Annotated in this window: 51 protein-coding genes, 1 tRNA gene and 1 pseudogene (1 of these 53 running past the window's edge); 45 read left to right on the top strand and 8 right to left on the bottom strand. The window is 40.7% G+C overall.

Translation table 11 applies throughout. The features are described 5' to 3' along the window. The 20 genes and pseudogenes from HT679_RS00255 to HT679_RS11185 all read left to right on the top strand — a co-directional run. Window positions 1-4,142: pseudogene (locus HT679_RS00255) on the top strand (DUF1542 domain-containing protein) (its annotated part extends 3,670 nt beyond the left edge of the window); the annotation flags it as partial. Next, a complete protein-coding gene (locus HT679_RS11625) occupies window positions 4,125-5,294 on the top strand; it encodes a DUF1542 domain-containing protein (protein WP_345890086.1) in 1,170 nt (389 codons plus the stop codon). The pseudogene HT679_RS00255 and the gene HT679_RS11625, both read left to right, overlap by 18 nt. A 407-nt stretch (window positions 5,295-5,701) precedes the next feature. Beyond that, window positions 5,702-6,472 carry a TatD family hydrolase gene (locus tag HT679_RS00250; RefSeq protein ID WP_173212230.1) on the top strand — a complete coding sequence of 257 codons (771 nt, stop codon included), beginning with the start codon at window positions 5,702-5,704 and terminating at the stop codon, window positions 6,470-6,472. Between the two features lie 13 nt (window positions 6,473-6,485). Beyond that, window positions 6,486-7,838: a PIN-like domain-containing protein gene (locus HT679_RS00245; protein WP_173212228.1), complete on the top strand. Its 1,353-nt coding sequence runs from the start codon at window positions 6,486-6,488 to the stop codon at window positions 7,836-7,838. After that, the gene (gene rnmV / locus HT679_RS00240; protein ID WP_173212226.1) at window positions 7,817-8,389 is read left to right on the top strand and encodes a ribonuclease M5; all 573 of its coding nucleotides are present in this window, start codon (window positions 7,817-7,819) and stop codon (window positions 8,387-8,389) included. The genes HT679_RS00245 and rnmV overlap by 22 nt, the downstream gene beginning before the upstream one ends. A gap of 71 nt (window positions 8,390-8,460) precedes the next feature. Next, window positions 8,461-9,372: an XRE family transcriptional regulator gene (locus tag HT679_RS00235; RefSeq protein WP_173212224.1), complete on the top strand. Its 912-nt coding sequence runs from the start codon at window positions 8,461-8,463 to the stop codon at window positions 9,370-9,372. 340 nt (window positions 9,373-9,712) lie between these two features. Further along, window positions 9,713-10,192 carry a hypothetical protein gene (locus HT679_RS00230; RefSeq protein ID WP_173212222.1) on the top strand — a complete coding sequence of 160 codons (480 nt, stop codon included), beginning with the start codon at window positions 9,713-9,715 and terminating at the stop codon, window positions 10,190-10,192. 712 nt (window positions 10,193-10,904) lie between these two features. Continuing rightward, window positions 10,905-12,935, top strand: a complete 2,031-nt coding sequence (locus HT679_RS00225) for a bacteriocin-associated integral membrane family protein (RefSeq protein ID WP_173212220.1) — start codon at window positions 10,905-10,907, stop codon at window positions 12,933-12,935. 1 nt (window position 12,936) lies between these two features. Further along, on the top strand, window positions 12,937-13,578 hold the full coding sequence (locus tag HT679_RS00220; RefSeq protein WP_173212218.1) for an ABC transporter ATP-binding protein: 642 nt from the start codon (window positions 12,937-12,939) through the stop codon (window positions 13,576-13,578). Continuing rightward, the gene (locus tag HT679_RS00215; protein WP_000333264.1) at window positions 13,571-13,879 is read left to right on the top strand and encodes a hypothetical protein; all 309 of its coding nucleotides are present in this window, start codon (window positions 13,571-13,573) and stop codon (window positions 13,877-13,879) included. The genes HT679_RS00220 and HT679_RS00215 overlap by 8 nt, the downstream gene beginning before the upstream one ends. Before the next feature lie 130 nt (window positions 13,880-14,009). Continuing rightward, complete coding sequence (gene rsmA / locus HT679_RS00210; protein ID WP_173212216.1) at window positions 14,010-14,882, top strand: 16S rRNA (adenine(1518)-N(6)/adenine(1519)-N(6))-dimethyltransferase RsmA; 873 nt, start codon at window positions 14,010-14,012, stop codon at window positions 14,880-14,882. Window position 14,883: 1 nt separating this feature from the next. Then, complete coding sequence (rsgA, locus tag HT679_RS00205; protein WP_173212214.1) at window positions 14,884-15,762, top strand: ribosome small subunit-dependent GTPase A; 879 nt, start codon at window positions 14,884-14,886, stop codon at window positions 15,760-15,762. A gap of 10 nt (window positions 15,763-15,772) precedes the next feature. Continuing rightward, window positions 15,773-16,429: a ribulose-phosphate 3-epimerase gene (gene rpe, locus HT679_RS00200; protein WP_173212211.1), complete on the top strand. Its 657-nt coding sequence runs from the start codon at window positions 15,773-15,775 to the stop codon at window positions 16,427-16,429. Then, a complete protein-coding gene (locus HT679_RS00195; protein ID WP_173212209.1) occupies window positions 16,392-17,054 on the top strand; it encodes a thiamine diphosphokinase in 663 nt (220 codons plus the stop codon). Before rpe ends, HT679_RS00195 begins: the two co-directional genes overlap by 38 nt. Before the next feature lies 1 nt (window position 17,055). Next, the gene (locus HT679_RS00190; protein WP_173212207.1) at window positions 17,056-18,312 is read left to right on the top strand and encodes a DNA recombination protein RmuC; all 1,257 of its coding nucleotides are present in this window, start codon (window positions 17,056-17,058) and stop codon (window positions 18,310-18,312) included. Then, window positions 18,302-19,243: a 3'-5' exoribonuclease YhaM family protein gene (locus HT679_RS00185; protein WP_173212205.1), complete on the top strand. Its 942-nt coding sequence runs from the start codon at window positions 18,302-18,304 to the stop codon at window positions 19,241-19,243. Before HT679_RS00190 ends, HT679_RS00185 begins: the two co-directional genes overlap by 11 nt. A gap of 264 nt (window positions 19,244-19,507) precedes the next feature. Then, a complete protein-coding gene (purR, locus tag HT679_RS00180; RefSeq protein WP_025169708.1) occupies window positions 19,508-20,335 on the top strand; it encodes a pur operon repressor in 828 nt (275 codons plus the stop codon). A 66-nt stretch (window positions 20,336-20,401) separates the two neighbouring features. Next, on the top strand, window positions 20,402-21,652 hold the full coding sequence (locus tag HT679_RS00175) for a diaminopimelate decarboxylase (protein ID WP_173212204.1): 1,251 nt from the start codon (window positions 20,402-20,404) through the stop codon (window positions 21,650-21,652). Window positions 21,653-21,777: 125 nt separating this feature from the next. Next, window positions 21,778-22,572, top strand: coding sequence for a pyruvate formate-lyase-activating protein (gene pflA, locus HT679_RS00170; RefSeq protein WP_057488220.1), 795 nt, complete (start codon window positions 21,778-21,780; stop codon window positions 22,570-22,572). A gap of 39 nt (window positions 22,573-22,611) precedes the next feature. Beyond that, complete coding sequence (locus HT679_RS11185) at window positions 22,612-22,806, top strand: hypothetical protein (RefSeq protein ID WP_240149010.1); 195 nt, start codon at window positions 22,612-22,614, stop codon at window positions 22,804-22,806. Window positions 22,807-22,843: 37 nt separating this feature from the next. Here HT679_RS11185 and yidC read toward each other — a convergent pair whose 3' ends face one another. Together yidC and HT679_RS00155 are read right to left on the bottom strand one after the other, a co-directional pair. Then, window positions 22,844-23,770 carry a membrane protein insertase YidC gene (yidC, locus tag HT679_RS00160; RefSeq protein ID WP_054388445.1) on the bottom strand — a complete coding sequence of 309 codons (927 nt, stop codon included), beginning with the start codon at window positions 23,768-23,770 and terminating at the stop codon, window positions 22,844-22,846. Between the two features lie 77 nt (window positions 23,771-23,847). Then, entirely contained in the window at window positions 23,848-24,126 is a 279-nt protein-coding gene (locus tag HT679_RS00155) for an acylphosphatase (RefSeq protein WP_001174613.1), read from the bottom strand. 33 nt (window positions 24,127-24,159) lie between these two features. On the opposite strand from HT679_RS00155, the gene HT679_RS00150 reads away from it, so the two are divergent. From HT679_RS00150 to HT679_RS00100, 11 genes are all read left to right on the top strand, one after another. Continuing rightward, a complete protein-coding gene (locus HT679_RS00150; RefSeq protein WP_023936723.1) occupies window positions 24,160-24,900 on the top strand; it encodes an RNA methyltransferase in 741 nt (246 codons plus the stop codon). Window positions 24,901-24,954: 54 nt separating this feature from the next. Next, complete coding sequence (locus tag HT679_RS00145; RefSeq protein ID WP_023936725.1) at window positions 24,955-25,638, top strand: Bax inhibitor-1/YccA family protein; 684 nt, start codon at window positions 24,955-24,957, stop codon at window positions 25,636-25,638. Window positions 25,639-25,748: 110 nt separating this feature from the next. Next, window positions 25,749-26,741: an aspartate--ammonia ligase gene (gene asnA / locus HT679_RS00140; RefSeq protein ID WP_172933819.1), complete on the top strand. Its 993-nt coding sequence runs from the start codon at window positions 25,749-25,751 to the stop codon at window positions 26,739-26,741. Between the two features lie 64 nt (window positions 26,742-26,805). Further along, window positions 26,806-27,345, top strand: coding sequence for a 16S rRNA (guanine(966)-N(2))-methyltransferase RsmD (rsmD, locus tag HT679_RS00135; protein WP_173212203.1), 540 nt, complete (start codon window positions 26,806-26,808; stop codon window positions 27,343-27,345). Further along, a complete protein-coding gene (gene coaD / locus HT679_RS00130; RefSeq protein WP_173212202.1) occupies window positions 27,335-27,823 on the top strand; it encodes a pantetheine-phosphate adenylyltransferase in 489 nt (162 codons plus the stop codon). The genes rsmD and coaD overlap by 11 nt, the downstream gene beginning before the upstream one ends. After that, on the top strand, window positions 27,807-28,844 hold the full coding sequence (locus HT679_RS00125; RefSeq protein ID WP_057488226.1) for a SepM family pheromone-processing serine protease: 1,038 nt from the start codon (window positions 27,807-27,809) through the stop codon (window positions 28,842-28,844). The genes coaD and HT679_RS00125 overlap by 17 nt, the downstream gene beginning before the upstream one ends. Before the next feature lie 57 nt (window positions 28,845-28,901). Beyond that, complete coding sequence (locus tag HT679_RS00120; protein ID WP_078156193.1) at window positions 28,902-29,132, top strand: DUF1146 family protein; 231 nt, start codon at window positions 28,902-28,904, stop codon at window positions 29,130-29,132. A gap of 23 nt (window positions 29,133-29,155) precedes the next feature. Next, window positions 29,156-30,439, top strand: a complete 1,284-nt coding sequence (gene murA, locus HT679_RS00115; RefSeq protein WP_173212201.1) for a UDP-N-acetylglucosamine 1-carboxyvinyltransferase — start codon at window positions 29,156-29,158, stop codon at window positions 30,437-30,439. Then, window positions 30,426-30,620, top strand: coding sequence for a DNA-directed RNA polymerase subunit beta (locus HT679_RS00110; RefSeq protein ID WP_050236587.1), 195 nt, complete (start codon window positions 30,426-30,428; stop codon window positions 30,618-30,620). The genes murA and HT679_RS00110 overlap by 14 nt, the downstream gene beginning before the upstream one ends. A 38-nt stretch (window positions 30,621-30,658) precedes the next feature. Then, window positions 30,659-31,483 carry a DNA/RNA non-specific endonuclease gene (locus HT679_RS00105; RefSeq protein ID WP_173212200.1) on the top strand — a complete coding sequence of 275 codons (825 nt, stop codon included), beginning with the start codon at window positions 30,659-30,661 and terminating at the stop codon, window positions 31,481-31,483. A gap of 154 nt (window positions 31,484-31,637) precedes the next feature. Beyond that, window positions 31,638-32,969, top strand: a complete 1,332-nt coding sequence (locus tag HT679_RS00100; protein WP_173212199.1) for a hemolysin family protein — start codon at window positions 31,638-31,640, stop codon at window positions 32,967-32,969. A 246-nt stretch (window positions 32,970-33,215) separates the two neighbouring features. Here HT679_RS00100 and HT679_RS00095 read toward each other — a convergent pair. Beyond that, a tRNA-Cys gene (locus HT679_RS00095) sits at window positions 33,216-33,286 on the bottom strand. A gap of 414 nt (window positions 33,287-33,700) precedes the next feature. On the opposite strand from HT679_RS00095, the gene rpoB reads away from it, so the two are divergent. From rpoB to ndk, 4 genes are all read left to right on the top strand, one after another. Further along, window positions 33,701-37,312 carry a DNA-directed RNA polymerase subunit beta gene (gene rpoB / locus HT679_RS00090; RefSeq protein WP_173212196.1) on the top strand — a complete coding sequence of 1,204 codons (3,612 nt, stop codon included), beginning with the start codon at window positions 33,701-33,703 and terminating at the stop codon, window positions 37,310-37,312. 32 nt (window positions 37,313-37,344) lie between these two features. Further along, entirely contained in the window at window positions 37,345-41,022 is a 3,678-nt protein-coding gene (gene rpoC / locus HT679_RS00085; protein ID WP_173212194.1) for a DNA-directed RNA polymerase subunit beta', read from the top strand. A gap of 85 nt (window positions 41,023-41,107) precedes the next feature. After that, entirely contained in the window at window positions 41,108-41,278 is a 171-nt protein-coding gene (locus tag HT679_RS11180) for a hypothetical protein (protein WP_240149559.1), read from the top strand. A 49-nt stretch (window positions 41,279-41,327) separates the two neighbouring features. Beyond that, complete coding sequence (gene ndk / locus HT679_RS00075) at window positions 41,328-41,741, top strand: nucleoside-diphosphate kinase (RefSeq protein ID WP_173212192.1); 414 nt, start codon at window positions 41,328-41,330, stop codon at window positions 41,739-41,741. A gap of 511 nt (window positions 41,742-42,252) precedes the next feature. Here ndk and HT679_RS11620 read toward each other — a convergent pair. The 5 genes from HT679_RS11620 to HT679_RS11505 all read right to left on the bottom strand — a co-directional run bounded on the left by HT679_RS11620 (window position 42,253) and on the right by HT679_RS11505 (window position 46,204). After that, window positions 42,253-42,531, bottom strand: coding sequence for a competence protein ComA (locus tag HT679_RS11620; RefSeq protein WP_173212190.1), 279 nt, complete (start codon window positions 42,529-42,531; stop codon window positions 42,253-42,255). 140 nt (window positions 42,532-42,671) lie between these two features. Further along, window positions 42,672-43,304: an ABC transporter ATP-binding protein gene (locus HT679_RS00065; RefSeq protein ID WP_000571433.1), complete on the bottom strand. Its 633-nt coding sequence runs from the start codon at window positions 43,302-43,304 to the stop codon at window positions 42,672-42,674. Between the two features lies 1 nt (window position 43,305). Further along, a complete protein-coding gene (locus HT679_RS00060; protein ID WP_173212188.1) occupies window positions 43,306-45,321 on the bottom strand; it encodes a DUF1430 domain-containing protein in 2,016 nt (671 codons plus the stop codon). Window positions 45,322-45,416: 95 nt separating this feature from the next. Beyond that, complete coding sequence (locus HT679_RS00055; RefSeq protein WP_045611574.1) at window positions 45,417-45,719, bottom strand: lactococcin 972 family bacteriocin; 303 nt, start codon at window positions 45,717-45,719, stop codon at window positions 45,417-45,419. Between the two features lie 314 nt (window positions 45,720-46,033). Continuing rightward, window positions 46,034-46,204: a PhrA family quorum-sensing system peptide gene (locus tag HT679_RS11505; protein WP_267241016.1), complete on the bottom strand. Its 171-nt coding sequence runs from the start codon at window positions 46,202-46,204 to the stop codon at window positions 46,034-46,036. 186 nt (window positions 46,205-46,390) lie between these two features. On the opposite strand from HT679_RS11505, the gene HT679_RS00050 reads away from it, so the two are divergent. The 10 genes from HT679_RS00050 to HT679_RS00005 all read left to right on the top strand — a co-directional run bounded on the left by HT679_RS00050 (window position 46,391) and on the right by HT679_RS00005 (window position 57,052). Then, window positions 46,391-47,254 (top strand): helix-turn-helix transcriptional regulator, encoded by an 864-nt coding sequence (locus HT679_RS00050; protein WP_164226804.1) that lies wholly within the window; start codon window positions 46,391-46,393, stop codon window positions 47,252-47,254. Window positions 47,255-47,535: 281 nt separating this feature from the next. Further along, a complete protein-coding gene (locus tag HT679_RS00045) occupies window positions 47,536-48,156 on the top strand; it encodes a hypothetical protein (RefSeq protein ID WP_023940371.1) in 621 nt (206 codons plus the stop codon). An 84-nt stretch (window positions 48,157-48,240) separates the two neighbouring features. Further along, window positions 48,241-48,684 (top strand): tRNA (adenosine(37)-N6)-threonylcarbamoyltransferase complex ATPase subunit type 1 TsaE, encoded by a 444-nt coding sequence (tsaE, locus tag HT679_RS00040; RefSeq protein ID WP_173212185.1) that lies wholly within the window; start codon window positions 48,241-48,243, stop codon window positions 48,682-48,684. Further along, the gene (locus tag HT679_RS00035) at window positions 48,674-49,192 is read left to right on the top strand and encodes a GNAT family N-acetyltransferase (RefSeq protein WP_173212177.1); all 519 of its coding nucleotides are present in this window, start codon (window positions 48,674-48,676) and stop codon (window positions 49,190-49,192) included. The genes tsaE and HT679_RS00035 overlap by 11 nt, the downstream gene beginning before the upstream one ends. Before the next feature lie 7 nt (window positions 49,193-49,199). Continuing rightward, on the top strand, window positions 49,200-50,216 hold the full coding sequence (locus tag HT679_RS00030; RefSeq protein ID WP_173212174.1) for an LCP family protein: 1,017 nt from the start codon (window positions 49,200-49,202) through the stop codon (window positions 50,214-50,216). 83 nt (window positions 50,217-50,299) lie between these two features. Continuing rightward, window positions 50,300-51,556 (top strand): competence/damage-inducible protein A, encoded by a 1,257-nt coding sequence (locus HT679_RS00025; RefSeq protein ID WP_173212172.1) that lies wholly within the window; start codon window positions 50,300-50,302, stop codon window positions 51,554-51,556. A 54-nt stretch (window positions 51,557-51,610) separates the two neighbouring features. Then, complete coding sequence (gene recA / locus HT679_RS00020; protein WP_050441079.1) at window positions 51,611-52,777, top strand: recombinase RecA; 1,167 nt, start codon at window positions 51,611-51,613, stop codon at window positions 52,775-52,777. A gap of 114 nt (window positions 52,778-52,891) precedes the next feature. Next, on the top strand, window positions 52,892-54,262 hold the full coding sequence (locus HT679_RS00015; protein ID WP_173212170.1) for an MATE family efflux transporter: 1,371 nt from the start codon (window positions 52,892-52,894) through the stop codon (window positions 54,260-54,262). A gap of 367 nt (window positions 54,263-54,629) precedes the next feature. Beyond that, window positions 54,630-55,580, top strand: a complete 951-nt coding sequence (locus HT679_RS00010; protein ID WP_173212168.1) for an N-acetylmuramoyl-L-alanine amidase family protein — start codon at window positions 54,630-54,632, stop codon at window positions 55,578-55,580. Between the two features lie 917 nt (window positions 55,581-56,497). Further along, window positions 56,498-57,052 carry a PBECR4 domain-containing protein gene (locus tag HT679_RS00005; RefSeq protein ID WP_333502781.1) on the top strand — a complete coding sequence of 185 codons (555 nt, stop codon included), beginning with the start codon at window positions 56,498-56,500 and terminating at the stop codon, window positions 57,050-57,052. The last annotated feature ends 619 nt before the right edge of the window (window positions 57,053-57,671 follow it).

The raw sequence follows: 57,671 nt of genomic DNA, 5'->3' as shown, positions 1-57,671 counted from the left end.
TAGAAGTGCCAGTAGAAGGGAACACTGCAGCGACAACAACACCGACAGCGGATACAGCGAAACTAAGCGAAACACCTGTAAAAGATTCAAAAGTAACAAAAGCAGAAGATGTACAAAAAGTTAAAGAGGCTGTAAAAGTACCAGAAGGCACACAAGTAACAGATAAAAAATTACTTGACGAAGGAAAAGTAGTAGAAGGTACAGACCAAAGTGCAAACGGTGGAGCAAATAACGCAGGTAAACCAGTAGTTAAAGTAGAAGTAACCTACGGAGACGGAAGCAAAGATGTAGTAGAAGTGCCAGTAGAAGGGACTGATGCTGCAAAAGCAACTCCAAAAGTGAAAGAAGAAATCACAGCAGGAGAAGTACCAGTAAGTGTCGATCCGGCTACAGATAAAAAAGTAGCAGAAGCAGATAAAAAAGCTATTACAGATGCTGTAGTAGTACCAGAAGGACAACCACAACCGACAGACAAACAAGTCAAAAATGACGGAGCAATTGTGGAAGGAACAGGTGCAAATGAAGGTAAGAAAGTAGTTGTAGTAGAAGTTACTTATGGTGACGGATCAAAAGATGAAATCGAAGTACCTGTAAGAAAAGCAACTGATCAGGAAAAAGCAAAAGCTGACCTAACAAAAGCAGCAGATGCTGAAAAAGCCGAAATTGATGAAGACAATGCATTATCTAAAAAAGAAAAAGAAGCATTGAAGAAACAAGTTGATGAACTGAAAGCAACACACGAAGAAAACATCAACAATGCAACTTCACCAGAAGCTATAGCGTCAGCAACAGAAAAAGGTAGACAAGAAATTGCTGCTGTTCATACTCCACAAGATATTACAGAAACAGCTAAGAGAAAGTTAACTCCACCAAAAGAAAAGGTTAAGGTTACAGATGTCAATCATTTAACAGATGAAGAGAAAGAAGCTGTTAAAAAAGCGATTGTGGCGACTAACCCTCAACTAGAAGAATCTGAAGTCTATGTGAGTGATAAGGGAGATGTAGCTTCTCCTAAAGGTTACTTGGAGGCAGAAAAAGTTGTTGTTCAAGCATTAAACAAACCAGCGACACCAGTCGTAGTAGCTGATCCAAATCATTTAACAAATGATGAAAAGGAAAAAGTGAAAGAAGCTGTAGCCAACGCAAATCCTGGTCTAAGCAAAGATGATATTACAGTCGATGATAAAGGTAATGTAACAACTAAGAATGGCGATAAATTACTTGCAAAAGATGTTGTAACTCCAGCCTTGAAGAAACCAGCAACACCAGTTGTAGTTGGAAATCCTAATGACTTAACAACTAAAGAAAAAGAAGACATTAAGGATGCTGTCGTAGCAGCAAATCCAGGCTTAAACAAAGGTGATGTTACAGTAGATAACCAAGGAAATGTTAAAACTCCAAAAGGAAATCTACCAAAAGAAGATGTTGTCACAACAGTTTTAAATAAACCAAATAAACTTGTTGAAGTAGAAAATCCAAATAGCCTAACAGTTAAAGAAAAAGAAGCGGTTAAGAAAGCTATTGTAGAGGCAAATCCAGGTTTAACTGAGGATAAAGTCAAAGTCGATGATCAAGGAAATGTCACAACACCACAAGGTAACTTACCAGCAAAAGATGTTGTAACTTCTACCTTGAAGAAACCAACAACCCCAGTTGAAGTTGTCAACCCATCTAAACTGACAGAACCAGAGAAATCTAAGATTGTAGAAGAGATTATTAAAAATAATCCAGGTTTAACAGATAAAGATATCAAAGTCGATGACCAAGGAAATGTTGAAACACCAAAAGGCAACTTACCAGCAGAGGATGTAGTGACACCAGCCTTGAAGAAACCGACAAAACTTGTCCCTGTTAAAGATGTCCATAGCTTAACAGAAGCAGAAAAAGACGCTGTTAAGGATGCTGTTGTAGCTGCAAATCCAGGCTTAAACAAGGACGATGTCAAGGTTGATGATCAAGGCAATGTTGAAACGCCAAGAGGTAATTTACTAGCAGGAGAAGTTGTAACACCAGCCTTGAAGAAACCTGTTACACCTGTAGAAGTTAAAGATCCTAAAAACTTAACAGAAGCAGAAAAAGACGCTGTTAAGGATGCTATCGTGGCTGCAAATCCAGGCTTAAACAAGGATGATGTTAAGGTTGATGGTCAAGGTAATGTTGAAACACCACAAGGTAATTTACCAGCAAAAGATGTAGTAACATCAGCTTTGAAGAAACCTGTCACACCTGTAGGAGTTAAAGATTCGAATAACTTAACAGACAAAGAAAAAGAAGATGTTAAGAAAGCTATTGTTGAAGCAAATCCAGGCTTAAACAAGGACGATGTCAAGGTTGATGATCAAGGAAATGTTGAGACTCCAAACGGAAATCTACCAAAAGAAGATGTAGTAGTACAAACTGCCAAAGGGCAATCAACAAGTATCTTTAAGCCAGAGTTAGACCTACAAACTGCTTTAGTATCCGGAAAAGTAACTGTAGAAAAAGGTAAAGACTTAACTGACGAAGAAATCCTAAAACAATTAGCACTAGCTGATGGACTAACAGCGAAAATCACTTTTAAACCAACTACAACAGAATCGGGAACTAAAGAAGCAGAAGTGGAAGTAACCCTAGCTGATGGTACTAAAGTAACTGTAAAAGTACCGGTTGAAGTAGTTGATTCCTTAGGCACAGCTGATAAAGATAATGATCTTGCTAAGGCGAAAGAAGACGCTAAAAAACAAGTAGAAGACGCTGCTAAGAAAAAACTTGATGAAATCAAGAAAGATACAGATTTAACTGAAGAGCAAAAGCAAAAAGCTGAAGAAACAATCAAGAAAGCTAAAGAAGATGCTAACAAAGCTATTGACGAAGCATCATCAGCAGGAACAGCTAAACAAATTGCAGATCAAGCAAAAGAAAATATTGAAAAATATGATCCAAAAGCTGATGCAGAAGTTAAGAAACCAGATGTAACAAACCTTGATGAAGAAAAAGCGAAAGCAAAAGCTGAGATACTAGAAGAAGCTCAAAAACGCATTAACGAAATCAAGAACAATAAAGATTTATCAGACGAAGCGAAACAAAAAGCTATCGAAGAAATCAATAAGGCCAAAGATAAAGCGATTGAAGACATCAACAAAGGTCAATCTAAAGATGAAATCAATGCGGCGAAAGAAGTTGGTATTCATAAGATAAATGAAGTTCAACCAGAGGGCTCTATTGCATCTAAATTCGAACCGAAAGTTCCTGAAAACAAAGTGGAAGTGGAAAATCCAGCAAAACTTTCAGATGAAGAAAGAGAACAAGTTCGTCAAAACATCGAAGGTGCGAACACATTCCCAGATGGAACAACAGTAGAAGTAAAACCAGATGGAACAGCTGTTATCACATATAAAGATGGTTCAAGCGATACGATTTCTAAAGATAAATTAGTAGCGCCAGCTAAAAAGGATGAAGGTACAATCGCGTCAAGAACCGAGCCAGTTATCCCAGGAAAAACACAAGTAGGAAATACTACGAAGTTAACACCAGAAGAACAAGCTGCGGTTAAAAAAGCGGTTGAAGAAGCGAACAACTTCCCAGCAGGAACTACGGTAGAAGTAAGACCTGATGGAACAGTAGTCATCACCTATCCAGATAAATCTGTAGATACAATAACAGGGGATAAACTTGTTGAAAAAGGAAGTAAACAAGAAACTCCAAAAGTTCAGACAGATGCAGAGAAGAACCCAGCGCAAGTTCCAGGAAACTTTGTACCTGTTGAAAATACTCACAACTTGACACAGACGGAGCAAGATACTGTAGCAGCTAAGGTTAAAGAAGCAAATCCAGCGGCGACAGATGTTAAGGTATCTAAAGATGGAACAGCAACGCTAACATATGGAGATGGTTCAGTAAACACAATTCCAGGAACCAGTCTAGTAGTAGCCAAAGATACTGACAATGAAGCTTCAACACAAGCCGCGCAAAATCCAGCAGTGGTGCCAGCAACTACAGAAGTTGGAAATGCTCACAGCTTAACACCTGAGGAACAAGCTGCAGTAGCTACGAAAGTGAAACAAGCAAATCCAACTGCGACAGATGTTAAGGTATCTAAAGACGGAACAGCGACATTGACATACTCAGATGGTTCAGTCAATACAATCCCAGGAACCAGTCTAGTAGTTCAAAAAGAGGAAACTCCAACACAAGAGCAACCAACAATCGCTGAGAAGACAAAAGTAATCATCCCAGCTAACCCTACAAAAGTAGCAGAAGCTACAAGATTAACAGATGAAGAAAAAGAAGCTGTTAAAAAAGCTGTAGTAGATGCAAATGAATTCGGAAGCGATGTTAAAGTTGAAGTAGCTGGAGATGGCACAGCGACAATCGTCTTTAAAGATGGTTCAGCTATTACAATTCCAGGAAATCAATTGGTAGCACAAGATCCAAAAGCACAAGATAGCACTAAACCGACTGCTGAAAAATCAACTGTTAAAGCGCCTGCTCAAAGAGTAGATGTAAAAGATATAACTCATTTAACAGATGAAGAAAAAGAAAAAGTTAAGGTTGCTATTTTACAAGCAAATGGTTCAGCATTAGACGGAGCGACAATCAATGTAGCTGGAGATGGTACAGCAACAATCACATTCCCAGATGGTTCAGTAGTGACGATTCTAGGAAAAGATACAGTTCAACAATCTGCGAAAGGTGAATCTGTAACTCAAGAAGCTACACCAGAGTATAAGCCAGAAACTACACCAGGTGGAGATAATGGAGGCAATACTGGAAGCTCAGATGCTAATGCGAATGCAGGCGGTGGTAGTCAGGCAGGCGGACAAGCTCACACAGGTTCACAAACCCCATCTCAATCACAATCTTCTAAGCAATTAGCAAATGCAAAAGAATCAGCTAAAAAGGTCATTGAAAAAGCTGCCAAGGACAAGCAGGATGAAATCAAAGGCTCACCGCTTTCTGATAAAGAACAAGCAGAACTTTTAGCAAGAGTGGAAGCAGAAAAACAAGCAGCTCTCAAAGAGATTGAAAATGCGAAAACTGTGGAAGATGTGAAGGAAGCAGAAACGATTGGAGTGCAAGCCATTGCCATGGTTACAGTTCCTAAGAGACCAGTGGCTCCTAATGCTGCTCCTCAGGCAACAAGTGCACCGCAAGCAACTGCAGGAACAATGCAAGATGTTACCTACCAGTCACCTGCGAGAAAACAATTACCTAACACAGGTTCAGCATCAAGTGCAGCACTTGCTAGTCTTGGTCTAGTGGCGGCAACCAGTGGTTTTGCTTTGCTAGGAAGAAAGGCTAGACGTAGAAAATAGGACAGCTAGAAAGTTATATTCTCTACTTAAAGTTAGATTATAAGGGGGATTTGGAGAAATCATCAATCCTAGTGATGGGTGAGAGAAGAGAGAACCCAAGATAATCACATACTTTATACTCAATGAAAATCAAAGAGCAAACTAGGAAACTAGCCGTAGGCTGTACTTGAGTACGGCAAGGCGACGTTGACACGGTTTGAATTTGATTTTCGAAGAGTATTAGATGAATAGGGATGTTCTATCAATCTAGCCAATCTCTTCTGTCTCTAACTGTGGGACAGGAGATGGGCAATATCGGATAGAAAAGCTAGCAGAATAGCTCTATTGAAGAGAGGAGGGAAACCGAAAAATTGGGTGCCCCTCCTCTTTTTTGGTATAATAGAAGATAGAAAACGAGGTTAGAAGAGATGATTTTTGATACACATACACACTTGAATGTAGAAGAATTTGCGGGTCGTGAGGCAGAAGAAATAGCCTTGGCTGCTGAGATGGGTGTGACACAGATGAATATTGTTGGTTTTGATCAACCAACGATTGAGCGTGCCTTGGAGCTGGTAGATGAGTATGACCAGCTCTATGCGACTATCGGTTGGCATCCGACCGAAGCAGGGACTTACACAGAGGAAGTCGAGGCTTACTTGTTGGATAAGTTAAAACATCCCAAGGTTGTGGCTTTAGGTGAGATTGGTTTGGATTATCATTGGATGACAGCGCCCAAAGAGGTGCAGGAGCAGGTTTTTCGCCGTCAGATTCAGCTATCTAAGGACTTGGATCTGCCTTTTGTTGTCCATACCCGTGATGCGCTGGAAGATACTTATGAGATTATCAAGAGCGAGGGAGTTGGCCCTCGTGGTGGTATCATGCATTCTTTCTCAGGAACTCTTGAATGGGCAGAGAAGTTTGTCGAGCTTGGAATGACCATTTCCTTCTCAGGAGTGGTGACTTTTAAGAAGGCAACTGACATCCAAGAAGCAGCTAAAAAGTTACCTGTGGACAAGATTTTGGTGGAAACGGATGCGCCTTACTTAGCACCTGTACCCAAGCGTGGTCGTGAAAACAAAACAGCCTATACTCGCTATGTAGTGGACTTTATCGCTGACTTGCGTGGGATGACGACAGAAGAGCTGGCGGTAGCAACGACTGCAAATGCAGAACGAATTTTTGGAATTAAGTATTAAAGGAGAAAATATAATGGTTAATTTTATTAAAGAATATAATAAAGATTTTACAAATGAGATGATTAAAGAATCAATTTTTGTAATTGATAATAATTGCTTACTATTCCCTCTGAAAGATTATGTTTTGGGCGATAAAATAGTAGATTCGTTCAATATAATAAAAAATGATGTTTATATTCCATATGTAACACAAATTGAATATTTAGAAAATGAATCAAACACCATAAATAAGCGGAAGGAACAAGTAAAAAAAGCAAAAAAAATAATTTCGGACATTGAAGAGTCAAATCAACTATTAGATTTTAGAATAAAAAATACCATAAATAATAATCTTTTTAATGAAATTGAAAAATATAAAAAAGATGATGCTATGAGATCTATGTACGAACAAATTTCAAGTTTTAAAAATGAGTATGTAGATAAAATTAAAAATTATGAAGAAAAGTTGAAGTTGATAAATGATGAATTGGCAGAGGAGAAAAATAAGCTATTAAAAAAAGTTGATTGGAAATTATCAACTACGAGTGTCGATGAAATAAAGAGAGTAATTGAGAAATTCCTAGATGAGGTAAAGCTAGGATTAGACTACACTGATGATATCTTGAGTAGATATACTGAGGTAATAAATGAACGTTATAATTCAAACATTTCTCCAGGATATGAAGATATTGATGGAAAATCTAACCGAACAATTTTTTTAGGAGGTAAATCAGTACCTAGACATTATTCGGATGCAATTTTTTGGTTAGATACATTAGATTATATTATATGTAACCCAAATGTAACTAAAGATAAGAAATATTTGATTATTATTTCGAATGAAGGAAAACAAGACTGGGTTGTTGGAGGTAATAAAACAAAAATCAATCTTGACATGTATTCGGAATGCTATAGAAAAACAGGTTTGATTGTTAAAAAAATAGATATTTGGACACTCTTAAACGTAACGGGAGTAGCGGATGGCAGTTCAATTGAAATTTCCCGTAAAAATTATGAAACTGGAAAATATGATTTTAGATTATACGGACAGGATTATATTGGTATAGAACAACAATCTAAAATGATGGAAATTATATTTGAAAAAATTATTTCAAAAATTGATGGATCGACTTTAAACATTCCGTGTGTCGTATCGTTTGAAGATTCACTGGAAGGCGTTAACACAACATTTGATAAATATCTAATGGTTAGAGATAGCCTAGGGAATGAATTTTTAGTAGGGACGTCTTTGAATTTTTCTCAAAAACTTAGATATATTTTTGATTTATTGGATTCTAGAGTTGAGGGTAGTGCCCCGCAATTAAAATTTATGGACAGTAGTGTTCAAAGTGAGTGGGAAAAAATATGTCGTCGAAGAAAAAAATGAAAATTTCCCAAGTCATCGTGGTTGAAGGTCGTGATGATACGGCCAATCTCAAACGCTATTTCGATGTAGAGACCTATGAGACTCGAGGTTCTGCCATCAATGACCAGGACATAGAGCGGATTCAGCGCCTACACCAACGTCATGGAGTCATTGTCTTTACAGACCCAGATTTTAATGGGGAACGGATTCGTCGTATGATTATGACGGCCATTCCAACAGTTCAGCATGCCTTCCTCAAACGAGATGAAGCTGTTCCTAAGTCCAAAACCAAGGGGCGGTCTCTGGGAATTGAGCATGCCAGCTATGAGGATCTGAAAACAGCTCTAGCTCAGGTGACAGAACAATTTGAACATGAGAGCCAGTTTGACATCAGTCGTAGCGACTTGATTCGCCTTGGTTTTCTAGCGGGAGCAGACAGCCGTAAGCGACGAGAATATCTAGGAGAGGCTCTCCGAATTGGCTATTCTAACGGCAAGCAACTCCTCAAGCGCTTAGAGTTGTTTGGGGTCACCTTGGCAGAAGTGGAAGAAGCTATGAAATCTTATGAGTAGGAAAGATGTAGCCGTTACAATTTTTTAAGTTTCACAGTATTTTTCGAAGCAGGTAGAAGAGGAGGCGTCTGATGTTAATTGGTCAAAAAATCAAAGAGATTCGGATAGAGAAAGGAATTAGTCGTCCAGATTTTTGTGGAGATGAGCAAGAACTGACAGTTCGTCAACTGTCGCGAATTGAAAGTGGAGCTTCGCAACCGAGTTTGCCCAAGTTAGACTATATTGCTCGCCGGCTAGGAGTTCCAGCTTATAGTCTTATGCCGGATTTTTCTGCTCTTCCTCCTGCTTATTTGGAATTGAAATACCAGATTTTACGTGAACCAATCTATGGTAAAGAAGAGGAGTATGATAAGAAGGAAGCGTGTTTGGAAGAGATAGAGGATTTATTTTATGAGCAACTTCCTAATGAGGAAAAAATATGGTTTGAAGCTACTAGAGCAACGATAGATGTTATTCGAAGCGTACGACCAGAATATGGGGAAACCGTACTGGACGATTATTTTAAAACAATTTATGATAAGGAATTGTTTTTGATAAATGAATTAGAAGTTATCAACTTATATTTTGCTATAGTGCTTACAAAGATAAAACAAGGTCAAAATCAGATTGAAGAAATTAACAGAATTCATTCGTTTTTAGTTCGTTTGACAAATCATGTAGAATTAATTGCACCAGAATATCTGTTTGCTTTAAGTAACACTTTGTTTTCGGGTCTAGCCTGTTTGGATAATTTGTCGTCTTATGATTCACTAGAAGCTTATATCTTTAGCCTTAATCATATAATGGAAAAAACACAAGATTTCCAGAAGAAACCAATTATATTAATGTTGGAGTGGAAATTATCTCTAATAATAAACAATGATTATGTTTCTGCCGAACAGTTCTATCAGAAATCGAAGCTATTTGCTGATATAATAGAAAATTCTTATTTAGTTACTATGTTGGAGAAACAATGGCAAGAAGATTTAAAAAAATATTTATAAACATAGTGAATCAGTGACAAAAATGTCCTTGTTCTTGCATCAAAACAGTTCTAAAGTTCGTCTTTAGAGCTGTTTTTTAGATATAAGCTAAAAATGGCACGAAATGGTTATATTTTAAGGACATTGATGTCCTTTGAGTTTATTTAAGAATAATTTATAATTAATTAAAATGTGAAAGGAGATTACAGTATGAACTTTTTTAGTTTATTTTATCTAGTTACTTGGTGGTTTAAATAAAATTTAGTTATGTCTACTTAGTTTCAAAATAGATTCTTTAGGGCAAAGTGTCAGTTTATTAGGATAGTTATGATAAAAATGTATATTTCGAGGAGAAAATAAAATGAAAAATAAGATTTTAACAAAAACAGCAATTGTTTTAAGTTGCTTTTTAACATTAAGTACTGTTGCTCTCCCATCTGCAACTGCTTTTGCTTCTACATATTCAGTTTCGGATAAAGCAACTCAAGTTTCAAAACGTTCTACGGTAACTAATAGTGAAGGAAAACATATCTACGTAGATAACGGACGTATATTAGAATTTGATAAAGATACTGTTTCGCAAGAGGATATCCAAGCTGCTAAAATGGACAGAGGAAAGTGGTCTTTTTCAGTTACAGCTATTCGAAAAGGTTATAGTAAACTCCCTTCGAATGTTAAAAGATGGATAAATCAATATATAGGATTGAATGCCATATTGAGTACACTAGAACACTTTACTGGTTGGATTGAAGATGGAATCTACCAGGCTTGTAAGCGTGCAGGTATGCCAGATTGGATGGCTTGGACAGTAGCTAAAGCTTTGACCTTGATAGCACTATAGTTTATGAAAAAATTAAAAAAATACCTTCCATTCTTTTTCTGTCTACTATACCTAATACACGGAATACTTGATTTATCAACTTTAAATATTTTAGGTGCAATCTTTAAAATTATAATTAGTACTTTGGGTATAATAGTTACATATCCGTTTTATAAAGAAGGAAACGAATAATTTAAAGAAATAATTCTGTACTCAGTCTTATTTAGTTGTTCTCATAGTAGTAGGAATAATCCGTGTTTACCATTTGCGAGTAATAAACAATAATCCTAAAAAAGTCTCTGACAACTAGTGATTGATTTTTCTCGGATTAGTTTCACACAATTGTTTATACGAATGATTGGAGATTATGTTAAATTTACTTTGTGGTATTTTGCAATCAGAGTACATCAAATAGGCACCTTTTTATGTGTCCTTCGTTTTATAATAGGGTAAGAATATTTATAAATATCGTGAAGCAATGACAAAAATTTCCTTGTTCTAGCATTGAAACAGTTCTAAAGTTCGTTTTTAGGACTGTTTTTTTAGATATAAGCTAAAAATGACACGAAATAGTTCTATTTTAAGGACATTGATGTCCTTGATAGTTCTTGAAAAAACGGATATAATATATTTAAAGATGTTGCTAGTAGAAAGAACTTAATAAACTTCTTAACATCGCAGTGACTGTGGTCACCTTCTCACTAAGTGACCAAGTAACTTTTTGGAGGAAATGATGAAACGTTTATTTATTTTGATTTCAATGGTATTGGTATCGCTTTATATGGTGATAAATTCCGTTGATCATCGAGAAGAGATTTTATTTGGTAACTATCCCTCTGTTGATGTGATGGGTACTGGGCTAGACCAATCAGTAGCTGATCGAGAAAAACTGACAGAGGCTTTGAGTAGCTTGGCGGTAGAGCACAATAGTCTCATCGCTCGTCGGATTGTTGAGCCAAATGAAGCTGGAGAAACACGCTTTACCTATGCCACTTATGGTCAGGGAGAGCTTCCAGAAGGTTTGACCATTTCCTCCAAGGAGAGTGCAGAAACGAGTGATTTATTAGGGTCTTACTTGATTGTGTCAGGGAGTTTGGATGGAGTGAGCTTACAGACCGCCCTGCAAGAACTTGGTTATAATGGTGTTGTCTCGAATAGAACAGAGGCATTTTCGATGGTTGTCCTCTTGTCTGCTACCCCAATGGGGCTACTGAGTCTAGCTATTTTTCTGCTGACTTTTATGAGTCTGACCCTGATTTATCGGATCAAGTCCCTTCGTCAGGCAGGGATTCGCTTAATCGCTGGTGAGAGCTTGTTTGGGGTGGCTCTCAGACCAGTGTTAGAAGATGTGAGACAGCTTATCTGCTCAGTGCTGGTATCCAGTCTTTTGGGATTGGGGATTCTCTGGTATCAAGGTGCCTTGTTTATGGCAACGGTGCAACTTGTCATCATTGCTCTTCTACTTTATGGATTGACCTTGGCAGGGATTTCTACCTTACTAAGTGTCGTGTATCTACTCGGTTTACAGGAAAATAGTCTGGTGGATTTATTGAAAGGGAAACTCCCTCTCAAACGTATGATGACATTGATGATGGTGGGGCAACTCTTAGCTGTATTGGTGGTCCGATCGAGTGCGACAGCTCTCCTCCCCCACTACCGTGAAATGCAGGAGATGGAGAAGGCAAGCGATAAATGGAGCCAGTCCTCAGACCGTTACCGTCTATCCTTTGGTTGGTCTAGTGCATTTGCCGATGAAGAAGGAATGCGTAAGGATAATCGTGAGTGGCAGACATTTACTGAAGAACGGTTAGCCAATACAGACTCTTTTTATATCATGAGCAATGTTGACAATTTCTCCGATGGAGCAGAGGTGGACCTAGATGGCAATCGTCTCAATGACTACACACCGTCAGGAAATGTCATCTATGTCTCACCGCGCTATCTAACAGAAGAGAAGGTTGCCGTATCTCCTGAGTTTATGGACAAGATGCAAAACTTGTCTGAGGGAGAATTTGGGCTGATCTTGCCTGAGAGCTTGCGAGAGCAGTCTGTCTACTATCAAGGATTATTTACAGATTACCTGCAAAACTTTTCATCTGAAAGTGTAGAAGTGACGAGTCAGAAACACTACCTCCCACAGGTAAGGCTAGCTTTTACAGAAACAGGACAGGAACGCTTCCTCTATAACGATGGGTACAAGACGACACGCCAGTACCTAAAAGATCCGATTATTGTAGTTTTAACGCCGCAAGCGACTGGAACAAGACCTGTTGCAGGAATGTTATGGGGAACTACGGCTAATAGTGCCTTAAAACTAGATCGATATGGAGATAGTATCACAGCTCTAAAAGAGCAAGGTCTGTATCACAAAGTCTCTTATTTGGTAAAAAGCCAGCTATTTTTTGCCAAGGTACTAAATGACAAACGGATGGAGTTCTACTCTCTCCTTATAGGAACTATTTTGACCCTGTCTACGGCTATCTTGTTATTTGATTCCATGAATCTTCTCTATTTTGAGCAGTTCAGACGGGAGATCATGATTAGACGTCTTGCTGGCATGACAATCTATGAGCTTCATGGCAAGTACTTACTGGCGCAAGGAGGAGTTCTCTTGCTTGGCCTAGTCCTATCTAGTGTTTTGACAGGAGATAGCTTGATTAGCGCTCTAGTTGTAGCTTTATTTACTCTTAACGCCCTCTTGATTTTAGTAAGGCAGGATAAAAAAGAAGAAGCTGGTAGTATGGCAGTATTGAAAGGAAAATAAGATGATTGATATTCAAGGATTGGAAAAGAAGTTTAATGACCGCGCGATTTTCTCTGGTTTAAATCTCAAGCTGGAGAAGGGCAAGGTTTATGCCTTAATCGGAAAGAGTGGAAGCGGAAAGACGACTTTACTTAATATCTTAGGAAACCTAGAAAAGATAGATGGTGGAAGAGTTCTCTATCAGGGGAAAGATTTAAAAACCATTCCCACTCGTGAGTATTTTCGAGACCAGATGGGCTATCTCTTTCAAAATTTTGGCCTTTTAGAAAACCAATCAATCAAAGAGAATTTGGATTTGGGCTTTGTTGGTCAGAAAATCTCAAAAGTAGAACGTTTGGAAAGGCAAGTGGAGGCTTTAGAAAAGGTTAATCTAGGGTATTTGGATCTAGAACAAAAAATTTATACTTTATCTGGGGGAGAGGCCCAACGAGTTGCCCTTGCTAAGACTATTTTGAAAAATCCACCCTTGATTTTGGCAGATGAACCAACAGCAGCTCTTGATCCTGAAAATTCAGAGGAGGTTATGAATCTCTTGGTGGATTTGAAAGATGAAAATCGAATGATCATCATTGCGACCCATAATCCCCTAGTCTGGAATAAGGCCGATGAAATCATTGATATGAGGGAACTTGCTCATGTGTGAAAAAATTCGTATTCGCAGGGTATCTGATTATCCGAGTGCCAGAGGTGGTTTAGAAGATATTCTCATCATGGAAAACATGACCAATCATCTTCTTTTAGTTCAAATCCGAGTGAATGGCTATTTGCTTGATTTTGCTAGTATTGAAGGGCAAAGGCAAAAGCATTATCGTTTGAAAAATTTACCTCAAACGGTTGAATTGACAGTGGACGATGTGGAGGAGGATGTAGATTTGACCCTACCTGAAAATCGAAGTTATCAAGAAGCTGATTTTTTTGAACGTATGTTTCGAGAGAACCGCTAAGTCCACCTTTAAAGATTTCCAAGACTATCTTTCTTCATGAGGAAAGATAGTTTTTTGGTATGATTTTCACCCCCAAAATACAAGGGGAATGTGTTACAATAGTAGTAACAGATAATAGAAAAGAGAATAGATGAGAATTGCAGATTATAGCGTGACCAAGGCAGTGCTGGAGCGTCACGGTTTTACCTTTAAAAAGTCCTTCGGGCAAAATTTCTTGACGGATACCAATATTCTTCAAAAAATCGTGGATACGGCTGAGATTGATGACCAGGTTAATGTCATCGAAATTGGCCCAGGTATTGGTGCCTTGACGGAGTTTCTGGCTGAGCGTGCAGCAGAGGTCATGGCTTTTGAAATTGACCATCGTTTGGTGCCAATCCTAGCAGATACCTTGCGTGATTTTGACAATGTGACCGTAGTCAACGAGGACATTCTCAAGGTTGATTTGGCGCAGCATATCCAAAATTTTAAAAATCCTGACCTGCCAATCAAGGTAGTGGCTAACTTACCCTACTACATCACTACGCCTATTCTCATGCACTTGATTGAAAGTGGCATTCCTTTTAGTGAGTTTGTCGTCATGATGCAAAAAGAGGTAGCTGACCGCATTTCCGCTCAACCTAACACCAAGGCTTACGGTAGCTTGTCAATTGCGGTTCAGTATTATATGACTGCCAAGGTTGCCTTTATCGTACCTCGTACGGTCTTTGTGCCAGCGCCAAATGTGGATTCAGCCATTTTGAAAATGGTGCGTCGTCCAGAGCCAGCTGTAGCAGTGGGAGACGAGAACTTCTTCTTTAAGGTTTCCAAGGCAAGTTTCACTCATCGCCGTAAAACCTTATGGAATAACTTGACAGGTTACTTTGGCAAGACTGAAGAAGTCAAGGACAAGCTGACCAAGGCTTTGGACCAAGCAGGCTTGTCACCAAGTGTGCGTGGGGAAGCTCTCAGCTTGGCAGAGTTTGCCAGCCTAGCAGATGCACTTAAAGGGCAAGGACTCTAAGATGCAGGGACAAATCATTAAAGCTTTGGCTGGGTTCTACTATGTAGAGAGTGAGGGAAAGGTTTATCAAACACGGGCGCGTGGAAATTTCCGTAAAAAAGGGCATACTCCCTACGTTGGGGATTTGGTAGATTTCTCTGCGGAGGAGAACTCTGAGGGATATATCCTTAAGATTCATGAACGAAAAAATAGTCTGGTTCGTCCGCCCATTGTCAATATTGACCAAGCTGTAGTAATCATGTCCGTCAAAGAACCTGATTTTAACAGCAATTTGCTGGATCGGTTCTTAGTTCTTTTGGAGCACAAGGGTATTCATCCCATCGTCTATATTTCTAAAATGGATTTGTTGGAAGATAGGTCAGAATTGGATTTTTACCAGCAGACCTATGGTGACATCGGCTATGACTTTGTGACCAGTAAAGAGGAACTCCTGCCTTTGTTAACAGGCAAGGTTACGGTCTTTATGGGGCAGACAGGTGTTGGGAAATCAACTCTTCTCAATAAAATCGCACCAGACCTCAATCTTGAAACAGGAGAAATTTCAGACAGTCTGGGTCGCGGGCGCCACACTACTCGAGCAGTTAGTTTTTACAATCTTAATGGGGGTAAAATCGCAGATACACCAGGCTTTTCATCACTGGATTATGAAGTAACAACGGCTGAAGACCTCAATCAGGCCTTCCCAGAGATTGCTACTGTCAGTCGAGACTGCAAATTCCGCACTTGTACCCATACCCATGAGCCGTCCTGTGCTGTCAAGCCAGCAGTTGAAGAAGGTACCATTGCGTCCTTCCGTTTTGACAACTACCTGCAATTCCTCAGTGAGATTGAAAATCGCAGAGAAACCTATAAAAAAGTCAGTAAAAAAATTCCAAAATAAGGAGAAACCTATGTCTCAATACAAGATTGCTCCGTCAATTCTGGCAGCAGATTATGCCAACTTTGAACGTGAAATCAAACGCCTAGAAGCAACTGGGGCAGAATATGCCCATATTGATATTATGGACGGTCATTTTGTGCCACAAATCAGTTTTGGTGCGGGTGTGGTCGAGAGTCTTCGTCCTCACAGCAAGATGGTCTTTGACTGCCACTTGATGGTGTCAAATCCTGAGCATCATTTAGAAGACTTTGCGCGTGCGGGAGCAGATATCATCAGTATCCATGTAGAAGCAACGCCTCATATTCATGGCGCCCTCCAAAAAATTCGTTCACTCGGTGTCAAGCCATCAGTTGTCATCAATCCTGGTACGCCTGTTGGGGCGATTAAGCACGTTCTTCACCTAGTTGACCAAGTTTTAGTCATGACAGTTAACCCAGGCTTCGGTGGGCAAGCCTTTCTGCCTGAAACCATGGATAAGGTTCGTGAGTTGGTTGCACTTCGTAAGGAAAAAGGTTTGAACTTTGAGATTGAAGTCGATGGTGGGATTGATGATAAAACTATTGCTCTAGCCAAAGAAGCTGGTGCGACCGTTTTTGTAGCAGGTTCCTATGTCTTTAAGGGAGATGTCAATGAGCGAGTACAAACTCTCAGAAAACAACTGGACTAAGGTTGCCGTTTTTGCAGGCGGAGACCGTGGTCATTATCGGACGGACTTTGATGGTTTTGTTGGTGTGGATCGAGGCTCGCTCTGGGTCTTGGAGGAAAAACTACCTCTTGCTCTAGCAGTCGGAGATTTTGATTCTGTGACCGAAGAAGAGCGACAGGTGATTCAAAAACGTGCCCAGTATTTTGTTCAAGCTCGACCAGAAAAGGATGATACAGATCTGGAATTGGCTCTCTTAACCATTTTTGAGAAGAATTCTGAGGCTCAGGTTACTATTTTCGGTGCCTTGGGAGGTCGTATTGATCATATGTTGGCCAATGTCTTTCTGCCCAGCAATCCCAAATTAGCACCCTTTATGCGCCAGATAGAAATTGAGGATGGGCAAAATTTGATTGCCTATTGTCCGGAAGGGACCAGTCAGCTTGAACCCCGTTCAGACTATGACTACCTAGCCTTTATGCCAGTTCGGGATAGCCAGCTGACCATTCTCGGTGCCAAGTATGAGTTGACAGAGGAAAATTTTTTCTTTAAAAAAGTGTACGCTTCTAACGAATATATAGATAGGGAAGTGTCGGTGACTTGCCCAGATGGCTATGTGGTCGTGCTACATAGTAAGGACAGGAGGTAGGATGGAAAGTTTACTTGTTCTATTATTGATTGCCAACCTAGCTGGACTCTTTCTGATTTGGCAGAGGCAGGATAAGCAGGAAAAACATCTCAGCAAGAGCTTGGAGGATCAGGCAGATCACTTGTCAGACCAGTTGGATTACCGTTTTGAACAAGCCAGACAAGCCAGCCAGTTGGACCAAAAAGACTTGGAAGTAGCTGTCAGCGACCGTTTGCAAGAAGTGCGAATCGAATTGCACCAAGGTCTGACGCAAGTCCGTCAAGAAATGACAGAGAATCTCCTCCAAACCAGAGATAAGACAGACCAACGTCTCCAAGCCCTGCAGGAATCCAATGAGCAACGTTTGGAACAAATGCGCCAGACAGTCGAGGAAAAACTAGAAAAGACCTTACAGACACGCTTGCAGGCTTCCTTTGAGACAGTTTCCAAACAACTGGAGTCAGTCAATCGTGGCCTTGGAGAAATGCAGACAGTTGCCCGTGATGTCGGAGCCCTCAACAAGGTTCTCTCTGGAACCAAAACGCGAGGGATTCTGGGAGAATTGCAACTGGGGCAAATCATCGAAGACATCATGACACCAGTCCAGTACGAACGAGAATACGCAACGGTTGAAAACTCTAGTGAACGAGTTGAGTATGCCATCAAGTTACCCGGACAAGGCGACCAAGACTACGTCTATCTACCAATTGACTCTAAGTTTCCACTGGCAGATTATTACCGCCTAGAAGAAGCCTATGAAGAGGGTGACAAGGACGAGATCGAACGCTGTCGTAAGTCGCTCCTAGCCAGCGTCAAGCGCTTTGCCAAGGATATCAGGAACAAGTACATAGCACCACCTCGGACGACCAATTTTGGAGTTTTGTTTGTCCCGACAGAAGGTCTCTACTCAGAAATCGTCCGCAATCCTGTCTTCTTTGATGATTTGAGGCGGGAGGAGCAGATTATTGTTGCAGGTCCAAGTACCCTATCAGCCCTCCTCAATTCCCTATCAGTTGGATTCAAAACTCTCAATATCCAAAAGAGTGCCGACCATATCAGCAAGACTCTTGCCAGTGTCAAGACTGAGTTTGGCAAGTTTGGTGGCATTCTGGTTAAGGCACAAAAACACCTCCAACATGCCTCTGGCAATATTGATGAATTATTAAACCGTCGTACCACAGCTATCGAGCGGACGCTCCGTCACATTGAGTTGTCAGAAGGTGAGCCTGCGCTTGATCTACTCCATTTCCAAGAAAATGAGGAAGAATATGAAGATTAGTCACATGAAAAAAGATGAGCTATTTGAAGGCTTTTACCTAATCAAGTCAGCTGACCTGAGACAAACTCGCGCTGGGAAAAATTACCTAGCTTTTACCTTCCAAGATGATAGTGGCGAGATTGATGGAAAGCTCTGGGATGCTCAACCTCATAACGTTGAGGCCTTTACTGCAGGTAAGGTTGTCCACATGAAAGGTCGCCGAGAAGTTTATAACAACACCCCTCAAGTCAATCAAATTACCCTTCGCCTGCCTCAACCTGGTGAACCCAATGACCCAGCTGATTTCAAGGTCAAGTCGCCAGTTGATGTCAAGGAAATCCGTGACTACATGTCGCAAATGATTTTTAAAATTGAAAATCCTGTTTGGCAACGAATTGTCCGAAAGCTCTACACCAAGTATGATAAGGAATTTTACTCCTATCCCGCTGCCAAGACTAATCACCATGCCTTTGAAACGGGTTTGGCTTACCATACGGCGACCATGGTACGCTTGGCAGATGCCATTAGCGAAATCTATCCTCAGCTCAATAAGAGTCTGCTCTATGCGGGAATTATGCTGCATGACTTGGCTAAGGTCATCGAGTTGACTGGACCAGACCAGACTGAGTATACAGTACGAGGTAATCTTCTTGGGCATATTGCTCTAATTGATAGCGAAATTACCAAAACAGTTATGGAACTCGGTATTGATGATACCAAGGAAGAAGTCGTTCTGCTTCGCCACGTCATCCTCAGTCACCACGGCTTACTTGAGTATGGAAGTCCAGTCCGTCCACGCATTATGGAAGCAGAGATTATCCATATGATTGACAATCTGGATGCTAGTATGATGATGATGTCAACAGCTCTGGCTTTGGTGGATAAAGGAGAGATGACCAATAAAATCTTCGCTATGGATAATCGTTCCTTCTATAAACCAGATTTAGATTAATAATTTAAGAAAAATGAGCATTTTTTAGGATAAGAATGTTCGTTTTTTATGTGAATATGGTATAATAAGTAAAAGACAAAAATGAATACTCTTCGAAAATCTCTTCAAACTAGGCTAGCATCGCCTTGTCGTATGTATATATGTAGTTATATTACAGACCTTGTCAGTTCTATCGACAATCTCAAAACAGTGTTTTGAACCACCAGCGACCAGCTTTCTAGTTTGCTTTTGATTTTTTGAATAAAAATGGAATAGGAAATAGAAATGAAATTAAGAAGAAGTGATCGGATGGTTGTCATTTCCAACTATTTGATTAATCATCCTTATAAACTAACTAGTCTCAATACTTTTGCTGAAAAGTATGAATCTGCTAAATCATCCATCTCAGAAGATATCGTCATTATCAAACGCGCCTTTGAGGAAATCGAAATTGGTCACATCCAGACTGTAACTGGGGCTGGCGGAGGTGTTATCTTTACACCGTCTATTTCGAGTCAGGATGCTAAGGAAATGGTTGAAGACTTGCGTGCCAAGTTGTCAGAAAGTGACCGTATCTTGCCAGGTGGCTATATCTACCTGTCTGATTTGCTTAGCACACCAGCTATCTTGAAAAATATTGGTCGCATTATTGCCAAGAGCTTTATGGACCAAAAGATTGACGCGGTTATGACAGTAGCGACCAAGGGTGTTCCGCTTGCAAATGCAGTTGCCAATGTCCTCAATGTTCCTTTTGTCATTGTGCGCCGTGACTTGAAAATTACCGAAGGTTCAACGGTTAGCGTCAACTATGTATCCGGTTCAAGTGGTGACCGCATCGAGAAAATGTTCCTTTCAAAACGCAGTCTAAAGGCAGGCAGCCGTGTCTTGATTGTGGATGACTTCTTGAAAGGTGGCGGAACTGTCAACGGGATGATCAGCCTCTTGCGCGAGTTCGACTCAGAACTGGCAGGTGTTGCAGTCTTTGCGGATAATGCCCAAGAAGAACGTGAAAAGCAGTTTGACTACAAGTCACTCTTGAAGGTAACCAATATTGATGTCAAGAACCAAGCCATTGATGTTGAGGTTGGCAATATCTTTGACGAAGATAAATAAGAGATAGAACTAAAGGTTGGAACGATTGTCCCAGCCTTTCTTTGCAAATAGAATAGAAGGAAGTATATGAAAACACCATTTATCAATAGAGAACAGTTAGAAGCGATTGTTTCCGAGTTCCCAACTCCCTTTCACTTGTATGATGAGAAGGGAATTCGTGAGAAGGCAAGAGCCGTCAACCAAGCCTTTTCGTGGAACAAGGGCTTTAAGGAATATTTTGCAGTTAAGGCTACTCCAACCCCAGCTATTTTAAAAATTCTTCAAGAGGAAGGTTGTGGAGTGGACTGCTCTAGTTATGTGGAGCTTTTGATGAGCCATAAACTGGATTTTCCAGGTTCTGAGATCATGTTCTCTTCAAACAATACGCCAGATAAGGAATATGCCTATGCGCGTGAATTGGGTGCGACCATTAACTTGGATGCATTTGAAGATATTGAACATCTGGAGCGTGCAGCAGGTATTCCAGAAATCATCTCTTGTCGTTACAATCCCGGAGGCGTTTTTGAACTGGGAACAGACATCATGGACAATCCTGGAGAAGCCAAGTTTGGCATGACCAAGGACCAGCTCTTTGAAGCTTTTGCCATCTTGGAGGAAAAAGGAGCTAAGACTTTTGGGATTCACTCCTTTCTAGCATCTAATACTGTGACTCATCTCTATTATCCAGAGTTGGCGCGTCAGCTCTTTGAATTGGCTGTTGAAATCAAGGAAAAGTTGGGCATTTCGCTAGACTTTATCAATCTTTCTGGCGGTATTGGTGTCAATTATCGTCCTGATCAGGAGCCAAATGATATTGCCTTGATTGGTGAGGGGGTTCGTAAGGTTTATGAAGAAGTTCTTACGCCAGCAGGTCTTGGTCAGGTCAAGATTTTCACCGAATTGGGTCGTTTTATGTTGGCACCTCACGGTGCTTTGGTCACAAGAGTCACTCATAAGAAGAAAACTTACCGTACCTATCTAGGTGTGGATGCATCAGCAGTCAACCTCATGCGTCCAGCTATGTACGGAGCCTACCACCATATTACTAACGTGACCCATCCAGATGGACCAGCTGAAGTGGTAGATGTGGTCGGCTCACTCTGCGAAAACAATGATAAATTTGCAGTGAATCGCGAACTGCCTCATACAGAAATCGGTGATTTGCTGGTCATTCATGATACAGGTGCCCACGGATTTTCAATGGGCTACCAGTACAACGCCAAACTTCGTTCTGCGGAAATCCTCTATACCGAAGAAGGCAAAGCCCGTCAAATCCGCCGTGCAGAGCGCCCTGAGGACTATCTTGCAACCCTGTATGGTTTTGATTTTGAAGAATAAAATGATAAGTAATTGAAAATGAAATTGAAAAACAGATTGCTTTCTAAAAAATAGGCAAAAATCTTGTTTTTCATTCAAGTCGTGATATAATAAAACTATAAAACGTTTTCAAGGAAGGTAACGATATGTCTGAAGAAACAATTGATTATGGACAAGTGACAGGAATGGTGCATTCGACAGAAAGCTTTGGGTCAGTAGATGGGCCTGGTATTCGCTTTATTGTCTTTTTGCAGGGCTGTCACATGCGTTGCCAGTATTGCCACAACCCGGACACTTGGGCTATGGAGTCCAATAAATCACGTGAACGGACGGTAGATGATGTTTTGACAGAGGCCTTGCGCTACCGCGGTTTCTGGGGAAATAAGGGCGGTATTACAGTCAGTGGAGGAGAAGCCCTCTTGCAGATTGATTTCCTGATTGCCCTCTTTACCAAGGCCAAAGAACACGGAATCCACTGTACCTTGGATACCTGTGCTCTTCCTTTCCGTAATAAACCACGTTACCTTGAGAAGTTTGACAAACTCATGGCCGTCACTGACTTGGTTCTCTTGGATATCAAGGAAATCAACGAAGAACAGCACAAGATTGTCACTAGCCAAACCAATAAAAACATCCTGGCCTGTGCCCAGTATCTATCAGATATTGGAAAACCTGTCTGGATTCGCCACGTGCTAGTTCCAGGCTTGACAGACAGAGATGATGACTTGATTGAACTTGGGAAGTTTGTCAAGACCCTTAAAAATGTTGATAAGTTTGAAATTCTGCCTTATCACACCATGGGAGAATTCAAATGGCGTGAATTGGGAATTCCATATTCACTCGAAGGGGTTAAACCACCAACAGCAGATCGCGTCAAGAACGCTAAACAACTCATGGATACCGAAAGTTACCAAGACTATATGAAACGTGTGCATGGATAAAAAAGAAGCCTGATGGGAACATCGGGCTTTTGATACTCAATGAAAATCAAAGAGCAAACTAGGAAGCTAGCCGCAGGCTGCTCAAAACATGGTTTTGAGGTTGTGGACAGAACTGACGAAGTTAGCTCAAAGCACTGTTTTGAGGTTGTGAATAGAACTGACGAAGTCAGTAACCATATATACGGCAAGGCGAAGCTGACGTGGTTTGAAGAGATTTTCGAAGAGTATGACTAGCAAAAAGACTTAGCAAACCAGCTAAGCCTTTTTCTTCTTATCTCGAACGTTGTTTTCCAGCGTTGCGATTTTTGTGTTTTTTCTTGCTTGTGATAGCAGTTGGTTGTTCAGGGGTAACGTCTTTTCGTCCACTTGGTGTAGAGAAAGCACTTGCTTTTGGTGGGTTCTTGGCCAGTTCTTCACGGACTTTTTTGCGAAGTTTTGGACGAACGATATAGTTGACGATAAACTGTTGGAGAATCATCATGAAACCACCGACAACCCAGTAAAGTGTGACACTGGCTGGTGAAATGAGGGAGAAGCCGGCAATCATGACTGGGCTCACGTAAGCCATTTTCTTGATTTGATCTCTTTGCGTTTCATCCTCTACTCCGTGAAGTGAAAGGAGTGATTGAAGATAGTAAAGGACACCAGCGCAGGCAGCCAAAATCATACTTGGAGAGCCTAGAGGGATGCCTAGGTAGCTTGCTTGAGCAACCCCTTCAGTATGTTGGGCAGTAAAGTAGATGGCAGAGAAGAAAGGCATTTGAAGGAGGAGAGGGAAACATCCTACTCCACCAAACATACTGATGCCATGCTCTTTTTGAGCAGCAAAGAGAGCTTGTTGGGCTTCGAGTTTTTCTTCTTGAGTAGTTGCTTCCTTGAGACGCGTTTGGTGTGGCTCAAGGACGTGCTTGAGGGCGTTCATCTTTTCAGAGTGAAGCGTTGCCTTCCATGATTGGTAGATACCAAGTGGCAAGATAATCAAGCGCACGATAATGGTTACGATAATGATAGCGACACCAAAGCCTAGACCTTTATCATTGGCGAAGTACTTGATAGCTTCAGCCATAGGCGCTCCGAAAGTATTCCAAATGACTCCTGTTGGCTGACCTGTGGTTTTATCGACATTGACACAGCCAGTCAAGACAAGCAACATAGCCACTCCCATAGCTGAGAGTGCAAAACGTTTAATAGATTTCACTGTTTTTATTCCTTCTTTAAAAATTATACCTTTCTATTCTACTGTTTTTTTACAAAATATACAATAGTTCTGGAGACCTAATTTGCGATTTTAAAGTCAGAGTAGGGAGGAAAGTTGCTTAGTTTGACATCTAAGTAGCTTACTTTTGAAAAAGGTGTCGGTCCTTTTCGGATTTCTTGGATAAATTTTGCCATGATAGCAGATGAGTCTGCTTGGGCTAAGATTTCCACTGTGCCATCGTCGTTATTCCAGACTCGACCTGTGATGCCACCGATTTCAAGGGCCAGGCTATAAACACCCCAACGAAAGCCGACTCCCTGCACCCTACCTTGGGCAATCATTCTAACCTTTTGCATACCAAACCCCTTTGATTGTGTTATAATATTTCTATGACTATTATAACCTCAAAAGCCAATTCTGTGGTAAAAAATGCTAAGAAATTACACCAAAAAAAATACCGCAAGTCTGCCTATTTGATTGAAGGCTGGCACTTGTTTGAAGAAGCTGTCCAAGCTGGAGTGACGATTGAGAAAATCTTTGCCCTAGAAAATTACCGAGATCAGTTAGATGATTTTCCGCAAACTGTCTGGGTGTCAGAGGATATTTTGCTAGATTTGGCGGATTCTCAGACTCCACAGGGAATCGTTGCGGTGGTTCAAAAAGAAGAAGTAGGACAAGCTGACTTTAGTCAGGGCAAGTTCTTGTTTTTGGAAGATGTGCAAGATCCTGGTAATGTAGGAACCATCATTCGAACTGCGGATGCAGCAGGCTTTACAGGAGTGATTGTTTCAGATAAATCGGCAGATATCTACAGTCTCAAGACCTTACGTTCCATGCAAGGCAGTCATTTTCATCTGCCTATTTACCGGATGACTAGCCAAGCGCTCCTTAAGGAAACCAAAGAGGCAGCTATCCCTGTGCTAGCTACAACCCTATCTAAAGATTCTGTTGATTACAGAGAACTGCCTCCTATAGAAAATTTTGTACTAGTCATGGGAAATGAGGGCCAAGGAATTAGTCCCCTTATGGCTGAAAGTGCAGACCAGTTGGTCCATATTAGCATGAAGGGGCAGGCGGAGAGTTTGAATGTTGCCATTGCAGCTGGTATTTTGATTTTCCATTTAAGCTAATTTTAACTTTTTTTGTTATAATCAAGGAAAGATGTTCATAGAAAAGGAGAAAAGATGAATCACACTATTATACATGACCGTGTAGGTCTCAATCAATTTTACGCTAAGGTATATGCCTTTGTTGGTCTGGGAATCGGACTATCTGCTTTGGTATCAGGCCTTATGTTGACGGTCTTTCAGTCTCAGTTGCTTTACTTGTTGATGCAGGGGCGTCTCTGGTTGACCATTGCAACCTTTGCAGAATTGGCCTTGGTTTTCGTTGCCAGTAGCATGGCTTCAAGAAATAGTCCAGCTGCTCTTCCAGTATTTTTACTTTACTCCGTTTTAAACGGCTTTACCCTTAGTTTTGTGGTAGCCTTCTATACTCCGGGTACAGTTTTATCTGCCTTTGTATCGAGCGCCCTTCTCTTCTTTGTCATGGCTGCAGTTGGTATCTTCACCAAGAAAGATTTGAGCGGTCTTGGTCGAGCTATGATGGCGGCTCTGATCGGTTTGATTATTGCTATGATAGTCAATATTTTCTTGTCTAGCGGTTTCTTTGATTATATGATTAGCGTAGCCATGGTCTTGGTTTTCTCAGGACTGATTGCTTGGGATAACCAAAAAATTCGCCTTGTCTATGAACAATCGCAAGGTCGTGTAGCGACAGGCTGGGTGGTGTCAATGGCTCTCAGTATCTATCTTGATTTTATCAATCTCTTCCTAAGTATTTTACGTATCTTTGGTCGTAATGATTAAAAGGTCTATAAAATCAGTGTTTTGAGTGACACTGATTTTTTTAAATTTTCTCTTTTCTTTTCTTGGAAATAGGTGTATAATGTTTTTAACTAATTTTTGAGGAGTAGCCTATGAAGAAAAGTTTTATTCACCAACAAGAAGAAATTTCCTTTGTCAAAAATACTTTTACCCAGTATTTGAAAGATAAGTTAGAAGTTGTCGAAGTTCAAGGTCCTATCTTGAGTAGGGTCGGTGATGGGATGCAGGACAACTTATCAGGTGTGGAGAATGCCGTATCGGTCAAGGTTTTCCAAATCCCTGATGCTACTTATGAAGTGGTGCACTCCCTTGCTAAATGGAAACGCCACACCTTGGCTCGTTTTGGCTTTGGTGAAGGAGAGGGTCTCTTTGTCCACATGAAAGCCCTTCGTCCAGATGAGGATTCCTTGGATGCAACCCACTCTGTTTATGTTGACCAGTGGGACTGGGAGAAGGTTCTCCCAAATGGACAACGAAACATTGCCTACCTAAAAGAAACAGTTGAGAAGATTTACAAGGCTATTCGCCTGACTGAGCTAGCTGTTGAAGCCCGTTATGACATCGAGTCTATCTTGCCAAAACAAATCACCTTTATTCATACAGAAGAATTGGTAGAACGCTACCCAGACTTGACACCGAAAGAACGTGAAAATGCGATTTGTAAAGAATTTGGAGCCGTCTTTTTGATTGGTATCGGTGGCGAGTTGCCAGATGGTAAACCGCACGATGGACGTGCACCAGACTATGATGACTGGACAAGCGAGTCTGAAAATGGCTACAAGGGTCTAAATGGTGATATTCTTGTCTGGAATGAATCTCTGGGTGGAGCCTTTGAGTTGTCTTCTATGGGGATTCGTGTAGATGAAGAAACCCTTCGCCGTCAGGTTGCCATCACAGGTGATGAAGACCGCTTGGAATTGGAATGGCACAAGGCTTTGTTGAACGGCCTATTCCCATTGACAATCGGTGGAGGAATTGGACAATCTCGTATGGCCATGTTCCTACTTCGCAAGAGACACATCGGAGAAGTGCAAACAAGTGTTTGGCCTCAAGAAGTCCGCGATACTTACGAAAATATTTTGTAGAGAATCGAACCGCAAGGTTCGGTTTTCTTTCTCTTTTTGTCTATAATTTGGTATAATAAACAGTATGAAAATCGTATCAGGAATCTATGGGGGACGTCCCCTCAAGACACTAGAGGGCAAGACGACAAGGCCTACTTCAGATAAGGTTAGGGGCGCCATTTTTAACATGATTGGTCCCTACTTCGAAGGGGGACGAGTCTTGGACCTTTATGCAGGTAGTGGTGGTTTATCTATCGAAGCAGTATCGCGTGGCATGTCCAGTGCTGTTTTGGTGGAGCGAGACCGTAAGGCTCAGACCATCGTAGCTGAAAATATCCAGATGACCAAGGAAGTTGGAAAATTTCAACTCCTCAAGATGGATGCAGAAAGAGCATTGGAACAGCTATCTGGGGAATTCGACCTCATTTTCTTAGACCCTCCTTATGCTAAGGAACAAATCGTAGCAGACATTGAAAAAATGGCTGAGAGAGCGCTTTTTTCTGAAGCTGTCATGGTTGTGTGTGAGACGGATAAGGCCGTTGAGCTTCCAGAAGAAATTGCCTGCCTGGGCATCTGGAAGGAAAAAATTTATGGAATCAGTAAGGTGACAGTTTATGTCAGATAAGATTGGCTTATTCACAGGCTCATTTGATCCGATGACAAATGGGCATCTGGATATGATTGAACGGGCTAGCAAACTCTTTGATAAGCTCTATGTGGGTATTTTTTTTAATCCCCACAAACAAGGATTTCTCCCTATCGAAAATCGTAAACGAGGGCTAGAAACAGCTTTGAAACATTTGGAAAATGTTGAAGTTGTGTCTTCTCATGATGAATTGGTGGTTGATGTTGCGAAAAGACTGGGGGCTACTTGCCTAGTGAGAGGTTTGAGGAATGCGTCGGATTTGCAATATGAAGCCAGTTTTGATTACTACAACCATCAGCTGTCTCCTGATATAGAGACTATTTATTTACATAGCCGACCTGAACATCTCTATCTCAGTTCATCAGGTGTTAGAGAGCTATTGAAGTTTGGTCAGGATGTTGCTTGCTATGTTCCTGAGAGTATTTTGGAGGAAATAAGAAATGAAAAAAAAGATTAGATGGCCCTTATATGTCATTGCGGCCTTGATTGTGACCTTCTTGGCATTTGTAGTGCCTTTGCCCTACTATATAGAGGTTCCAGGTGGTTCGGAAGATATTCGCCAAGTCCTTAAAGTAAATGACACAGAAGATCAGGCGGCTGGTGCCTATCACTTTGTTACGGTTGGTGTCCAGCATGCCACTTTAGCCCATATGGTTTATGCTTGGTTGACGCCTTTTACAGATATTCGTAGTGCCCAGGAGACCACAGGTGGAACTTCCGATGTTGAATTTATGCGGATCAATCAATTCTACATGCAAACATCGCAAAATATGGCCAAGTATCAAGGTCTAAAAACAGCTGGTAAGGATATCGAACTCAAGTATTTTGGGGTTTATGTCTTGAATGTGACGGATAATTCAACCTTTAAAGGGATTCTCAATATCTCTGATACGGTCACAGCAGTCAATGATCAGACCTTTGATAGTTCTAAAGACTTGATTGATTACGTCAGTTCTCAAAAATTAGGGGACTCCGTCAAGGTCACCTATGAAGAGGATGGGCAAACCAAGTCTGCAGAAGGAAAGATTATCAGCTTGGAAAATGGAAAAAATGGGATTGGAATCGGCTTGATTGATCGTACAGAGGTAATCAGCAATGTCCCAATTAGTTTTTCAACAGCTGGTATTGGCGGTCCAAGTGCTGGCCTCATGTTTAGTCTAGCTATCTATACTCAAATAGCTCACCCAGGTCTTCGTAATGGTCGTATTGTTGCCGGTACAGGTACCATTGACCGCGATGGCAATGTGGGGGATATTGGTGGTATTGACAAGAAAGTTGTAGCTTCGGCTAGAGCAGGTGCCGCTATTTTCTTTGCCCCTGATAACCCTGTTAGCGAAGAAGAACAAAAAGCACACCCGGATGCAAAAAACAACTACCAAACAGCCCTAGAAGCAGCCAAAACAATCAAGACAGATATGAAAATCGTGCCTGTTAAAACCCTACAAGATGCAATTGATTACTTGAAAAACAATCCCTAGTTTTTAAGTGAAGTTTCCAAACTAGCGCACAAACAGAGAAGATGGTATAATAGTCAAATGGTTCAATTATTATTCACTCTAAGCAGTCACATGCTCTTTATTTATGTGAGTTTTTACCTTTTAAAGAATCTTGTTAGATGGGAAAAGGTTTTAAAAGTGACAACTGAGAATACAGGAAAAGTTCGTTTACTAGTAGCCTTTTTCAGCATTGTCATGGGCTATATCATGAGTTCTTTCTTTATCGGCCTATATCAGTTGTGGCAAGAAGCGCTTAGAGGATTATTATAAAATCAAATGTAAAGGAAACGAGTATGGACAAAATTGTGGTTCAAGGTGGCGATAATCGTCTGGTAGGAAGTGTAACCATCGAAGGAGCAAAGAATGCAGTCTTGCCCTTGTTGGCAGCGACTATTCTAGCAAGTGAAGGAAAGACAGTCTTACAGAATGTACCGATCTTGTCGGATGTCTTTATTATGAATCAGGTAGTTGGTGGTTTGAATGCCAAGGTTGACTTTGATGAGGAAGCCCATCTTGTTGAGGTGGATGCTACTGGCGACATCACTGAGGAAGCCCCTTATAAGTATGTCAGCAAGATGCGCGCCTCCATCGTTGTATTAGGGCCAATCCTTGCCCGTGTAGGTCATGCCAAAGTATCCATGCCAGGTGGTTGTACGATTGGTAGTCGCCCTATCGATCTTCATTTGAAAGGTCTGGAAGCTATGGGGGCTAAGATTAGCCAGACTGCTGGTTATATCGAAGCCAAGGCTGATCGCTTACATGGTGCCCATATCTATATGGACTTTCCAAGTGTTGGTGCTACGCAGAACTTGATGATGGCAGCGACTCTGGCTGATGGGGTCACAGTGATTGAAAATGCTGCGCGTGAGCCTGAGATTGTCGACCTAGCCATTCTCCTCAATGAAATGGGAGCCAAGGTCAAAGGGGCTGGTACAGAGACTATTACCATTACTGGTGTTGAGAAACTTCATGGTACGACTCACAATGTAGTCCAAGACCGTATCGAAGCAGGAACCTTTATGGTAGCTGCTGCCATGACTGGTGGTGATGTCTTGATTCGAGACGCTGTTTGGGAGCACAACCGTCCCTTGATTGCCAAATTGCTTGAAATGGGAGTGGAAGTGACAGAGGAGACTGAAGGAATTCGTGTTCGTTCTCAACTAGAAAATCTAAAAGCTGTTCATGTAAAAACCTTGCCCCACCCAGGATTTCCAACAGATATGCAGGCTCAATTTACAGCCTTGATGACAGTCGCAAAAGGCGAATCAACCATGGTGGAGACAGTTTTCGAAAATCGTTTCCAACACCTAGAAGAAATGCGACGCATGGGCTTGCACTCGGAAATTATCCGTGATACAGCTCGTATTGTTGGTGGACAGGCTTTGCAGGGAGCAGAAGTTCTTTCAACTGACCTTCGTGCCAGTGCAGCCTTGATTTTGACAGGTTTGGTAGCACAGGGAGAAACTGTGGTCGGTAAATTGGTTCACTTGGATAGAGGTTACTACCGATTCCATGAGAAGTTGGAGCAGCTAGGTGCTAAGATTCAGCGGATTGAGGCAAGTGATGAAGAAGAATAAGAAATCAAGCTACGTAATCAAGCGTTTACTTTTAGTTATTTTGGTACTGATTTTAGGGCTTCTAGCCCTAGGAATCGGCTTAATGGTCGGCTATGGAATCTTGGGCAAGGGTCAAGATCCATGGGCTATCTTGTCTCCAGCAAAATGGCAGGAATTGATTCATAAATTTACAGGAAATTAGGCTGGGAGACCAGCCTTTTTCTAAAGATAAGGAGAAATATGAACAAAAAAACAAGACAGACACTGATTGGCTTGCTAGTGTTATTGCTCTTATCTGCGGGGAGCTATTATATTAAGCAGAATGAACTAGGCAATCAGGCTGCTAAGACAAAAATAAGTCAGAAAAGTCAATCACCAGACGCGCCTGGTCAAGAATTGGCGGAAAGTGTCTTAACAGATGCAGTCAAAAGCCAAATAAAAGGGAGTCTGGAGTGGAACGGGGCTGGTGCTTTTATCGTCAATGGTAATAAAACAAACCTAAATGCCAAGGTTTCAAGTAAGCCCTACGCTGATAATAAAACAAAGACAGTGGGCAAGGAAACTGTTCCAACCGTGGCTAATGCCCTCTTGTCTAAGGCCACTCGCCAGTACAAGAATCGTGAAGAAACTGGGAATGGTTCAACTTCTTGGACTCCTCCAGGTTGGCATCAGGTTAAGAATCTAAAGGGCTCTTATACCCATGCCGTTGATAGAGGGCACTTGTTAGGCTATGCCTTAATCGGTGGCTTGGATGGTTTTGATGCCTCAACAAGCAATCCCAAAAACATTGCTGTTCAAACAGCCTGGGCAAATCAGGCGCAAGCCGAGGATTCGACTGGTCAAAACTACTATGAAAGCAAGGTGCGTAAAGCCTTGGACCAAAACAAGCGTGTCCGTTACCGTGTAACCCTTTATTACGCTTCAAACGAGGATTTAGTTCCTTCAGCTTCACAGATTGAAGCCAAGTCTTCAGACGGAGAATTGGAATTCAATGTTCTAGTTCCCAATGTCCAAAAGGGACTTCAACTGGATTACCGAACTGGAGAAGTAACGGTAACTCAGTAAAAGATAAGATAAACTCCTATGTCACTTATGGATATAGGAGTTCTTTTTTGGACAATTTAAGTAGAACTAGAATAGACACTGAGAAAAAATAATATGTACTGAGTTAATTTTTGTGATATAATAAGTGACAAGATACTATTTTAGGAGAAGAACTATGGAAGACCCAAGTAGTCAGAATTTGTTGCTACAATTTGTTTTATTGTTTATCTTGACGGTATTAAATGCCTTTTTCTCAGCCACAGAAATGGCCATGGTTTCTCTTAATCGTGCCCGAGTTGAACAAAAGGCGGAAGAAGGAGACAGACGCTACATCCGCCTGCTGAAGGTACTAGAAAATCCTAACCACTTTTTATCAACCATTCAGGTAGGAATCACCCTGATTACAATCTTATCAGGGGCGAGTTTAGCTGATACTCTAGGACGTGTGATTGCCTCTTGGCTTGGGAATGGCGAAACAGCACAAGCCGTGGCAACTTTTCTATCCTTGGCATTTTTGACCTATATTTCCATCGTTTTTGGGGAATTATATCCTAAGAGAATCGCTCTTAATCTAAAGGATGCCTTGGCCATTCGTACAGCGCCGGTTATCATTGGGATCGGAAAACTAGTCAGTCCTTTTGTTTGGCTTTTAGCTGCTTCGACCAATTTCTTGAGCCGTTTGACTCCTATGTCATTCGATGATGCAGATGAAAAGATGACCCGTGATGAAATTGCCTATATGCTGACAAATAGTGAAGAAACGTTGGATGCTGATGAGATTGAGATGCTACAAGGTGTCTTTTCGCTCGATGAACTGATGGCACGAGAGGTTATGGTTCCTCGAACGGATGCCTTTATGGTGGATATTCAGGATGATAGTCAAGCCATTATCCAAAGTATTTTAAAACAAAACTTTTCCCGTATACCAGTTTACGATGGGGATAAGGACAATGTGATTGGAATCATTCACACCAAGAGTCTCCTTAAGGCTGGTTTTGTGGACGGTTTTGATAATATTGTTTGGAAGAAAATCTTACAAGATCCACTTTTTGTACCTGAAACTATTTTTGTGGATGACTTGCTAAAAGAATTGCGAAATACCCAAAGACAAATGGCAATCTTGCTGGATGAATACGGTGGTATGGCTGGTTTGGTGACCTTGGAAGACCTTTTAGAGGAAATTGTTGGTGAAATTGATGATGAAACGGACAAGGCAGCAATAGATGTTCATCAGATTGGTGAGGATACCTACATTGTTCAAGGAACTATGACCCTCAATGATTTCAATAATTACTTTGATGTTGAACTGGAAAGTGATGACGTTGATACCATCGCTGGTTATTATTTGACAGGAATTGGAACCATTCCAACGACTGAAAAACTCAGTTATGAATTAGTCAGCCAAAACAAACAGCTTATCCTAACCAATGATAAGGTGAAAAATGGACGTGTTACCAAGGTAAAAGTCCAAATTACAGAAGTCGAAATAGAAGAAGAAACAGAGTAAACTAGAGGCTTTTGTCACCAGGCGTGACGAAGCTTTTTTCAGTTTCAAAGGTTCTTTAATGACTTTATAGCAAAGAGCACGAGAGACTGGAGTCTATTTCGGTTAATTCATAGGGAAGTCGTATTCTGGGAAAACTCAGCCCCAAACTTGCCCCAAAACTATCCGTATTTATCAGAAGAAAAAATAAAAAAAGCCCTTCAAATTGGGCTTTCTGTTCATTTGAAACCTGATAAATCAAGTTATAGAAGGCGGTAGACGGATTTGAACCGACGATCAAGCTTTTGCAGAGCCGTGCCTTACCACTTGGCTATACCGCCTTAACGTTTCTTATTATACCTTGAAAATGATTTTCAGTCAATAGCTTTTTCAGTTTTTTGTACTATAGTGTGATTCGAATGTGATGCTAAGTTTTCTATGGGAAAAAGATTACCAAAAATCTACTGAATCCCCTTGAAAAATCTAGCTAAATAGGGTATAATGTAAATAATCATTTGTCGTAGGTTTTGTCTGAAATATTGTCCAGACAAGGCTCACAGCAGTTAAATCTTCTGAAAAAGTCAGATTTAGCTGCTCTTTTTGTGCTTTTTTTCAGGATTTCGAGTATTTGTAACACAGACTTAAAGATTCTGAAAATTCGTCAAGAGGACACGGTGATAGGGGTTTTACAACCATATGACGATTAGAAAAGCCTGATTGATAGGCTTGGAACTTATTTACAAAGGAGAATCATCTTGGCAGGACATGACGTTCAATACGGGAAACATCGTACCCGTCGTAGTTTTTCAAGAATCAAAGAAGTTCTTGACTTACCAAATTTGATTGAAATTCAAACTGACTCATTCAAAGATTTCCTAGACCATGGTCTTAAGGAAGTGTTTGAAGATGTATTGCCAATTTCAAACTTCACAGACACAATGGAGTTGGAATTTGTTGGATATGAAATCAAGGAACCAAAATACACGCTAGAAGAAGCTCGTATACACGATGCTAGCTACTCAGCACCAATTTTTGTAACCTTCCGCTTGATCAATAAAGAAACAGGCGAAATCAAAACTCAAGAAGTTTTCTTTGGTGATTTCCCAATCATGACAGAAATGGGTACCTTCATTATCAATGGTGGTGAACGTATTATCGTATCTCAGTTGGTTCGCTCACCAGGTGTTTACTTTAATGATAAAGTTGATAAAAACGGTAAAGTGGGCTACGGTTCAACGGTTATCCCTAACCGTGGAGCTTGGTTGGAGCTTGAAAGCGACTCAAAAGACATCGCCTACACTCGTATCGACCGTACTCGTAAGATTCCATTTACGACCTTGGTTCGTGCCCTTGGTTTCTCAGGTGATGATGAAATCTTTGATATCTTTGGTGACAGCGAATTGGTTCGCAACACTGTTGAAAAAGATATCCACAAGAACCCAATGGACTCTCGTACCGACGAAGCCTTGAAAGAAATTTACGAACGCCTCCGTCCAGGTGAGCCTAAGACTGCTGAAAGCTCACGTAGCTTGCTTGTAGCTCGCTTCTTTGACCCACGTCGCTATGACTTGGCAGCAGTTGGTCGTTACAAAATCAATAAAAAACTCAATGTTAAAACACGTTTGCTCAACCAAACCATTGCTGAGCCATTGGTAGACCCTGAAACAGGAGAAATCTTGGTAGAAGCTGGTACAATCATGACTCGTAGCGTGATTGAAAGTATTGAAAGCCATTTGGATGGTGACTTGAACAAGATTGTTTACATTCCGAATGATGCAGCGGTTGTGACTGAGCCAGTTGTTCTTCAAAAATTCAAGGTTGTTGCACCAACTGATCCAGACCGTGTTGTAACCATCATTGGTAATGCTAATCCAGATGACAAGGTTCGTATCGTCACTCCTGCTGATATCCTTGCTGAGATGAGCTACTTCCTCAACTTGGCTGAGGGACTTGGCCGTGTAGATGATATCGACCACCTTGGAAACCGTCGTATTCGTGCGGTTGGTGAATTGCTTGCCAACCAAGTACGTCTTGGACTTTCTCGTATGGAACGTAATGTCCGTGAACGTATGTCTGTTCAAGATAACGAAGTCTTGACACCACAACAAATTATCAATATCCGTCCTGTAACAGCTGCGGTGAAAGAATTCTTTGGTTCATCACAGTTGTCACAGTTCATGGACCAACACAACCCACTTTCTGAGTTGTCTCACAAACGCCGTTTGTCAGCCTTAGGACCTGGTGGTTTGACTCGTGACCGTGCCGGATATGAAGTACGTGACGTGCACTACACTCACTATGGTCGTATGTGTCCAATCGAGACACCTGAAGGACCTAACATCGGTTTGATCAATAACTTGTCATCTTACGGACACTTGAACAAATATGGTTTTGTTCAAACACCATACCGTAAGGTTGACCGTGAAACAGGTGTTGTCACGAACGAAATTGTTTGGTTGACAGCTGATGAAGAAGATGAATATACTGTAGCTCAGGCTAACTCTCGTCTGAATGAAGATGGAACCTTTGCTGAGAAGATTGTCATGGGACGTCACCAAGGGGTCAACCAAGAGTATCCAGCTAATATTGTTGACTACATGGACGTTTCACCAAAACAGGTAGTTGCCGTTGCGACAGCATGTATTCCTTTCTTGGAAAACGATGACTCCAACCGTGCCCTCATGGGAGCCAATATGCAACGTCAGGCTGTGCCATTGATTAATCCTCAGGCACCTTACGTTGGTACTGGTATGGAATACCAAGCAGCCCACGATTCTGGTGCGGCTGTGATTGCTCAGTATGATGGTAAAGTTACTTACGCAGATGCTGACAAGGTAGAAGTTCGTCGTGAAGATGGTTCATTGGATGTTTACCACATCCAAAAATTCCGTCGTTCAAACTCAGGTACTGCTTACAACCAACGCACTCTCGTAAAAGTTGGTGATGTCGTTGAAAAAGGCGATTTCATCGCTGACGGACCTTCTATGGAAAATGGAGAAATGGCGCTTGGACAAAACCCAATCGTTGCCTACATGACTTGGGAAGGTTACAACTTCGAGGATGCCGTTATCATGAGCGAACGCTTGGTGAAGGACGATATCTACACATCTGTTCACCTTGAAGAATACGAATCAGAAACGCGCGATACAAAGCTTGGGCCTGAAGAAATCACTCGCGAAATTCCAAACGTTGGTGAAGATGCCCTCAAAGACCTTGACGAAATGGGGATTATCCGTATTGGTGCTGAGGTTAAAGAAGGGGATATTCTTGTAGGTAAAGTAACACCTAAGGGTGAGAAAGACCTTTCAGCTGAAGAACGTCTCTTGCACGCTATCTTTGGAGACAAGTCTCGTGAAGTGCGTGATACTTCTCTTCGTGTACCACACGGTGCCGATGGTGTCGTTCGTGATGTTAAGATCTTTACACGTGTAAATGGAGATGAGTTGCAATCAGGTGTTAACATGTTGGTTCGTGTTTACATCGCTCAAAAACGTAAGATTAAGGTCGGAGATAAAATGGCCGGACGTCACGGAAACAAAGGGGTTGTCTCTCGTATCGTTCCTGTAGAAGACATGCCTTACCTTCCAGACGGAACTCCAGTCGACATCATGTTGAATCCACTTGGGGTGCCATCACGTATGAATATCGGTCAGGTTATGGAGCTTCACCTTGGTATGGCAGCTCGTACTCTTGGTATTCACATCGCGACACCAGTCTTTGATGGAGCAAGTTCTGAAGATCTTTGGTCAACTGTTAAAGAAGCAGGTATGGATAGCGATGCCAAAACGATCCTTTATGATGGACGTACTGGTGAACCGTTTGATAACCGTGTTTCTGTCGGAGTCATGTACATGATCAAACTCCACCACATGGTTGACGATAAATTGCACGCGCGTTCTGTCGGACCTTACTCAACCGTTACCCAACAACCACTCGGAGGTAAAGCTCAGTTTGGTGGACAACGTTTCGGTGAGATGGAGGTTTGGGCTCTTGAAGCCTACGGTGCGTCAAATGTCCTTCAAGAAATCTTGACTTACAAGTCTGACGATATCAACGGACGTTTGAAAGCTTATGAAGCTATTACAAAAGGAAAACCAATTCCAAAACCAGGTGTTCCAGAATCCTTCCGAGTTCTTGTCAAAGAATTGCAATCTCTTGGTCTTGATATGCGTGTCCTTGACGAAGATGACCAAGAAGTGGAACTTCGCGACTTGGATGAAGGAATGGACGAAGATGTCATCCACGTAGATGACCTTGAAAAAGCCCGCGAAAAAGCAGCCCAAGAGGCTAAAGCAGCCTTTGAAGCTGAAGAAGCTGAGAAAGCAACAAAAGCGGAAGCAACAGAAGAAGCTGCTGAACAAGAATAAGCAGTTCACTTAGAATAGAAAGGGAAGAAATAGTGGTTGATGTAAATCGTTTTAAAAGTATGCAAATCACCCTAGCTTCTCCAAGCAAAGTCCGTTCATGGTCTTATGGAGAAGTCAAAAAACCTGAAACAATCAATTACCGTACCTTGAAACCAGAACGTGAAGGTCTCTTTGATGAAGTTATTTTTGGACCTACAAAAGACTGGGAATGTGCTTGTGGTAAGTACAAACGCATTCGTTATAGAGGGATTGTTTGTGACCGCTGTGGGGTTGAAGTAACGCGTACGAAAGTTCGTCGTGAGCGTATGGGGCACATTGAGTTGAAAGCTCCTGTATCTCACATCTGGTACTTTAAGGGGATTCCAAGCCGTATGGGCTTGACCCTTGATATGAGCCCTCGTGCCCTCGAGGAAGTTATCTACTTTGCGGCTTATGTGGTGATTGATCCCAAGGATACACCACTTGAGCACAAGTCTATCATGACAGAGCGAGAATACCGTGAGCGCTTGCGTGAGTATGGTTATGGTTCATTCGTTGCCAAGATGGGTGCCGAAGCTATCCAAGACCTTTTAAAACAAGTAGATCTTGAAAAAGAAATTGCTGAACTCAAAGAAGAGTTGAAAACAGCGACTGGACAAAAACGTGTCAAAGCTATCCGTCGTTTGGATGTTTTGGATGCCTTTTACAAGTCTGGCAACAAACCTGAATGGATGATTCTCAACATCCTTCCAGTTATTCCACCAGATCTTCGTCCAATGTTGCAGTTGGATGGTGGTCGTTTTGCCTCATCTGACTTGAACGACCTTTACCGCCGTGTTATCAACCGTAACAACCGCTTGGCTCGTTTGCTTGAGTTGAACGCACCAGGTATCATCGTTCAAAATGAGAAGCGTATGCTTCAAGAAGCGGTTGACGCTTTGATTGACAATGGTCGTCGTGGTCGTCCAATCACAGGACCAGGTAGCCGTCCACTGAAATCATTGAGCCACATGCTTAAAGGTAAACAAGGACGCTTCCGTCAAAACTTGCTCGGTAAACGTGTTGACTTCTCAGGACGTTCCGTTATCGCCGTTGGTCCAACGCTTAAGATGTACCAATGTGGTGTGCCACGTGAAATGGCGATTGAGCTCTTTAAACCATTCGTGATGCGTGAAATCGTTGCCCGTGATATTGTGCAAAACGTTAAAGCAGCTAAACGCTTGGTGGAACGCGGAGATGAGCGTATCTGGGATATTCTTGAAGAAGTAATCAAAGAACACCCAGTGCTTTTGAACCGCGCACCGACCCTTCACCGTTTGGGAATCCAAGCCTTCGAGCCAGTCTTGATTGATGGTAAGGCCCTTCGCTTGCACCCGCTTGTCTGTGAAGCCTACAATGCCGACTTCGACGGAGACCAAATGGCCATCCACGTACCACTTTCAGAAGAAGCTCAAGCAGAGGCTCGTATCCTCATGCTAGCTGCTGAGCATATCTTGAACCCGAAAGATGGTAAACCAGTTGTTACTCCATCTCAGGACATGGTTTTGGGTAACTACTATTTGACCATGGAAGAAGCTGATCGTGAAGGTGAAGGAATGGTCTTCAAAGACCGTGACGAAGCGGTTATGGCTTACCGCAATGGTTATGTTCATCTCCACTCACGTGTTGGTATTGCAACAGACAGCCTCAACAAACCATGGACAGAAGAGCAAAAACATAAGGTCTTGCTTACAACAGTTGGTAAAATTCTCTTCAACGACATCATGCCAGAGGGTCTACCATACTTGCAAGAACCAAACAATGCCAACTTGACAGAAGGCGTTCCAGCTAAATACTTCTTGCCACTAGGTGGGGACATCAAGGAAGCGATCAGCAATCTTGAACTTAATCCTCCATTCAAGAAGAAAAACCTTGGAAATATCATCGCTGAAATCTTCAAACGTTTCCGTACGACAGAAACTTCTGCCCTACTTGACCGCATGAAGAACCTCGGTTACCACCACTCAACTCTTGCAGGGTTGACAGTGGGTATTGCCGATATCCCAGTCGTTGATGACAAGGCTGAAATCATTGAAGAATCACACAAACGTGTAGAACAAATCACCAAACAATTCCGTCGTGGTATGATCACAGACGACGAGCGTTACAATGCTGTTACAGCTGAATGGCGTGCTGCCCGTGAAAAACTTGAGAAACGCTTGATTGCCAACCAAGATCCTAAGAACCCAATCGTTATGATGATGGACTCTGGAGCCCGTGGTAACATCTCAAACTTCTCACAGCTTGCCGGAATGCGTGGTCTGATGGCTGCTCCGAACGGACGTATCATGGAATTGCCAATCCTTTCAAACTTCCGCGAAGGTTTGTCGGTATTGGAAATGTTCTTCTCAACTCACGGTGCCCGTAAAGGTATGACCGATACGGCCCTTAAGACAGCCGACTCAGGTTACTTAACTCGTCGTTTGGTTGACGTTGCCCAAGACGTTATCATCCGTGAGGACGACTGTGGAACTGACCGTGGTCTCTTGATCCGCTCTATCGCAGAAGGAAAAGAGATGATCGAGTCTCTCGAAGAGCGTCTCAATGGTCGTTACACTAAGAAAACTGTTAAACATCCAGAAACTGGTGCAGTTATTATCGGTCCAAATGAGTTGATTACAGAAGACAAGGCGCGTGAAATTGTCAATGCTGGTGTAGAAGAAGTTACTATCCGCTCTGTATTTACATGTAACACTCGTCACGGTGTCTGCCGTCACTGTTACGGTATCAACTTGGCGACTGGTGATGCGGTTGAAGTTGGTGAAGCAGTTGGTACAATCGCTGCCCAATCTATCGGGGAACCTGGTACACAGCTTACAATGCGTACCTTCCACACGGGTGGGGTTGCCTCAAATACCGATATCACTCAGGGTCTTCCTCGTGTCCAAGAAATCTTTGAAGCCCGCAATCCTAAAGGGGAAGCGGTTATCACAGAGGTTAAAGGACAAGTTACCGCTATCGAAGAAGACGCTTCAACTCGTACTAAGAAAGTCTTTGTTAAGGGTGAAACTGGTGAAGGCGAATATGTTGTTCCATTTACCGCTCGTATGCGTGTTGAAGTTGGGGACCAAGTAGCGCGTGGTGCTGCTCTTACAGAAGGTTCTATCCAACCAAAACGTCTCCTTGCAGTTCGTGATGTCTTGTCAGTTGAAACGTACCTTCTCGGTGAAGTACAAAAAGTTTACCGTAGCCAAGGGGTGGAAATCGGTGACAAACACATCGAGGTAATGGTTCGTCAAATGATCCGTAAAGTCCGTGTCATGGATCCAGGTGATACAGACCTTCTCATGGGTACTCTCATGGACATCAACGACTTTACAGATGCCAACAAAGATGTTCTTATCGCAGGTGGTGTTCCAGCGACAGGTCGCCCAGTCCTTATGGGAATTACCAAAGCCTCACTTGAAACCAACAGTTTCTTGTCAGCGGCTTCCTTCCAGGAAACAACTCGTGTCCTTACAGATGCGGCTATCCGTGGTAAGAAAGACCATCTCCTTGGACTTAAAGAAAATGTTATCATCGGTAAGATCATCCCAGCAGGTACTGGTATGGCCCGTTACCGTAACCTTGAACCACATGCTATCAACGAAGAAGAATACCTTAATCCTCCAGTAGAGGAAGAAGGAAATGAAGAAACAACAGAAGTAGTTGTGGATACTGCCGTTGAAACTGTGGAAGAAACAGTAGAATAAAAGAGAATGGAGAGCCTTCGGGTTCTCTTTCTCTTTTCTGAAAACTTTCTCCATTTTTCCATGAAATGTGGTAAAATAATACTCAATGAAAATCAAAGAGCAAACTAGGAAACTAGCCGCAGGTTGCTCAAAGCACTGCTTTGAGGTTGTAGATAGAACTGACGAAGTCAGCTCAAAGCACTGCTTTGAGGTTGTAGATAAGACTGACGAAGTCAGTAACATATACCTACGGCAAGGCGACGTTGACGTGGTTTAAAGAGATTTTCGAAGAGTATAAAAGAAAGAAGCTGACAAAGGAGACAGGTATGGAACAAACATTTTTTATCATTAAACCAGACGGTGTAAAAAGAGGGCTAGTGGGTGAAGTATTGAAACGCATCGAACAACGTGGATTGACAATCGAAAAATTGGAGTTGCGTTCACAGGTTTCAGAAGAGTTGATTGACCAGCACTATCAGGACTTGGTTGGTCAAAGTTTTTACCCACCGATTCGTGAATTTATGACTTCAGGCCCAGTTCTTGTGGGCATTATTTCAGGTCCTAAAGTAATCGAAACTTGGCGGACTATGATGGGTGCGACTCGTCCAGAAGAAGCTTTACCAGGAACTATTCGAGGTGATTTTGCAAAAGCTGCTAGTGAAAATCAAGCTATCCAAAATGTTGTACATGGGTCAGATTCAGAAGAGTCAGCTAAGCGAGAGATTGCTCTTTGGTTTTAAGAGTCGATTGGCTCAATCAATTGGTTAAAAGCTCATTTGAATAGAAAGTATAGTCAATTAGTTTAAGATATGACGCATAATATCAAATTTTTTAGTTTTTGATATGGTGCGTTTTTTTGATTATGTGACTATTAGTCCGTCTCGTTCCGTTAGGTGCGAGACAAAAAAAACACCCGCTATGCGGGTGCGTGTCGAAGGTTATACCCAAAAAACTCCAAATGCGATACAATAAAGGTGTTCAAGCCAATTTGTAAAGCGAAAGGAGAAAAATATGGCACAAAAGGTTCTTTTGTCCTGTTCTTGTTTCAATTGACTATATTTCTATACTTTTTCTTCCTTTCTCTGTGAAAATCGCAAGTTTTTCCCACCTTTTCTCAATACTGAAACAACATCTTTCCAGAACTTCAATAATTTCTTTTTGTATTAAATCATTATTTAACTAAATCTTTGGAGGCAATACGTTTTCAAAGCTACTTTTTTACCATAGGTTTTGAGCCTTCAACACAGATTACTAAGCCAAAAATGCTCTAAATTTTTGAAATTCTAACAAATTCCACTCAACTTCATCATCATCTTTAACTTTCACAATATCTTCCTCAAAATAACATGGAATAAAGATAGTTTTCTTTTGAAACGGTTGTAGGAGGAAAATCTCTCCTACACTATTATTGATTCTGAGAGAAAATTGCAAAATATCATCTACCAAACTTTCAATTATTAAGATTTTTTGCAGTTTATCTGAATTAGAATCGCAAGGCTTCTCAATAATATAATTGTCGAATTTTTTCATTCTAACTTTCTCTTCACTATTTCTTCCTTTATCAAGAAAAAGTTACCTCAATATTGATAAAGTACAATTCTAAATTAACTCCAATTATTGATTCATGATAATATTTCAGTAACTCATCGTGCAATTAAAAACAAGGATTTTTATTTCAGACGATCCATCGTGAACACTTCATCAGCCATCTCCCAAATTGCCGGATTATGTGTTGCGATAATGATTAGCCTATTATCATCTCGAAGAGATAGCAAAATCTCCATAATCAACTGAGAGGTTGCTGGGTCTATTGAAGCTGTTGGCTCATCTGCCAGAATAAAGGGTGGATTCTTTAAGATAATTTTTGCCAAGGCAACCCGTTGCGATTCTCCGCCCGATAACTCAAAGATGCGCTTATCTAGGTCAAGATAAGCCAGGCCGACCTGTTCTAAAGCCTGCTTCTGCCTCAACCGCTGTTCCGACCGACTCAACTTTTGACCAATGAGACCTAGCTTAAGGTTTTCTTCAATACTTTGGTTTTCAATTAAGCCAAAGTTCTGGAAGAGGTAGCCCAATTCGTGACGGAAAAAATCACTCGATTTATAATTGGCCAAGTCTTTACCTCGGTAAAAAATCGTCCCATCATAAGATTCTAATTTCCCAATCATGTTCATCAAGGTTGTTTTTCCGCTACCACTTGAACCAATTAAGGCATAGACTTTTCCAGCCTCAAATGTCATTGAAAGATTCGAAAATAACTCTCGTTCTCCAAAAGATTTACTCACCTGTTTAAGTTCAATCATATTAACCTCCCTTCAAAACAAGCATGGACATCTTGTTTTCTTTCTGCATTTGGACATGTAACTGTAAAAGAGATAGACCAGTAAAGAGTAACGAGACTAAGAAAGCAACTACTATCTCTACCATAAGAAATACACTCGCAACAAATCCCAGTAAAAACACACCCAGTTGAGCAAAGAGATAAGTGCGATGGATTTCTAAGAACCTGAGACCTGCAATGCGTTTGATAAAAATGGCACGTCTAAATTCTTCAAAGTAGAGCCTATTCATAGTGTTAAACAACAAGATTGAAGTTGTAATCCCAAGCACAGCTCCTGCTAGCATTACCCAACGTTCCCTCTGGATATTATCCGATAATGTGATGTAGTTGTGGTAACCTGTTTGCATTTCTGAGACCCAATTTTCAATGCCTTGTCTCTGGATAAGCTCCTGGGCATCAGACAATTGATTAAAGAGAACGTAATTCTGTACTGCGTCTACCCAAAAGAAAATGGACTGTGGACCAGTTGATTGGGGTGTTATAACAATGATGATTGGATCTTTCAAAAACTGCTGGTAAGAAATAGGGGTCGTATTATACACAAAACGATCCTGACCTGATTCCAAATAACCTACCGTAGCAGTCATTTGCTGTCGTTCATCTTTACTAGACATGCGACTGGTTAAGTCGTCTTCAAAAACAGATTTATAATGTTCTTCCTCTGAACGGAGGTGTTCAGGCAGCAATAAGACAAACTCCCCTACATCAAGGTGATTCATCTTTTGCTCAATAGTTGTATCTACAGGAATGTTTTGACGCTCCAAGTATTGCGGTGTGACGATAAGGACATTGCCATTCGGGTTGTAATCGTGCCATTCTGTAGAGGTTATAAAGTTTTTGGAGGAAGCCATGCCATTTTGCAAAGAACGGTCAATTAACTGGTGTCTAGATAAGAAAGCCTTTTTTTCTGAAACAGCCAGATCCATCAATTGATACCAAGTTCTGAGTTTCCTTTGAGCTTGTTCATCAAAACCAGGACTCGTTCCTTCACGGCTGAATGATAGGGTAATCAGTTGCCTTTCCTGGCTCCAAGCCTCTTGTCCAATCCGATGCTGTTGCCAGGCTTGGGAATACTTTAAGCTACTCCCTATTCCCAGCGTTACAATAATAATCGCTAATAGTTGACCGATTAAAATCAAACTAATGATTCCTCTGACAGGCACTTGCCCTTTTATAATCTGCATCAGGTGTATCTTTTTTATCCCAACTGCGAAGAGTTGAGCGAAAAACAGGGAGATCAACAACAAGATGAGATTATAACTGAGCAAGCCTTCTCCTATGGTCATTAGGGATTGCGTTGGAAGCGACAGAATTTTTTGCATAAGAATGGCGAGCACGCCAGCTAAACTGAAACCAACAGCTATCCCTTTCAAATCCTCACCAACTGGTCTAAGGAAAATGGACCACCGTTTCTCTCCTGAAATGAGGCGAATGCCCGACGACCGTAATTGGCTAATTTGACTAATTAAAGTCAGTGCTCCAAAGGTTAAGATGAAAATCAATAAACCGATTAACTGAAATCCGTTACTAAAGATAGCCATTAACGTAGATAGTTTAGATGGAATTATCAGGTGCATGTTAGTCAAGCCAAGTTGACTTAGCTCCTCTCTTAGCAAGTGAATATCTAGGTTTCCATCGAATACAAAATAGTTTGTTTCAACACTACTACTTTGGGCATCTTCTAGATTTTTTTCCTGTAGCCCATCAGGCAACTTTCCGTCCCCAAAGGTCGTATAAGAAAAAACTGGAGTACCTTCTGAGTTGGGATCTTGGTGTTGAATCGCAATAAAGCTATCCGTTTCTTCTGCTAGTTTTTCCAAGCGTGTAGCAACATGCTGAAAAGTTGTTTCAGGGGAAGAATCACGTACAACAACGTTGGGGTAATAATGGGAAACATATGTATCAGTCCAAATGGTAAATACCCAAACAAAGAACAAACTAGCAAGCAGGTTGGATATGAGTATAAATAATTTTTTCATAGTGCATTCCTTATTCTAAAATAGAGGGCAGAAATACCCCTGCCCTCTATAAACTAACAAGCTTACTAAACTATTGATAAAAGAATCTTCTTCAATTATTCTTGCAATCCCGCATCAAATGTAACTTGCTCCCCAAAATTTGTATTAACAAACGCATAGGCCGCACTATGTGCTCCTGCATAAGCTGTTTTTTGATTGTCACGTCCATTACTTCCAACATAGGCCCAGTGATCCTCTGAACCATGATAATAATTCGAAAATGCTCCCCAATTATTTGGATCATGATAGCCTCCATAGGTCCACTCGCCACCATGGAGAGAAACTGCCAAAACAGGAAGAGCCAAACTACATGCCAAAACGGCAAGGGATGATGCAACTACTTTTCTAAATTTTAACATATTATTACTCCTCTGAATGAAATATTATGAAAATGAGCGAAATGCAACTACATATTTTAATTAGAAATCTCAGTCTGAATTATAGTATCCTATTTTTTCCTCCTTTCTAACTGCACGTTCCTTTCTACAGGCAGAGACCTAATTTTATAAACCAATCTTAAATACTTTAGATTTTGTAACTCATAATTTTCAACAGTTGGTTAGCTATGAAAGCATTTTATCAAACATCTCCATTCTTATATCTATCTGGTATTGTTACAAGCTCTCATAAGAATACCTTTCTCTAAATAGTTGAATTTTAAAGTAATACGAAATCAATCTGCCTTCCCAACATCAAGACCATTGGAATTCTTTTGTAATTGCACTCGAATCTCCAATCGTTTATTCTTCTGAACAAACTGTTGGTAAGGAATTGTGTTACTAAACGTAAAAACACCTAGTAATACTAATATAGCTAATTTTTGAATTCCACGATTTTTCTTTATTCGTGAAACCCCTTTCTGTTTCCTTGTTTTTATTTTAACATATGTATATTATTCAGTCAAGTATTTTTATTATATTTTGAACTTTTTTTATTATTTCTATTTGTAATTTTATCGAGTAAATATTTGCCGTCTTTAACTAAATGATATATAATTGACAAATATAAATTAGGAAGGTTTTTTGTTTTTATGACTACATTAGCTGAAAAATTCAGATTGAAAAGAAAAGAGTTGAGACTCTCCCAACAAACTCTTGCAGAAGGAATTTGTGAACAAAGCCAGATTAGTAAAATTGAGAGAGGGCATTTCATTCCCTCCGCAGACCTTTTGTTCAAACTCTCACAACGACTTGAAGTCCCTTTGGATTACTTTTTCAATGAACAAATTGAAATTAAATCTAACCTCTCTAATTTCAAGCAATTATCTGCTCGACTATTAGATGACAGAAATTATGACGATTTGGAATATATTTATAGAATAGAGATTGAACGAAGTACTTTTCTAACACTAGAAGACCGAACTTACCTTGAATGGATTAAAGCTATTATTGACTTCTATCAATATGACAGTAAGTGTGAGGCTATTTCTTCATTGGAAAATATATTATTAAAAGTCTCCTCAAATACTCTGATTTATTTAAAGGCATTGAATACTCTATCTAATTTCTATTCCTTAGTGGGTCGTGAACAAGAATATGAGGCAAACTACTCTCATTTGATGGAGTTATATCAGACAAAAAATTTTGAGCATCAAGAGTTTTTATTTGGCTACATCAGAGTTCGTTACAACTACGCTCACTACCTAGTATCAAAGGAAAAATATAACGAAGCCATCCAAGAAGCTCTTGAGACGATTGAACTCTGTAAACAAAGACAGACAAGCTACCAACTGGCTCCTCTACTTATTCTTGTAGGAAATGCTGGAGCCAAATTTCTAGACAAAGAACAAGTCAAAAATTATTATATAGAAGCAAAAGAGTTATGTAAGATTTATAACAATCCTTTAATGTTGATGAAGATAGAAAATTATTTGAAGGAATTAGATACTGTTTAGTTAATCTTGACATTATAGTTTTTCTGAAACGTTAAATAACCTGTAAGGCTGATAGTGAAATGAATACTATCAGCCTTATTTCAAATTTATATTCTTCCAAAATCTCTTCAAACCACATCAGTTCTATCTGCAACCTCAAAACAGTGTTTCGAGCAATTCCTAGTTTTCATTGAGTATTAGTCTCTGGTGTTTGTTTAGCGTCTAAAAGAGTCATTTGAGAAGATTGAAAACAGTTCTCTCTTTTCTCCTAGTATAATGATTGGTAGGAAGGGAGAGAAAAGATGAAATCAATGAGAATCTTATTTTTGTTAGCTTTAATTCAAATCAGTTTGAGTAGCTGTTTCCTATGGAAAGAATGCATCTTGTCCTTTAAACAAAGTACAGCTTTTTTCATCGGAAGTATGGTCTTCGTTTCAGGAATCTGTGCTGGAGTAAATTATCTTTATACTCGTAAGCAAGAAGTCCATAGTGTCCTAGCTAGTAAGAAGTCGGTGAAGCTTTTTTACAGTATCTTGCTCTTAATTAATTTGTTAGGAGCTGTTCTTGTCTTGTCAGATAACTTGTTCATCAAAAATACGTTGCAGCAAGAATTAGTTGACTTTTTATTGCCATCCTTTTTCTTTCTATTTGGACTAGATTTGCTGATTTTTTTACCCTTGAAAAAATACATGCGCGATTTTCTTGCTATGCTAGACAGAAAAAAGACAGTGTTGGTGACTATTTTAGCAACACTTCTCTTCTTAAGAAATCCAATGACCATTGTCTCTCTTCTGATTTATATTGGACTGGGTTTGTTTTTTGCAGCCTATCTTGTCCCAAATTCGGTTAAGAAGGAAGTTTCCTTTTATGGTCATATTTTCCGAGATCTTGTATTGGTCATTGCTACGCTCATTTTCTTTTAGAGAAAGCTTGTTTTTATGGATGTTATGATGGTAAGTTTAGCAGGAAAATAGACACAAAAGAAAAGTTTTTGGTATAATAAGAGTATGTACACAAAAAATGAAGAAGAGCTACAAGCCTTAGGGGAGCGTTTGGGTCATCTATTAGAAAAGAATGATGTTTTAATCTTAACTGGAGAACTGGGCGCAGGTAAAACGACCTTTACTAAAGGACTTGCTAAAGGTTTACAGATTTCTCAAATGATTAAAAGTCCAACCTATACTATCGTAAGAGAGTATGAGGGGCGTCTTCCGCTTTTCCATTTAGATGTTTATCGTATTGGAGGAGATGCGGATTCTATTGATTTGGATGAATTTCTCTTTGGTGGCGGCGTGACTGTTATCGAGTGGGGAAATCTCTTAGGAGATGCCTTGCCAGATACTTATTTAGAGTTGGAAATTCTAAAAGAAGAAGACGGTCGCAGACTGAATTTCCAAGCAAAAGGTTTGCGTGCAGAAAAACTCTTAGAGGAGCTTCAACATGGAGTATGAATTGCTCATTAGAGAAGCAGAGCCTAAAGATGCAGCTGAATTAGTGGCCTTTTTAAATCGTGTGAGTTTGGAGACAGATTTTACCAGCTTAGACGGAGATGGTATTCTCTTGACCAGTGAGGAGATGGAAGTATTCCTCAACAAGCAAGCTAGTTCGGACAATCAGATAACCTTACTTGCATTCTTAAATGATAAAATTGCTGGTATTGTAAATATTACAGCTGACCAGCGCAAGAGAGTCCGTCATATTGGAGATCTCTTTATTGTGATTGGAAAAAGATATTGGAATAATGGCTTGGGAAGTTTTTTGCTAGAGGAAGCGATAGAGTGGGCACAAGCAAGTGGCATTCTGCGTCGTCTCCAGCTGACTGTCCAAACTCGTAATCAAGCAGCAGTCCATCTTTATCAAAAGCATGGCTTTGTAATTGAAGGTCGCCAAGAGCGTGGAGCATATATAGAAGAAGGGAAATTTATCGATGTTTACTTGATGGGTAAACTGATCGATTAGTAGAAATATGGTTAAAAAAATTATTGGAATGGTATTAGCTTTTCTAGCTGTGACAGTTTTAGGTGTCGGTGTTTTTGCGTATACTATTTATCAGCAAGGCACACAAACCTTAGCTAAAACCTATAAAAAAATCGGCGAAGAAACCAAGGTTATTGAAGCGACTGAACCTCTAACCATTCTGTTAATGGGAGTGGACACCGGAAATGCTGAACGAACTGAAACTTGGGTCGGTAGAAGTGATAGCATGATCTTGATGACAGTGAATCCTAAAACGAAAAAAACAACGATGATGAGTTTAGAGCGGGATATTCTGACCCGCATTGAATCAGGGAATGGTCAGGCTCATGAAGCGAAACTGAATTCAGCATATGCAGATGGTGGAGCAGAGCTTGCTATAGAAACCATTCAAAAAATGATGAATATCCATATTGATCGCTATGTGATGGTCAATATGAAAGGGTTGCAAAAACTAGTGGATGCAGTAGGTGGTATTACAGTCAATAATACCCTAGGTTTCCCAATTTCTATCAGTGACCAAGAAGAATTTAATACCATTTCTATCGGTGTTGGGGAGCAACATATTGGGGGAGAAGAAGCCCTAGTATATGCACGAATGCGTTACCAAGATCCTGAGGGAGATTATGGTCGTCAAAAACGTCAACGTGAAGTTATTCAAAAAGTCATGGAAAAAGCTCTCAGTTTAAATAGCGTTGGTCATTATCAAGAGATTCTAAAAGCTTTGAGTGACAATATGCAGACCAATATTGATTTGTCTGCGAAAAGTATTCCGAGCTTGTTGGGCTATAAAGATTCATTTAAAACCATTGAAACTCAGCAGTTGCAGGGTGAAGGAGAGATGCTTCAAGGTGTTTCTTACCAGATTGTTTCGAGAGCCCATATGTTGGAAATGCAAAATCTACTCCGACGTTCTTTGGGACAAGAAGAAGTTACCCAGGTCGAAACCAATGCGGTCTTATTTGAAGATTTATTTGGACGAGCACCTGTTGGTGATGAGGATAATTAACTTTTGATACAAATAAAAAATCAATCGTAGGAAAATTCCTGCGATTTTTTCAAAAAAATACGAATAGATAGGTAGGAGGAAACATGAAAGCAGAAATCATTGCTGTTGGAACAGAGATTTTGACAGGACAGATTGTCAATACCAATGCCCAGTTTTTATCGGAAAAATTAGCAGAGATTGGGGTAGATGTATATTTTCAGACGGCTGTAGGAGACAATGAAGCTCGTCTCTTGGCTTTGCTTGAGATCGCCAGTCAACGTAGCAGTCTGGTGATTTTGACAGGCGGTTTGGGGCCGACTGAGGACGATTTGACCAAACAAACTCTGGCTAAATTTTTAGGGAAAGAATTAGTCTTCGATCCTCAGGCCCAGGAGAAGTTGGATGTCTTTTTTGCCCAGAGACCAGACTATGCCCGAACACCGAATAACGAAAGACAAGCCCAAATTGTAGAAGGAGCGACTCCACTACCCAACGAAACAGGACTGGCTGTGGGAGGAATATTGGAAGTCGATGGAGTGACCTACGTTGTTCTTCCAGGTCCACCAAGTGAATTGAAACCCATGGTCTTAAACCAACTTCTACCCAAGTTGATGACAGGGAGCAAGTTGTATTCCCGAGTTCTTCGTTTCTTTGGGATTGGCGAGAGCCAGCTGGTGACGATTTTGGCTGATTTGATTGATAATCAGACCGATCCGACCTTGGCACCTTATGCCAAGACAGGAGAGGTAACCTTGCGTCTGTCAACAAAGGCTAGCAGTCAAGAAGAGGCGAATCAAGTGCTGGATATCTTGGAAAATCAAATCTTGAATCGCAAGACTTTTGAAGGCCTTTCTTTACGAGACCTTTGTTATGGTTATGGGGAAGAAACTAGTTTAGCTAGCATTGTGGTAGAAGAACTGAAAAGGCAAGGGAAAACCATCACGGCTGCAGAGAGTTTGACGGCTGGTCTTTTCCAAGCTACTGTAGCTGATTTTTCGGGTGCTTCAAGTATATTTAAAGGTGGTTTTGTAACCTATAGCCTGGAGGAAAAATCAAAGATGTTGGATATTCCTGTCAAGGATTTGGAAGAACAGGGTGTTGTGTCTGAATTTACAGCACAGAAGATGGCTGAGCAGGCACGAAGCAAGACCCAGTCAGATTTTGGCATTAGTTTGACTGGAGTGGCAGGACCAGATAGCCTCGAAGGACACCCAGCTGGAACAGTCTTCATAGGATTGGCACAGGAGCATGGAACTAAGGTCATCAAGGTGAATATTGGAGGTAGAAGTCGAGCAGATGTACGTCACATTGCGGTTATGCATGCCTTTAACCTAGTTCGCAAGGCTTTATTAAGTGACTAACTTTTGATATAATAGTAGGTAGGTCTGAGGACCATTAGAATGTAGGAGAATAGAATGGCGAAAAAACCAAAAAAATTAGATGAAATTTCAAAAAAATTCGGGGCAGAACGTGAAAAAGCCTTGAATGACGCTCTTAAATTGATTGAGAAAGACTTTGGTAAAGGATCAATCATGCGTTTGGGTGAACGTGCGGAGCAAAAGGTGCAAGTGATGAGCTCAGGTTCTTTAGCTCTTGACATTGCCCTTGGTTCAGGTGGTTATCCTAAGGGACGTATCATCGAAATCTATGGGCCAGAGTCATCTGGTAAGACAACGGTTGCCCTTCATGCAGTTGCACAAGCGCAAAAAGAAGGTGGAATTGCAGCTTTTATCGATGCGGAACATGCCCTCGATCCAGCTTATGCTGCGGCTCTTGGTGTCAATATTGACGAATTGCTCTTGTCTCAACCAGACTCGGGAGAGCAAGGTCTTGAGATTGCAGGAAAATTGATTGACTCAGGTGCTGTAGATCTTGTCGTAGTCGACTCAGTTGCTGCCCTTGTCCCTCGTGCGGAAATTGATGGAGATATAGGAGATAACCACGTTGGTTTGCAGGCCCGTATGATGAGTCAGGCCATGCGTAAACTTGGTGCTTCTATCAATAAAACCAAAACAATTGCCATCTTTATCAACCAATTGCGTGAGAAAGTTGGGGTCATGTTTGGAAATCCAGAAACAACACCTGGCGGACGTGCTTTGAAATTCTATGCTTCAGTCCGCTTGGATGTTCGTGGTAATACACAAATTAAGGGAACTGGTGACCAAAAAGAAACCAATGTTGGTAAAGAAACTAAGATTAAGGTTGTAAAAAATAAGGTAGCTCCACCGTTTAAGGAAGCCGTAGTTGAAATTATGTACGGAGAAGGAATTTCTAAGACTGGTGAACTCTTGAAGATTGCAAGCGACTTGGATATTATCAAAAAGGCAGGAGCTTGGTATTCTTACAAGGATGAAAAAATCGGTCAGGGTTCTGAAAATGCCAAGAAATACTTGGCAGAGCACCCAGAAATCTTTGATGAAATTGATAAGCAAGTCCGTTCTAAATTTGGCTTGATTGATGGAGAAGAAGCTTCAGAACAAGATACTGAAAACAAAAAAGATGAAGCAGTTCAAGCAGATTCTGTGAATGAAGAAGTTACACTTGACCTAGGCGATGAACTTGAAATCGAAATTGAAGAATAAGCTGTTAAAGTAGTGGGGAAATCCGCTACTTTTTCGGTTTTTTGTTCAAGTTTTCAGATCATCTATAGTTTGCTGTTTCTTGTCGCTCCACTAGAAAGCTGATATAATAGCCTTATGAATAAAAAACGAACAGTGGACCTGATTCATGGTCCTATTCTCCCCTCGCTCTTAAGCTTCGCCTTTCCAATCTTGCTGTCTAATATCTTTCAGCAACTCTATAATACAGCTGATGTCTTGATTGTTGGGCGTTTTCTTGGACAAGACTCCTTGGCGGCGGTAGGAGCGACGACAGCGATTTTTGACCTGATTGTGGGTTTTACTCTTGGTGTTGGCAATGGCATGGGGATTGTCATTGCCCGTTATTATGGAGCTCGGAATTTCACAAAAATCAAGGAAGCAGTAGCTGCCACTTGGATACTAGGTGCCTTTTTGAGTATTGTAGTTATGTTGCTGGGCTTTCTTGGATTGTATCCACTTTTGCAATACCTAGATACCCCTGCTGAAATCCTCCCTCAGTCCTATCAATATATTTCTATGATTGTGACCTGTGTTGGTGTCAGCTTTGCTTATAATCTCTTTGCAGGTTTGTTGCGATCTATTGGGGACAGTCTAGCTGCCCTTGGATTTTTGATTTTCTCTGCTCTTGTCAATGTGGTTCTGGATCTCTATTTCATTACGCAATTGCATCTGGGAGTTCAATCCGCAGGACTTGCTACCATCATTTCGCAGGGTTTATCAGCGGTTCTCTGCTTTTATTATATCCGTAAGAGTGTGCCAGAACTTTTGCCTCAACTCAAGCATTTCAAATGGGATAAGGTCTTATACGCTGATCTCTTGGAGCAAGGTTTGGCTATGGGCTTGATGAGTTCAATTGTATCTATCGGCAGTGTGATTTTACAGTCTTCTGTTAATACCTTTGGTGCAGTGATTATTAGTGCTCAAACGGCGGCTCGCCGCATTATGGCCTTTGCCCTTCTTCCTATGACCGCTATCTCTGCTTCTATGACGACCTATGCTTCGCAAAATCTTGGAGCTAAGCGACCTGACCGCATTGTTCAAGGTCTTCGAATCGGCAGTCGTTTAAGTATGTCCTGGGCAGTTTTTGTTTGTGTCTTCCTCTTTTTTGCTAGTCCAGCCTTGGTTTCCTTCTTGGCTAGTTCGACGGATAGCTATTTGGTAGAAAATGGTAGTCTCTACCTGCAAATTAGTTCAGCCTTCTATCCTATTTTGAGTCTCTTGTTGATTTATCGTAATTGTTTGCAGGGCTTGGGGCAAAAGATCCTTCCTCTGGTTTCCAGCTTTATTGAACTAATCGGGAAAATCGCTTTTGTGGTCATGATTATCCCTTGGGCAGGCTATAGAGGAGTTATTCTTTGTGAACCCCTTATCTGGGTTGCCATGACAGTTCAACTGTACTTTTCGCTTTTCCGTCACCCCTTGATAAAAGAAGGGAAGGCCATCTTGGCAACAAAAGTGTCATCCTAGCTTGATTTACTGAATAAAATCTATTTCCTCTAGTGAAAATCGAAAAAACTTGTGCTGTCATCTTTAGTTTGGTCTTGAAAATAGTTTAATATACTTTTGACTTCTTTTATATGATATAATGTATTTATTAAAAGAACATATAGAGACTGTAAAAATATACTTTTGAAAAGCTTTTTAGTCTGGGGTGTTATTGTAGATAGAATGCAGACCTTGTCAGTCCTATTTACAGTGTCAAAATAGTGCATTTTAAAGTTCTATCTACAAGCCTAATCGTGACTAGGATTGTCTTCTTTGTAAGGTAGAAATAAAGGAGTTTCTGGTTCTGGATTGTAAAAAATAAGTTGTTTTAATTGATAAGGAGTAGAATATGGAAATTGATGTGAGTAAATTAAGAACAGATTTGCCTCAAGTCGGCGTGCAACCATATAGGCAAGTCCATGCCCATTCCACAGGCAACCGTAACTCAACGGTGCAAAATGAGGCTGACTACCATTACAGAAAAGATCCTGAATTGGGCTTCTTTTCTCACGTAGTCGGTAATGGTCGTGTTATGCAGGTAGGACCTGTTGATAATGGTGCCTGGGACGTTGGGGGCGGTTGGAATGCAGAAGGTTATGCACAAGTTGAACTGATTGAAAGCCATGAATCAAAAGAAGAGTTTCTGATTGACTATCGTCTCTATATCGAACTCTTGCGCAATCTAGCGGATGAAGCTGGTATACCGAAAACACTTGATACAGACGACTTGGCAGGTATCAAGACACACGAATACTGCACCAATAACCAACCCAATAATAACTCAGATCATGTTGACCCTTATCCTTATCTTGCCAAATGGGGTATTAGCCGTGAGCAGTTTAAGCAGGATATTGAAAACGGCTTGACGATTGAAGCAGGATGGCAACAGAATGATACTGGCACCTGGTATGTACACTCAGATGGTTCTTATCCAAAAGATAAGTTTGAGAAAGTCAATGGTACCTGGTATTACTTTGACGGTTCAGGATATATGCTTGCAGACCGCTGGAAGAAGCACACAGACGGCAACTGGTACTGGTTTGACCAGTCAGGAGAAATGGCTACAGGCTGGAAGAAAATCGCTGAGAAGTGGTATTATTTTGACACAGAGGGCGCCATGAAAACAGGCTGGATCAAATACAAGGAGACTTGGTACTATCTTGATAGTCAAAATGGGGATATGGTTTCCAATGCCTTTGTCAAATCAAATGATGGCTGGTATTACCTTAAAGAAGATGGTACGATAGCAGAAAAACCAGAATTTACAGTCGAGCCTGAAGGCTTGATAACAGTAAAATAATAATGGAATGTCTTTCAAATCAGAACAGCGCATATTATTAGGTCTTGAAAAAGCTTAATAGTATGCGTTTTCTTGTGGAGATATTTCCTTCAATTTTTGCTACTATATTAAATAAAAATCAAAAAGCAAACTAGAAAGCTATGCTCAAATAAAATCTAAATTTGACAATGTAAACCGATTGAAGCGTTTAAAGCGCAATTTATTACTGAACAAGATGGCATCATATCTGGAATAATATGCTTAAAAAGAGAAGAAAAATTGGTGCAAATTCATTTTCAGACTATCTTCGTGGAAGTGTTCATCAAAATAGACAAAAATAGATTTGGATAAATCGAACTCACTATTCAGGAGGCATATGAGCAATTCGAAGAAGAAAAGTGTCAAATTGAGCCTATAGGAGTAGAAATGAAATAGTAAGTCCTGCATAGGGGATGAGAGAAAAGTTGTCCTTGAAGTTTCCCTGAACGATCAGTCGCATATCAAACGATATGTAGGGTAATGTGAGAAGGGATAGCGAGTAGTTTTTGGTTATTTTATCAAAAAACTTGTATTTTATCATTCTAAATGATAAAATACAAGAAAAATAGTAGAATAAAGGAAAGCTTTTCTAAAATGTGTATCTCCCCACAGGATTCGTTCTTGTGGGATTTTTTTCGTTAAAGAAAGCGATAAATATTGACTTTTTTAAAGAAAGATGTCATAATTAAGTTGGAAAAAACGTAAAAGTATCACTTTTCTCGTTATCCCGACTCCCAAAACGTCGTTAAACCGCTCGGCAATCCATGGAGACATGGACACATAGTAGTAAGCACGCTATGTGGCTTGGCAGAGCTAAAAACTGTTCCCTTGCGATAAGCCTAATAAGCACAACATAGGGAGTTAGAGAAGCCGACTCTAATCATCCACTTTGGGCAGTAGTGAGAACTGCCCCGTGCTTTTTTTATTTTGAGAAAATATGGAGTTTGTCGTTGAAATTACTTGATTGTATTTTAGATTATCAAGAGAAATTCGATGGAAAAACATGTCAAGTATCAACGAATTATAAGCATTTAGAGACTTTCGAAGTAGATTTTTGCTTGACTGATTTACATCACTTATTTGGCTTGCACAAAATCACACGAGATTATGCTAGTCAAACAATACCTGCTATTCAAGCTGGTGTTTTTATTTTGGAAGAATATAAAAATAATCCCATGTACAACGATGTTATAGAAAGGATATCTTTGTATAGTTTTATCGGTGATATCTTCTATCCTAAGATAATAAGTTGTTGTATCCTAGCCAAAGATTTATCTAAAAACACTATGAAGTTGGACGTCATATTTTTTGAAGATAGAAACAAAAGATCCGCAATTTTAGGTTTACGAAGAGATAAAAGTGGAGTGTTTAAACCGGTTACTCTACATTTTACAAGCGCTAAGAAATATGCTAAAGTTCGTAAAACAGATGTGAAAGAAATTAAATGGTTATAAAAAAACTTTTCGCAGGCTTCGGCTTGCGTTTTTTTGTTTGATAAAATTAAAAAAATGTGCAAAAATAAGTAGAATTGAAAACAGGAAAAAACACCTCCTTTCGATTCGCCAAGCCTCTTCGCAAGGCAATGAGGGGGCGGAGAGACGCGCTCGTCAACAGAAGTATCTCATTGGAAATGTTGCTCACTTTTTTAGTGAGCTTTTTATTTAAGGAATAGGAATGAAAAATAAGAAGTTAAAATTATACTCAATGAAAATCTCTTCAAACCACGTCAACGTCGCCTTGCCGTAGGTATCTTACTGACCAAGCTAGTGATGGACTTAGAATAGGTGATTTGGAGCGTCCTAGTGGCTAGGAAATGCTGATCATAGTCCTTTGCTGAGGATAGGGTGTAACACTCAACTGGTTGACCTAATCGATAGAGAGGGAATTACTATAAAATACTCAGGCTTCTATCATATATTTTGAAATATTTTTGTAATCAAAACGTAACAATAATGTAACATTGATACAAGAGATATTATACATAGATAAATATAGTATAACTGTTATTTCTTCATTAAAAAGAAAGCTGTATCAAAAGGTTTTATATGCCTGTGCATATATATATATATATAT

This window comes from Streptococcus sp. 4886 (genome assembly GCF_013276485.1).
Lineage (GTDB): Bacteria > Bacillota > Bacilli > Lactobacillales > Streptococcaceae > Streptococcus.
Note: the sequence above shows the minus strand (reverse complement) of the source record. Positions and strands in the feature narration are given on the sequence as shown.

Excerpts from the sequence above, each read along its gene's own strand:
- HT679_RS00250 (WP_173212230.1), top strand. The coding sequence starts at position 5,702 with ATGATTTTTGATACACATACACACTTGAATGTAGAAGAATTTGCGGGT.
- HT679_RS00245 (WP_173212228.1), top strand. The coding sequence starts at position 6,486 with ATGGTTAATTTTATTAAAGAATATAATAAAGATTTTACAAATGAGATG.
- rnmV (WP_173212226.1), top strand. The coding sequence starts at position 7,817 with ATGTCGTCGAAGAAAAAAATGAAAATTTCCCAAGTCATCGTGGTTGAA.
- HT679_RS00235 (WP_173212224.1), top strand. The coding sequence starts at position 8,461 with ATGTTAATTGGTCAAAAAATCAAAGAGATTCGGATAGAGAAAGGAATT.
- HT679_RS00230 (WP_173212222.1), top strand. The coding sequence starts at position 9,713 with ATGAAAAATAAGATTTTAACAAAAACAGCAATTGTTTTAAGTTGCTTT.
- HT679_RS00225 (WP_173212220.1), top strand. The coding sequence starts at position 10,905 with ATGAAACGTTTATTTATTTTGATTTCAATGGTATTGGTATCGCTTTAT.
- HT679_RS00220 (WP_173212218.1), top strand. The coding sequence starts at position 12,937 with ATGATTGATATTCAAGGATTGGAAAAGAAGTTTAATGACCGCGCGATT.
- HT679_RS00215 (WP_000333264.1), top strand. The coding sequence starts at position 13,571 with ATGTGTGAAAAAATTCGTATTCGCAGGGTATCTGATTATCCGAGTGCC.
- rsmA (WP_173212216.1), top strand. The coding sequence starts at position 14,010 with ATGAGAATTGCAGATTATAGCGTGACCAAGGCAGTGCTGGAGCGTCAC.
- rsgA (WP_173212214.1), top strand. The coding sequence starts at position 14,884 with ATGCAGGGACAAATCATTAAAGCTTTGGCTGGGTTCTACTATGTAGAG.
- rpe (WP_173212211.1), top strand. The coding sequence starts at position 15,773 with ATGTCTCAATACAAGATTGCTCCGTCAATTCTGGCAGCAGATTATGCC.
- HT679_RS00195 (WP_173212209.1), top strand. The coding sequence starts at position 16,392 with ATGAGCGAGTACAAACTCTCAGAAAACAACTGGACTAAGGTTGCCGTT.
- HT679_RS00190 (WP_173212207.1), top strand. The coding sequence starts at position 17,056 with ATGGAAAGTTTACTTGTTCTATTATTGATTGCCAACCTAGCTGGACTC.
- HT679_RS00185 (WP_173212205.1), top strand. The coding sequence starts at position 18,302 with ATGAAGATTAGTCACATGAAAAAAGATGAGCTATTTGAAGGCTTTTAC.
- purR (WP_025169708.1), top strand. The coding sequence starts at position 19,508 with ATGAAATTAAGAAGAAGTGATCGGATGGTTGTCATTTCCAACTATTTG.
- HT679_RS00175 (WP_173212204.1), top strand. The coding sequence starts at position 20,402 with ATGAAAACACCATTTATCAATAGAGAACAGTTAGAAGCGATTGTTTCC.
- pflA (WP_057488220.1), top strand. The coding sequence starts at position 21,778 with ATGTCTGAAGAAACAATTGATTATGGACAAGTGACAGGAATGGTGCAT.
- HT679_RS11185 (WP_240149010.1), top strand. The coding sequence starts at position 22,612 with ATGAAAATCAAAGAGCAAACTAGGAAGCTAGCCGCAGGCTGCTCAAAA.
- HT679_RS00155 (WP_001174613.1), bottom strand. The coding sequence starts at position 24,126 with ATGCAAAAGGTTAGAATGATTGCCCAAGGTAGGGTGCAGGGAGTCGGC.
- HT679_RS00150 (WP_023936723.1), top strand. The coding sequence starts at position 24,160 with ATGACTATTATAACCTCAAAAGCCAATTCTGTGGTAAAAAATGCTAAG.
- HT679_RS00145 (WP_023936725.1), top strand. The coding sequence starts at position 24,955 with ATGAATCACACTATTATACATGACCGTGTAGGTCTCAATCAATTTTAC.
- asnA (WP_172933819.1), top strand. The coding sequence starts at position 25,749 with ATGAAGAAAAGTTTTATTCACCAACAAGAAGAAATTTCCTTTGTCAAA.
- rsmD (WP_173212203.1), top strand. The coding sequence starts at position 26,806 with ATGAAAATCGTATCAGGAATCTATGGGGGACGTCCCCTCAAGACACTA.
- coaD (WP_173212202.1), top strand. The coding sequence starts at position 27,335 with ATGTCAGATAAGATTGGCTTATTCACAGGCTCATTTGATCCGATGACA.
- HT679_RS00125 (WP_057488226.1), top strand. The coding sequence starts at position 27,807 with ATGAAAAAAAAGATTAGATGGCCCTTATATGTCATTGCGGCCTTGATT.
- HT679_RS00120 (WP_078156193.1), top strand. The coding sequence starts at position 28,902 with ATGGTTCAATTATTATTCACTCTAAGCAGTCACATGCTCTTTATTTAT.
- murA (WP_173212201.1), top strand. The coding sequence starts at position 29,156 with ATGGACAAAATTGTGGTTCAAGGTGGCGATAATCGTCTGGTAGGAAGT.
- HT679_RS00110 (WP_050236587.1), top strand. The coding sequence starts at position 30,426 with ATGAAGAAGAATAAGAAATCAAGCTACGTAATCAAGCGTTTACTTTTA.
- HT679_RS00105 (WP_173212200.1), top strand. The coding sequence starts at position 30,659 with ATGAACAAAAAAACAAGACAGACACTGATTGGCTTGCTAGTGTTATTG.
- HT679_RS00100 (WP_173212199.1), top strand. The coding sequence starts at position 31,638 with ATGGAAGACCCAAGTAGTCAGAATTTGTTGCTACAATTTGTTTTATTG.
- HT679_RS11180 (WP_240149559.1), top strand. The coding sequence starts at position 41,108 with ATGAAAATCAAAGAGCAAACTAGGAAACTAGCCGCAGGTTGCTCAAAG.
- ndk (WP_173212192.1), top strand. The coding sequence starts at position 41,328 with ATGGAACAAACATTTTTTATCATTAAACCAGACGGTGTAAAAAGAGGG.
- HT679_RS11620 (WP_173212190.1), bottom strand. The coding sequence starts at position 42,531 with ATGAAAAAATTCGACAATTATATTATTGAGAAGCCTTGCGATTCTAAT.
- HT679_RS00065 (WP_000571433.1), bottom strand. The coding sequence starts at position 43,304 with ATGATTGAACTTAAACAGGTGAGTAAATCTTTTGGAGAACGAGAGTTA.
- HT679_RS00060 (WP_173212188.1), bottom strand. The coding sequence starts at position 45,321 with ATGAAAAAATTATTTATACTCATATCCAACCTGCTTGCTAGTTTGTTC.
- HT679_RS00055 (WP_045611574.1), bottom strand. The coding sequence starts at position 45,719 with ATGTTAAAATTTAGAAAAGTAGTTGCATCATCCCTTGCCGTTTTGGCA.
- HT679_RS00050 (WP_164226804.1), top strand. The coding sequence starts at position 46,391 with ATGACTACATTAGCTGAAAAATTCAGATTGAAAAGAAAAGAGTTGAGA.
- HT679_RS00045 (WP_023940371.1), top strand. The coding sequence starts at position 47,536 with ATGAAATCAATGAGAATCTTATTTTTGTTAGCTTTAATTCAAATCAGT.
- tsaE (WP_173212185.1), top strand. The coding sequence starts at position 48,241 with ATGTACACAAAAAATGAAGAAGAGCTACAAGCCTTAGGGGAGCGTTTG.
- HT679_RS00035 (WP_173212177.1), top strand. The coding sequence starts at position 48,674 with ATGGAGTATGAATTGCTCATTAGAGAAGCAGAGCCTAAAGATGCAGCT.
- HT679_RS00030 (WP_173212174.1), top strand. The coding sequence starts at position 49,200 with ATGGTTAAAAAAATTATTGGAATGGTATTAGCTTTTCTAGCTGTGACA.
- HT679_RS00025 (WP_173212172.1), top strand. The coding sequence starts at position 50,300 with ATGAAAGCAGAAATCATTGCTGTTGGAACAGAGATTTTGACAGGACAG.
- recA (WP_050441079.1), top strand. The coding sequence starts at position 51,611 with ATGGCGAAAAAACCAAAAAAATTAGATGAAATTTCAAAAAAATTCGGG.
- HT679_RS00015 (WP_173212170.1), top strand. The coding sequence starts at position 52,892 with ATGAATAAAAAACGAACAGTGGACCTGATTCATGGTCCTATTCTCCCC.
- HT679_RS00010 (WP_173212168.1), top strand. The coding sequence starts at position 54,630 with ATGGAAATTGATGTGAGTAAATTAAGAACAGATTTGCCTCAAGTCGGC.